Here is a 57,671-nt window from a genome sequence, read left to right as displayed (position 1 = left end):
GTCCCCTCTCCTCCGGCGTAGGTGCGCAGCTGGGAGGCGGTGGCGTGCAGCTGCGCGTCGGTTCGTTGCAGGGATAGGCTCTTGGCGGCGGCTACCTGGGCGAGCAGGTCGCGGAGCACGTCCACGCCTTCGCCGGTTCGCGCGGAGACGGCGATGGGTGCGGCGAGCAGGTGCGCTTCGGTGCCCTCAGCCTGCAGCAGGCGGGTGAGGGAGGCGAGCACGGCGGGCACCTCGGCGGGTGCGAGTTTATCCGCCTGGTTGAGCACGCAGAGCGCCTGCGCACCGGATGCGGCAAGCGGCACCATGAAGTCGCGGTGGATGACGGCGTCGGCGTATTTTTGGGGGTCGACGACCCAGACGAGTACGTCCACGTAGCGCATCATGCGGGCGGCGAGGTCGCGGTTGGTGGTGGTGACCGAGTCGAAGTCGGGCATGTCCAGCAGGATGAGGCCGCCGGTGCGGGTGCGCATTTCGCCGCGTCCACCGACGGCTCGGCGGATGCGGTTGAAGAGTCCGGGTGCCGGTTCGGTGACGGCGTTGGGTGCCGCTACTCCCCCGGCAGATTTATTGTTTCCGCCTGCTTCGTTACCCTCGGTTGCCTCTCCTTCGGCGGCGAGCGCCTGAGTTTGCGGGTAGACGCGCTTGTCGATGCCGAGCCAGTCAAGTAGCTCTTCGCTACCTTCTGCCTCCCAGATTGCCGCCTGCACGGTGGAGGTGGTCGGGCGCGTGGGTGCGGAGAGGGCAATGTTCTGCCCGGCGATGGCGTTGAAGAGCGTGGATTTGCCGCTGCCGGTCGCACCGAAGAAGCCGATGACGGTGTGTTCGGTGGAGAGTTCGCGGCGTTGGCTGAGGCGTTCGAGGGTTTCGGCGGCGTCGAGCAGCACAGTTTCGGGGACTCGTCCTTCGCCGTAGCTGATGGCGTCCTTGAGGGATGCGACGGAGCGCGCGAAGGGCGAGGTCGCCACGGCGGGGGTGGCGCCTCGCTCGGCGTTGCGCTCAGTGTTCTCGAGTTTCTTCTCGGGGGTAGTCATAGTGCGTTTTTCTTCGTCTGTGGTGCGGGGTGCCTGTCCGGAGTGGTTTAGCGGGCAACCGTACCGTTAGTGTGGGCTGCGGCTTGGCGCTGTGTGGTTTGACTCTGGGCGCTCATTTCTGCGGCGATGTTCTGCACCTGCTCGGCGGCGCGGTAAATGTCCTCGGCGTCAGCCTGCGGGTCGGTTTCTTCGAGTACGGCGGTGAAGGGCTGAGCGTGCTCGGTGAGCAGATCCACCATGCGTTCGAGCAGGTCGGTGCGGGCGCGGGTTGCCATGCGGCGCACCGCGTCTTCACCGAAGATGGACTCGAGCAGCTTGGTGCCGACCACGCCGCTACCGCCCGCGATACCCGCCTCAATACCGGTGATGCCGCCGGTGAGGCTGAACGCGGCGACCATGAGCATCACGGCGGCGGCGTTCACGCCCAGGGAGAGGAAGCGGGCGCGTTTGCGCTTGTCGGCGCCTTCTTCGCGGATCATTTCGAGGACGGAGCCCTGCCAGAGGCGGATCTGCTCGGCAACGGCTGCGGAGAAGATGTCTTCGGCGGACTGCACTTCGCCCTTTGCTTCGTTGCCCTTCGCCTCGCCGTTTGCGCCTGCGTTCTGTTCGGGCGCCGCGGCGGAGGCCGTCTGCGGCGCAACAGAAACAGCCTGCGGCGCATCAAGGCGCGCCAGCAGGGAGCGTCCGGCGCGGCTGGCACGCCAGCGGGTGCGGGTGTTTTCGGAGGCGCGTGCGGCCGCATCCAGCACGACGGCGTGGACGCCGCTTTCGAGGGCGTCTTCTACCTTCTGTGCGGCGGCGGGCTGACCGCGCAGTGCGGAGCCGACGCGGTCGCGCAGACGACCGATGGTGCTGTCGAGGGAGCGGAAGAAGTCGCCGGTTCCCACGAAGTCGTGCCAGCGCGAGAGCACTTCACCGCGTAGCAGCGAGCCGTCGGAGAGCGCCCCGTCGATGGTGGTCAGCGCGTCCTCGTATTCTTCTGCGGCGATGGTGGCAAGCGACTGGTGCGCCGCCTGCTGGCGTGCCTGTTCGGCGGCGAGCACCTGCAGGTTACCGGCGAGGGTTTCGACGGCACCTGCAAGGGTCTGCCGGGCGATGGCGGCGCGGGCGGGTGCGTCGGCGCCGAGTTCGCGGATCCACAGGGTCAGCGGGGCGAGGCTGACGGGTGCGAGCATGCCGCTTTCGTCGCGCGGCTGTTCGGTGACGGTGTGAATCAGTACGGCGTGGATTCCGGCCTCGTCGAGCATGCGTCGCAGGTCGTTTTCGATGGCTTCTTCGTCGCCTTCGGGCACACGGTTGAGCACCACGGCGATGGCGATGGAGCGTGCGGCCGCTTCGTGGAGCAGTTCCCAGGGCACGGCGTCGGCGTAGCGGTTGGCGGTGGTGACGAAGAGCCACAGGTCTGCGGCGGAGAGCAGTTCCTTGGCGAGGGTGCGGTTTTCCTCGGAGACGGAGTCGATATCGGGTGCGTCGATGAGCGCGATGCCCTGCGGTAGCGCCGAGGTAGTAATAGGAATGAGGGCGCGCGCAATCTTCGGGTCGAGGCCGGGTAGTGCCTGCGATCCGGCGTTCATGCCGGAGGTACGGGTGCGCGGCAGGGTGGGCAGGAAGCGTTCGGGCGACAGCGCCGCTTCGTCTTCTGCGCGGTGCAGGAGTACGGGGTGGCGGGTGGTGGGTCGAATCGCGCCGGACTGGGTGAGCGGTTCGCCGAGCAGGGTGTTGACGAGGGTGGATTTGCCGGCGCCGGTGGAGCCTCCGACCACGATGGTGAGGGGGTTGTCGACGCTGGCACTGCGCGGCAGGATGTAGTCGTCGAGTTGGCGTGCCATGGCGGCGAGTATGGTGCGCGCGGTGGCGGTGCCGTGCTCGGCGGTGCCGTCGTGGGCGACGGTGTAGGGGGTGCCGGGGGTTTCGCCGGCTTCTACGTCGAGCGGGAGGGGGATTCGAGTGAGCAGTTCGCGAGCTGCTTTGAGCTGCGCATAGTCGGTGGTAGTCACAGCGCTATTGTCCCATAGGGTGCACCTGCTTCATGCCATGTGTGGGCGTTGCGGTGGGCGCGTTACGGCTACGGGTTGTTTAGGGGCTCATGTTGAGGTGTTTTTGATAGGTGTTTGGACAACCTGAAGAGGTTGAGATACTACTTGCACGCCGGGTGCAACAACTCCAATTTATGATTCATTCGCAAGAAGAGCAGGTGAGAAAATCCTTGAGTTTCCGCAGGAAATCAGCACATTTCAATGCGGTTATCCCGAACACATTGGTATGTTTTATAACCCGCATAAAACGGGCAAATATTAAGATTTGATAACTTTTTACGCTCAAGCGCAGATATGGTTATTTTGAACCTGAAAGTACGTTTAGAATCATTGAGCACGACAACCAGGCAGGTCATAACCCATACCGATTCCTTCAGGTGGCTTCTGACCTGCCCTTTCTATCGCATCCGTACTCACTGCGGTATGCCACATCCATCGGGAACGCTCACCGACTCCTCACACAACTGCAATCAACTGCCGTTGAGGTTCACTGCATCCGAGCCACCCGTTACTGCCTGCCCGTCTTTACTCTTGCGAAAGGTTGCGTATGTTCAGTCCGCTGTCACGTCGCCATCTTCTTGCTCTTTCTTCCGGAGCAGCATTGAGTGCACTCGCAAGCGCTTGCAGCCCCAGCGCAGTTTCTCGCCCTCAACCACTCGCTAACCCTTCCCCTACCAAGGTTGCTCCTCAGAGCGCCCAGACTAAATCTGCGACCACCACGCGCAGTATTACGTATGCCGAGCCTCTGCCCGCATCGGCTCTGGATGGTCGCGGACCGGCTCTTTTGCCGGATCAGTTCTTTGAGCGTTCCGGAAATTTCTCAAACGGCACCCTGAGCCATCGAGCCGTCAATGTCCCCCGCCCCACCATGCCCCCGGAAGCTAAAGAGCGCACCGTCGAGGGCCTGCATGCCTTCCTGCAGTACTGGGGTGCGGCACAGAACTACATGCTCCTCACCGGTGACACCAATCCCTTCATGGATTTGCCCGGCCAGGAGCACTTTAGTCAGATGGCGCAGATGTACCGCGATATCTACCGCTACAACATCGGCTGGCTGGTCTCTAAGAACAACCACCCCATGTGCATTAACCTGAGTTCCCCGCAGCCGGTGCCCGCTACCGAGCAGGACGTCTACTGCTGGAAGGCGACCCTGAAGGTGGACGAGAACGCGTTCCTGTTCAACCATGAGACCCGTCAGCGTGAGCAGCTCACCGGTATCTACGGCAGCAATCAGAAGGCGGATGCTTACGTCTACTTTGGTGAAGAGGGCTGGCAGATGCTGGAGGATCCGAACTCTTCCCCGAGTGCTACCGCCACCCCCGCGGCCAACCCTGAACCGTCCGCGAATACTCCGAGCGCACAGCCGACCCCGAATGAGAGCACCTCTTCTAAGGCGACTCGTTATATTCGAGGCTCAGCCTAAAGCTTCTTTACATCCGTGCCTCAAAGAACCCGTCATATTGGGTGATATGAGGCACGGATAAGAGCTTTTATTTGTGTGCCACGCGTGAAATCTATAGGCTAGGGCTAGATGAGGTCCGCCCATTTTCGCCTCAATACGCGTCTACCCGCCCTGCGGGTGACTGCTTCGCGCCCTCCTGTAGGGGCGTGATGTTAGGCTGAGAATTGGAGCGTGAGCTCTTCACTTATCACCGATACTTCCGCATCACAGCACATTCAAGGGGATCACTATGATTCACAGCCGCCGCCACTTTATTGCGCTTACGGGCACCGCCGCCCTGGGTGCGATGCTTGCCGCTTGCGGTTCCAAAAAGACTGAGGAGGCGACTGCCTCCCCCACTGCTTCCGCTTCGATTGCGGGTGCCTACGACAATCTGTCGGGCGAGCTGAAGTGGACTAAGTACATTGCGGGCAACGGTGCGGCCCCGATGAGCAGCACCGACCCGGAAACCGGTCAGGTGTACACGATTGAGCCGACTGCCGGCCCGGCAAGCGTTGATTCTAAGGCTAGTGCCGTGCCCATCCCCATTGAGGATGAGAGCATGTACGAGAAGAACGCCCGTAGCTTGCGCGCCACCTTCGCTTACTTTGCGGCAGCGGTGAACTATGCCCGCATGACCGGTGACCCCGGTCCTGCTCTGCAGGTGGTTCAGGCACAGAACTCTACCGACCGTGCGGCGCTGGAGAAGTTGCGTGCGTTCTATGCTCCCGGTACGAACTGGCTGGTGGGCGGCGAGTGGACGTTCCGTCTGACCGATAAGCAGCCGACGACCCGCGGCACGAAGTATTCGTGGGCGTGCACCGTGACTCAGGCACACGGCATGCGGGTTGAGAAGGCAACCAATACGACCAAGCCTCTGGAGGACACTGAGGCCCCGGAGATTAAGGCTCTGTACGCTGAGTACGATGAGGAAGCGAAGCGCTGGGTCGTGATTTCGCCTCAGCAGTACGATCCTGCGTTGGCCCCGAAGCCGACTCAGACTCCGCGCGCGCATCCTTCCTCGACCTATACCCCGACGGTGACTGATGACAGCACTGTGGCGGCTAATGCTGGTGCGAACGCCGGCGCGAATACTTCGGGTAACGGCGCGCCTCAGGGCACTGCTCAGAATGGTGCCGCACAGAACGGTGGTGCGCAGGCTCCTGCCGCCCAGAATGGTGCAGGTCAGGGCGGTTCCCGTCAGTACACTGGTTCCCAGAATGGTGGCGCACAGACCGGCACCGGTCAGGGTGGCGCGGCTCAGGCTCCTCAGCCTGACGCTACCCAGGCGCCTGCGGCTACCGCTCCCGCGCAGCCCGTGGCGACTCAGCCTGCAGCTGCGACGGCTCAGCCGACTGTAGCGCCCGGTGCCCCCGATGCGGGCGGTGCTGCTGGCGGCGCTGAGGCACCTGCCGGTGTTCCCGGTGAGGGCGCCCAGTAGCCCCTAGAGACCGAGTAGCCCCTCCCCCTATAGACGATGAACGCGTCCCCTCTTTCACCCCATCCGGTGCGATGCTCCCGCTGGTTCCACTAAGTTCCTAGTCACGGTAAGTTCGCTGATGGGCGGCATATCACGCTCGTTTGAGCGCTGGTACGCACGGGTGTGAAGGCGGGGGCGCGTTATACTTAGGACTGTCTCTAGAGGGATGTCCGCGTGTGATATCCGCTCGTCGAGGCGTTCTCTCACTCGTCTCTCACCAGAGAGTCTCACTCGAAAGGTATTCCGTGGCGCTTTTCCCCATGACCTCCGGGCTTCCCAGTTCCACTACCGGCATCAGCCGCCGTTCTGCTCTGCGTTACGCGGGTGCGGGCGTTGCGGGCGTGTCTTTGAGCGCCCTACTGGTTGCGTGCGGTGGTTCTTCTTCTAGCGAGAACGCTGATGCGGATACCCCTCAGATTTCCCCTTCGGCTTCTGCGCGTACTGATTTTAGCGGCGAGGTCACCTTCGATAACTATGAGAAGAAGGGCACTTTCGTTCCAGCGACCGAGTCTGCTCCCGCGCAGAACGTGCCGTTCCCTAAGCGTCCGGCGAGCGCATCGGAGAACTCGGTGCAGGGTCTGTACGATTCGATTGCGTTCGTGTATGCGGCGATTAACTACCTGGTGCTGACCGGTGATGCGGCTCCGCTGCGTGAGTCAAAGGCTGATGAGAAGTTCGTTGCGTCGTTCTCGTCGTTTATGGATGAGTCGAATGAGAGCTCGCAGAATCGTGACTGGTATGTGTCGCCGAAGGTGACCATGTCTGCGTTCACTGCTGTTCCTGCTCTGGTGAAGAAGAGTGTGCAGTGGACTTTTGATTTGGTGATTGATTTGGGGCCGACCGTGGTGATTGACGGTGCTCCCGCGGAGATGTCTGAGAAGGTGCGCCGCACTGAGCGTGGCTTGGTGGTTACCGGTGTGCGCCACGATAATGATTGGACTTTGACTATTCAGGATGAGTATGAGGCACAGGCTTCGGCTCAGCCTAAGAATGGTGGCGCTAACGGTGGTGGCACTAACGATGGTAATGCTGACAATTCCGGTAACTCCGGTAATGACGGCAATTCTAATGGTGACAACCTTTAAGCCCTCAGATGGATGAGGCATCATGCCCTAACTCGCACTCGGGTTAGGGCATGATCTGTTTTACTCTGGTAGTAACGAGCTTTCCTGGATTCAAGGTTTTTCTCTTATGTCTTCTTTTTCTCAGTCTTTCTCTCGCCGCTCTCTGCTGCGTCTGGGCGTGAGGGCTTCTGCTGTTGCCGGTTCTGCGGCGCTGTTGAGCGCTTGCGGTTCGGGTGGATCTAGCCAGCAGTCGGGTTCTCAGGGTGGTAGCCTGAACGGTTCGAAGTCGAGCGCTAACCCGAATGGGTACAGCGATGATGGTCAGAACTATTCGGGTCTGGTGGAGTACACCCACTATGAGGGTGCGGTGAATTATGAGCAGGGCACGGTGGACCATCCGCCGCGTAATGCTCCGAAGCCGAAGGTGACTGATGCTCTGTCGGCGAATACGGTGACGGGTTTCCATGAGGCGATTGCTTATTTTGCGGCGGCTATGGATTATCTGGTGAAGACCGGTAGCACGGATGCGTTCTCGACCGGTATTCAGCTGTCGTCGAAGACTCGCTCTGAGGTGGATGCCCTGTCGGCTTCTATTCTTGCGGGTGTGGAGAAGGGTTCCTGGTATGTGAATCCGTCGGCTTCTTATGCTCTGGCGAGCGCTCAGCCGTCCATTATGAGTGATGGCAATCTGCTGTTTAAGGGTCGGTACACTCTGGACTTCGGTACGGAGGCGGTGGCAGAGGGCAAAATTCAGCCGGTGGTTGCCTCGGCGAGCGCTTCGGCGTCTGCTGAGCCTACTGAGCCCTCTGAGGATGCGCTGGTGTCTGACGCGGCGTCCCCGAGTGCTTCTGCTTCTGCTACTGCGGCGGGTCCTGTTTCTCAGGTGACGGTTCAGGAGTGCGATTTCCGCGGCCGCTACCACGCTGATTCTAAGATGTGGGAGCTGAGCGTGGCGTACGGTGCTACTGTTCAGGGAGGTACCGCCCAGGGAGGCGCGTCCACCGCGAGTGCTGCGGCGTCCGGCGCGGCATCCGGTTCGGCTTCTGTGCCCTCTTCTGCCGCCACTTCTGCTGAGGCGTCCGTTGAGGCGTCCGCCACCTCTGCGGCGTCATAGTTCGTCATAACGCTTTTATCTGCGAGGCGATTCTCACGCTTCGTCCGCTCAACTCTGTATCCTGTTGGGTTTGCGGCTAAACTGGTTGCAATCACCGACTGACTGAAAGGTATCACTATGTCCGAGAACCTGACCCGCCGCGCGGCGCTGGGTGTGCTGGGCGTCAGCTCTATGGCTTTGCTGGCGGCTTGTGGCTCTAAGGCTACTTCTGAGGCGTCTGCTTCCGCTTCTGGCTCTGAGAGCGCTTCTGCTGCAGCATCTGAGTCTGCTACCGCGTCGCCGAGCGCTTCTGCGTCGGCTTCGGCGTCTGCTTCCGCTTCTGCTTCGGCTTCGGCTACTGCGACGAACTCTCCGCTGCCCAACGACAATAAGGATTACAGCGGCGTAGCGAAGCTGGAGAAGATGGAGGATCACGGCGAGTACCAGCCGGGTAATGCTGAGCACCCGCCGCAGAACGTGCCGTCCCCGGTTGTTCCGGAGGCTATGCACCAGAATTCGGTGGCTGGCTTCGCGGCGGCTCTGGCGTACTTCGGTGCGGCGTTTGAGTACCTGCTGCGTACCGGCGATATGCACTACATGAACGAGGTCAGCACCGACCAGGAGACCCTGGCGGCGATGAAGAAGTACGCGGACTCCACCAAGGCCGGTATTGATGAGAAGAAGACCTGGTACGTGAACCCGACCGCTACCCTGACTATTGGTACTAAGCAGCCGGTTCTGGCTCAGGGCGCGTACAACTGGACCGTGACTCTGAACGTTGATCTAGGTGAGAAGCTGTTCAAGGACGGCAAGGAGCAGACCGTGGCGGCTGATAAGCGTCACGTGAAGATGTTCGGTGAGGCTGTTGGCCGCTACCTGAACAACAAGTGGGACCTTCACATGGACATCAACTAGTCCTCTGAGGCTGGTTCTCTCCCCCGCTTTTAGCGTTGTGCCATCTCAGGATGCGGTTTTTCACTGTTTTTTCCATTGATGGCAATAAAATTTGTGGCTCCAGCTTGCGGTGAACAGAGTTCATCACTACTCTTATATACAGAGGTTGTCTTTTGGGCTACATAATGTTTCTAGAGAGCGCCGCACATTCATCATCCTTTGTCGAGAAAGGGTTTGTGCGGCGCTTTTCTGTACCCTCTTTCTGAACCTCGTCACTTGAGGTTTTTCTCTGGCATTATTACGAACTGTGACCGCAGGTTTAAACCTACTGCCGGTGAGTAGTAGAGTTGCCACGTAACCGATTATTCATCGTGGAGACCCCGTCGCGGCTGGCCTCCCCCAAGCTCATGAAGGAGCACCCCATGGCAAAGATTCTCAACAGCATTGTTGAAGCAACCGGCCAGACCCCCCTGGTTAAGCTGAACCGACTGGACGAGGGTCTTCCCGGTAACGTAGCGGTCAAGCTTGAATTCTACAATCCCGCTGGTTCGGTTAAGGACCGTATCGGCCGCGCCATCATTGACGCTGCTGAGAAGTCGGGTGAGCTGAAGCCCGGCGGCACCATTGTTGAGGGCACCTCCGGTAACACCGGTATTGCGCTTGCTATGGTGGGTGCTGCTCGCGGTTACCGCGTGATCCTGACCATGCCGGAGACCATGTCTGCTGAGCGTCGCGTGCTGCTGCGCGCTTACGGTGCTCAGATTGTGCTGACCCCCGGTACCGAGGGTATGCGCGGCGCTGTGGAGAAGGCTAAGGAAATCGTTGCGACCACCGAGAACGCTATCCTGGCGTCCCAGTTCTCCAACGAGGCGAACCCCACCATTCACTACAACACCACCGGCCCCGAGATTTGGGAAGCAACCGACGGTAAGGTCGACATCTTCGTGGCGGGTATTGGCACCGGCGGCACCATCTCCGGTACCGGTAAGTACCTGAAGGAGCAGAACCCGGACGTGAAGGTTGTTGCGGTTGAGCCGAAGGACTCCCCGCTGCTCTCCGAGGGTCGCGTTGGCCCCCACAAGATTCAGGGCCTGGGCGCTAACTTCGTTCCCGACACCCTGGACCGCGGCATCTACGATTCCGTGACCCCGGTCAGCGCTGAGGATGCTATGCGCACCTCCCGCCTGCTGGCTACCCAGGAAGGTATTCTGGGCGGTATTTCTTCCGGTGCGGCTGTGTGGGCTGCTCTGGAGGAAGCTAAGAAGTCTGAGAACAAGGACAAGCTGATCGTGGCTATCGTTCCCGACTTCGGTGAGCGTTACATCTCTACCGCTCTGTACGAGGATATCCGCGGCTAATTGAGCTTCTGAGCCCCCGCTATCGGAGGCGTCAGGTTTATAGTGCTACGCCCCGTCTGCCGGTTGCATACACGGCGGGCGGGGCGTTTCTATGCCCTCTGCGAAATGGAGACTCTGCCAATCGGAGACTTTGCGAGCTGAGACACCGGGGCGGGCTCGTGTTGCCTTCCATCTTACGGCTCTTTTCCGCCTGCTCCCTATGTATCTGTGCCATGTATCCGCGCGGTTGAGCAGTGATACGGGCGGGTGCGTCCATCATATTGCTGATTGCGGTGGGAATAGCCGAAAGGGCCCCGTTGTTGGTACCTTTGGAAAGGTCGCATACACAGAGCACGACCGATGAGGGAAAGGGAACCCATGAGTTTTATTGCGCGTCTGCGTGAAGATATTGAGAACGTCCGCCAGCACGACCCTGCTGCGCGCGGTGCTATCGAGATTGCGCTGAACTATTCGGGTATGCACGCCATTTGGGTTCACCGTCTGACCCATAAGCTCTGGCAGAAGGATGAGACGAAGGCTCTGGCTCGTACTCTCTCGCAGTTTGCTCGTTTTCTGACCGGTGTGGAGATTCACCCCGGCGCGACCATTGGCCGCCGTTTCTTCATTGATCACGGCATGGGCATTGTCATTGGTGAGACCGCTGAGGTTGGTGACGACGTGATGCTGTACCACGGCGTGACCCTGGGCGGTCGCTCTCTGGAGAAGGTGAAGCGTCACCCCACCATTGGTGACCGCGTGACCATTGGTGCCGGTGCAAAGGTGCTGGGCCCGGTGGTTATTGGTGCCGATAGCGCTATTGGCGCGAACGCTGTGGTAGTCAACGATCACCCGGCTGATTCGATTATTACCGGTATTCCGGCGAAGCACCGCCCGCGTACCCCGGAGAAGAAGAAGCCGCTGGTGGACGCTGTGGAGTATATTGACCCCGCCATGTGGATTTAGCGCTTAGCAAGCGTTTTGAGGCGGTAGAGGCGCACCTGGCGGCTCCTCACTAGGCTCTAGGCTCTGTTGGCCTTCTCCCCTGCTATGCCCCCCTCAAGATACCCCTGAGATACCTCTGAGGCATCTCGGGGGTGCCCCTTCAAGACATAACGAACAAGACATAACGAAAGCCCGCCTTCGGCTGGATGAGAATCCAACCGAAGGCGGGCTTTTACATATTCAGCTACGTAAGCTTAGTGAACGTGAATGTCCGCTGCGTTCACCTCGGAACGGTCACCGCTCCACATGGTGTGGAAGGCGCCCTCTTCGTCAATACGACCGTAGGTGTGTGCACCGAAGAAGTCACGCTGACCCTGAATCAGGGATGCGGGCAGGCGGTCGCGGCGCAGGCCGTCGTAGTAGGACAGTGCGGAAGCGAACACCGGCACGGGGATGCCCAGTGCGGTCGCCTTAGCCACCACGCGACGCCAGGAAGGAACGAGCTCCTCCATGAGGTTCTTGAAGGCCGGTGCCAGCAGCATGTTTGCGGGTGCTTCGCCTGCGTAGGCAGCCATGATGTCGCCCAGCAGCTCGGCGCGGATGATGCAGCCTGCACGCCACAGCGATGCGATGGTGTCCAGCTTCAGGTCCCAACCGTATTCCTTGCCTGCGCGGGTGAGCAGGTCCATGCCCTGTGCGTACGCAACGAGCTTGGATGCGAAGAGTGCACGGCGCACATCCTCAACGAACTCGGGGTCGCCTGCACCGATGCCGGTGGTTGCAATCAGGCCTGCGGGCAGTTCGCGCTGTGCCTGCTCGCGCTGCTCACGCTCAGAGGAGGAGAGGGCGCGTGCGAACACGGACTCAGCGATAGCGGAGACGGGGGAACCGAGGTCCAGGCCAGCCTTAGCGGTCCACAGGCCGGTACCCTTCTGGCCAGCTGCGTCAACGATAACGTCGACCAGGGGCTTGCCGGTCTTTGCGTCTACCTGTGCGAGCACCTCAGCGGTGATTTCGATCAGGTAGGAGCTCAGGTCGCCTTCGTTCCAGGTCTTGAAGATTTCTGCCTGCTGTGCCGGCTCAATGCCTGCGATGGAGCGCAGAATGTCGTAAGCTTCGCCGATAACCTGCATATCGGCGTACTCGATACCGTTGTGGACCATCTTCACGAAGTGGCCCGCACCGTCGGTGGAAATCCATGCGCAACAGGGTGCACCGTCCTGGGGTGCCTTCGCTGCAATCTTCTCGAGCATGGGGCCGAGGTGCTTGTAGGACTCTGCGGAACCGCCGGGCATCATGGAGGGGCCCCAGAGAGCGCCCTCTTCGCCGCCGGAGACGCCAACGCCTACGAAGTGCAGGCCCTTTTCAGCCAGGGCGTGCTCGCGACGGATGGTGTCGGGGAAGTGGGAGTTACCGCCGTCAATAATGATGTCGCCCTCATCGAGCATGGGGGTGAGCTGCTCGATAACAGCGTCGACGGGTGCGCCCGCCTTGACCATAATCAGGATGCGGCGGGGAGACTCGAGGGAGTCGACGAGTTCCTGCAGGGACTCGGTGCGGATGAAGTCGCCGTCTGCGCCGTGCTCAGCCAGCAGTGCGTCGGTCTTCTCTACGGAACGGTTGTGCAGTGCCACGGTGTAGCCGTTACGTGCCAGGTTGCGGGCGAGGTTTGCGCCCATGACAGCAAGGCCGGTGACACCAATCTGTGCCTTCTTGTTTTCAGTCATGTATATAAGGATACGCGCTGAGGGCAGGCTATATATAGGTGGAGTGCACTTTTATGCTCTGAAGAGTCGCCCTTCTCACTCTTGGAGAAATATAGCGCGTGGAGAAAGTGCTTAGAACGGAAAAACCCCGGTACCTTGCGGTACCGGGGTAATTGGTGGGTCCTACCGGGATCGAACCGATGACATCCACGGTGTAAACGTGGCGCTCTACCAGCTGAGCTAAAGACCCGTAGTTCTCACTGTTTCGTTTGACGACCCAGTGGCGAACACAAGAAAAAACTATACGGGCTTTCGATATGACATGCAAATCCACGGAGCGTGTTCTATGTCTCAGTATTTTTTTCCTTTTCCCACTGCACCCCACACCAAGCCACACCAAGCCATAGTTGACACTCTCCCCTCAGATGGGTCGCACCCCCTCGTTCCGCGCCATTCCGCCAACCCCACCATTCCGCGCCATTTAGGTGCAAAAAGACCCTAACTAGTACTTTTGATGCGTATTTTTCCCACCCAGATAGTCACAATACGAAACCCACACCACAAAAACCCTCATTTGAGACCAAGAGCCCCAGCTTTAGGTCTAAGATAGTAGAGATAAGAAGCGATGTGGGTCTTACGGACCTATAGCGCTTAAACACAAAGATTGTTCGACAACGCAACATCGCGGGGCGGGCGATCTCACAACCGCACAGAAGAGAGGTTGGATTAGTTTGGCTAACGTACCGAACGAGCACTCCCTGAGCACCCTTCTCGATGGCTTCAAGGACATCGACGTAGAAGAGACCCAGGAGTGGGCCGAGTCCCTCGAGGACCTTATCAAGACTCACGGCACCGAGCGTGCAGAGTACATCCTTCGCGCACTGCTCAAGGAGGCTGGCGCAAAGGGCGTTAAGGTCCCGACTCTGGTCAAGACCGACTACATCAACACCATCCCCGTCGACCAGCAGCCCGAGTACCCCGGTGATGAGGAACTCGAGCGCCAGTACCGTGCATGGATTCGTTGGAACGCAGCAATCATGGTTCAGCGTGCCCAGAAGAAGGGCATCGGCGTTGGCGGTCACATCTCCACCTTCGCAGGTGTGGCTGACCTCTACGAAATGGGCCAGAACCACTTCTTCCGCGGCCGTAACCACCCCGGTGGCGGTGACCAGGTCTTCTTCCAGGGTCACTCCTCCCCCGGTGTCTACTCCCGCGCATTCGTTGAGGGCGTCCTGACCGAAGAGCAGATGGACGGCTTCCGCCAGGAGAAGACCAAGGGCGCAAACGGTATTCCTTCGTACCCGCACCCCCGTTGCATGCCCGAGTTCTGGCAGTTCCCGACCGTTTCCATGGGTCTGGGCCCCCTGAACGCTATCCACCAGGCATCCTTCAACAAGTACCTGCACAACCACAAGATCAAGGACACCTCCGAGCAGCACGTCTGGGCATTCCTGGGCGACGGCGAGATGGACGAGCCCGAGTCGCGTGGTGCACTGCAGCTGGCTGCAAACGAGCACCTGGACAACCTGACCTTCGTCGTCAACTGCAACCTGCAGCGTCTGGACGGCCCCGTTCGCGGTAACGGCAAGATCGTTCAGGAGCTCGAGGCATTCTTCCGCGGCGCAGGCTGGCACGTCATCAAGGTCCTGTGGGGCTCCGACTACGACGAGCTGCTCAAGAAGGACAAGAGCGGCAAGCTCATCCAGCTGATGAACGAGACCCTCGACGGTGACTACCAGACCTTCCGTGGCGAAGACGGTGGCTACATCCGCGAGCACTTCTTCGGCAAGTACCCCGAAACCAAGGAACTCGTTGCAGACCTGACCGACGAGCAGATCTTCAACCTGCGCCTGGGTGGCCACGACGACAAGAAGCTCTACGCAGCCTACAAGGAAGCTATGGAGACCAAGGGCAAGCCCACCGTCATCCTGGCACAGTCCATTAAGGGTGCGGAGCTCGGCCCCTACTTCGAGGCACGTAACTCCACCCACCAGATCAAGAAGTTCACCATGGAAGCACTGAAGGGCTTCCGTGACCACCTGAACATCCCCATCTCCGACGAGGAGCTGGAGAAGGATCTGTACAACCCGCCGTACTACCTGCCCGAGGCAAACCACCCGGCACTGCAGTACATGCAGGCACGCCGCAAGGAACTCGGCGGTTACATCCCCGGCCGTGCAAACACCCAGCCTGAGATTATCCTGCCCGAGTCCAAGGTCTACGCACAGACCAAGAAGGGCTCCGGCAAGCAGACCGCTGCTACCACCATGGCGTTCGTCCGCCTGATGAAGGACCTCATGCGCGTGAAGGGCTTCGGTCACCGTATCGCTCCCATCACCCCCGATGAGGCACGTACCTTCGGTATGGACTCCTTCTTCCCCTCGGCTAAGCTGTACAACCCCAACGGTCAGAACTACGTGCCCGTTGACCACCAGCTCATGCTCACCTACACCGAGTCCCCCGAGGGCCAGATCGTTCACGTGGGTATTAACGAGGCAGGCGCAACCGCTGCGTTCATCGCACTGGGCTCCTCCTACGACACCCACGGCGAGCCGATGATCCCGATTTACATCTTCTACTCGATGTTCGGCTTCCAGCGCACTGGCGACGGCTTCTGGGCTGCTGCCGACCAGCTGTGCCGCGGCTTCGTCATCGGTGCAACCGCAGGTCGTACCACCCTGTCCGGTGAGGGTCTGCAGCACAACGACGGCCACTCCCCGATTCTGGCCTCCACCAACCCGGCGTTCAAGATCTACGACCCGGCTTACGGCTACGAGATCGCTCACATCGTGGAGCGCGGTATCGAGCAGATGTACGGTACCAAGGACGAAGACCACAACGTCATGTACTACCTGACCGTGTACAACGAGCCGATTCACCAGCCTGCTGAGCCGGCAAACGTTGACGTTGAGGGCATCATCAAGGGTATCCACAAGATCAGCGAGTCCCCGCTGACCTCCGGTCCCAAGGCACAGCTGCTGGCATCCGGCGTTGCTGTTCCGTGGGCTGAGAAGGCTCAGAAGCTGCTGGCTGAGGACTGGGGCGTCTCCGCAGACCTCTGGTCTGTCACCTCGTGGACCGAGCTGCGCCGCGACGGCATTGCCGCTGAGGAAGAGGCTCTGCTGAACCCGAACCAGCCCGCTCGCGTTCCTTACGTGACCCAGAAGCTGGCAGGCGCTGCTGGCCCGATCGTCGCGACCACCGACTTCGCTTCGGATGTTCCCGACCAGATCCGCCAGTTCGTTCCGAACGACTTCGCAACCCTGGGTGCTGACGGCTTCGGCTTCGCAGACACCCGCCCGGGTGCACGTCGCTTCTTCCACATCGATGCAGAGTCGGTTGTTGTCCGCACCCTGCAGATGCTGGCAAAGCGCGGCGAGGTTGCAGCAGACGTTCCCGCGAAGGCATTCGCTAAGTACGACCTGCTCAACGTGAACGCTAACTCCGAGCTGGAGCAGCACTAAGCATTTAGCGGTAGAACCTCGGTTCTGCGTTAGACGCTAAACGATGCCCCCGGTTGATGATTCATCAACCGGGGGCATTATATTTATTGGTTTTTGAGAACCCACTCTTTATATCGGAGATTAACTTCTGATAGCTGCTTTCGCTGTTCTTCTAGTTTTGTTTCATTATCCCGGATGAGCGGTTTTTGATACGAAGCTACAAGATTAGCAAGACCTTGAGCCATTCCTGTATCTTTACTGCATTGTGCTTCAATGACGCTGAGTCGAATTTCTTCTTCTGATGCCGGGGCATTATTATCACCGCTAGCACGGGTTGCATTTGATAGTTCTTTTGTACCCCATTCTTCGTCGCCTTTTCGTGGCGTTAGACCTTTATCCGATAGGCATTTCCACCATGCTTCACGGTATTTTTTCCATTCAGGATGATTCATGGCAGCTGCATAGGATTCGCCGTGGATTCGACGATAGGCTTCTGTGAGGCCACTTTGCTCTTCGAGGCTGATGCCCGCGATCTCTTTCAACGTGGCTAAGATTTCAGGCATGCACTGTTCCATGATTTTTGTGTCATAGCCCCCGGATGATGGTGCATTCCCTCGCTTGTAGTTTCCATATTTGGCGGCGTATTCGGGGTTCCAGAGGCCAAACTCGCGACCGGACGAAAAGAATTTCCTATCTTCTACATCCGGGATATATATTTCATAGGATTGGCCGTGTTTTGCGAAACAGCGCTGCCTGAGAATTTCCAAGGCTCGAGTGTAATACTGGGAATTTTCATCTAAAAGGTCATTGTATTCTTCGAGTGGAGTAATGATTTGGTTGTTTTTATAGTCTAGAGTTGCTTGGGCTGTTTCATCACGTTCTAGTTGCGGGCCTGTAGAACAGGATGTGCAGGCTAACGTGAATGCAAACGTTATAGCCATTGCGGGTTGAAAGAATTTCTTGAGGTTCATAATTCTCCCTCCTTAATTGGATAAAGAATATGCGGTAGTAAAGAAAGCTGGGTTATGCTCTGGCGATAATCACCATGTAGTGCCCAGTAATACGGGTGCTTAGGGAATCAGTTGTCTATGCTAAGCCCTATGCTGAACCAAAGTTCAAGCAGGACTTCGGGCATGGGGGAATACCTACTAGTTTGGGAGCGCACCCATGACGAAAGGATCAAGCCGCTATGTGCAGACAATACACAGGGGGGTCTGCAGCGTCATGACTACTAGGAGAATGTTCTAGAGCTTCATCGTAAACTCCTAGTGTTTTGAGAAGGATATCCTTCTGCATGAGTGAGATACGTTTCAAGACCTGGTGTATGCCGAGTCGTTCTCTTAGATACAATCCCAATCTATGTAATCGGAATCATATTTAAGAGGTGGCTTCAATCTAGCACTCATTAAGGAGTCTTTTCAAGCAACAAATGAGTCATGTGTCACAAAATTTAAGAGTGTATGTGTATAATAAGGTCTGTAAAATTTGGCATTTTGCGCCATTTGTGTACCGATAATTTTTTACACAAATCTTTTATATGACTAAAATCACCTAAAAGATACTCTTTATGATAAGAACACGCATGCATGTTTTAACCGATGTAGCCCGGAGGTAACGACTATTACCTCCGGGCTACATCAGTTATAGAGGGTTAGCCGGCGAAGTGGGCGGTCACCTCCGCCAGACGCGTCGGATTCACCAGGTCAGGGTGCGTACCCTCCAGCAGCACCGAACGGAACGACGAGGCATGCGCCGACCAACCCGCCGCATCCAAATACGGCTGATCCTCATGCGGCACACCCACCAGCAACACATCACCATCAAAGAACGCCTGCTCAGCACCACGCATCAACGCCGCCGAAGCACGCATACTACCCAAGCACACGCCCAACTTCTCCTCCGGTAGGTAACCCATCGCCGAACCCGCCCGCTGCAAACGCTCCAACGTACCCGGCAGATCAAGCCGCTCATCAGCGGCAGGCTCCGGCAAACCGCCCATACGCAGCAGCGCACGGAAGCTCTCCTGCTCATCCGGCGCAGGCACGCCCTGCCACTGCTCCGAAGGATACGCATCCAACAGGATGACGCGCTCAACCTGCGCACCCGCAGCCTGCGCCAAAGCCGCCACCTGCACCGCGGCAGTACCGCCCACAGACCAGCCCATCAACGCAAAACGACGCGGCAACGAACGCTCCGACAGGGTCTTCTCAATCAGCTTCAGGTAGCCCTCAGCCAGCTCCTGCAGGCTCGACGCAAACCCGGCATGCGGGTCAGAGAACACCTCAGCCTGCAAAGCATACACACCCTGCTGAGCCGGAAGATGCGAAAGGTACCCTGCATAACACCAGCCCAAACCACCCGCAGGCGGCAGAATAAACAGCGGCGCGGGGGCATCGGTAGCGTCATGCGCGGTAGGTTGTTCTCGCAGCGGCAGAACCGGCGCGAACTCCGCACCCTCGCCGCGCTCGCCCGCAATGGACGCCGCCAAAGCCTGCACGGTCGGATGTGCAAAAAGCGCACCGATGCTCACGCTCAGACCCAGCTGTTCCTCAACCGCGGCAATCACCTCAAGAGCCGCCAGCGAATGACCGCCCGAGGCGAAGAAATCCTCGTCCACGCCGAAACGCTCACGACCCAGCACACCGGCAATAATCGAGCACAGCTGCTGCTCCAGCAGACCGTGCGGGCCCTCAGCATCAGAAGTCTGCGGGGTCAGGTCCAGGGACGCCAACAGCTTGCGATCCGCCTTACCGGAGGGGCTCACCGGCAGAGCAGGCAGGGTGTGCCACAGGGTCGGAACCATGTAGTCCGGCAGAACCTGCGCACAATGCTCGCGCGCCGCCTCCACCAGCTGCTCGGCACGCTCAGCGGGCACGTCGCCGACCTCCAGCACCGCCGCCAGGGCAGGCTCACGCAGGCCGCGGTACAGCAGAGCCACCGAAGCGCTCACGCCCTCAACTGCGGCAAGAGCCATCTCAATATCGCCCAACTCCAGGCGCTGACCGCGCACCTTAATCTGGTAGTCCGTGCGGCCACGGTAACCGATGACGGCGCGGCCGTCGGGAAGAATCTCCCAGCACGCCAGGTCGCCCGTACGGTACAGGCGCTGGCTCTCACCGTTCAGCAGCGCGAGCGCACCGGCAGGAGCCTGCTCCACGAAAGCCGCTGCGGTCGCCTGCGGGTTGTTCTTGTAGCCGCGCGCCAGCTGCACGCCCGACAGGTGCAGCTCACCCGTCACACCCACCGGCACGGGGTGGCCGGTCGGGTCAAGAATCAGGGTTCCGGTGTTCCAGACCGGCTCGCCAATGGGCACGCTCTCGCGCTGCGGGTCGGTGGAGGTCTCCCAGAAGGTCACGTCCACCGCCGCCTCGGTCGGGCCGTACAGGTTCAGCGGGTACACGCCCAGAACCTCGCCCGCAGCCTGCACCTGGTCCTTCTGCAGCGCCTCACCCGAGCAGACCACATAGCGCAGGGGTTGCTCTCGACCCTGACCGAAGCCGGCATCAGCCAGGATGCGGCGCGCCGCCGGTGAAGAGGTCAGCGCCGACAGCATGGTCGGCACAAAGTGCACCGCCGTGACGGACTGCTCGGCAATCACGCGCGACAGGTAGGCGGGGTCGCGGTGTCCCTCCGGGGCGGCAATGACCACGGCGGCGCCCTCGGCGAGAGGCCAGTACAGCTCCCACACATGCACGTCAAAGGAGATGGGGGTCTTGTGCAGAACGCGGTCGCCCTCCCCCACCGGAATCTGGTGCTGCTGCCAGCGCAGGCGGTTATCAATCGCGCGGTGGCTGATGGCAACGCCCTTAGGCCTGCCCGTGGAGCCGGAGGTGAAGAGCACGTAAGCGTCCTCGTCCAGGCCGGTTTTCATGCCCGGAAGCTCCTCTGCGGCGGGTGCCGAGGAGGGAGCCCGGGTGGGTTCCTCTGCGCTCAGTAGGGGCAGAGTATGCTGCGGCAGGTTCGCGTGACGCGCAGGCTCCTGCGGGTTCAGCTCCTGCGCGCTCAACGGATGCAGACCGGGGCCGTGCAGCAGCAAGGAACATTCGGCGTCCTCCATCATCACGCCCACACGCTCGGCGGGCAGATCTGGAAGCACCGGCACGTAGGTGGCGCCAGCGTACAGCAGGGCGTACAGCGCCACGTACTGCTCGGCGCCGCGGTGCACACGCAGACCCACCGCATCGGAAGGGCGAACGCCCCAATCCAGCAGCTGCGCGGCAAGCGCACGGGCGCGCTCGTCCAGTTCGGCATAGGTGAGGGCGCGGTCAAAAGCGTAGGCGCGCTCCGACTCGGGGGTGAGCACCTCACCGGGCGCGGGGGCAGAATCCAGCACCGCGAGCGCCTGCGGATGCGCCGCCACCGCGTCACGGAAGCGACCCAGCAGGGTCTTATACTCCATCGGATGCTCGGTAAGCGCCGGGGCGGTCAGCTCGCGCAGGGTCGCCAGTTCAGCCTCGGTCGCCAAGCCGAGATTGTTCAGGGAAGCGCCCTCGCGCTGCGCCTCCGCCGCGTAGGCGGGTAGCCACTCGCTCAGGCGCGCTACGTGATGTTCCAGCTCCTCAGCGGTGTAGAGCGCCGGGTTCATGTCAATCTCGCAGGAGATGCTGTTGCCGCGGCCGGGCATGCCGCGCAGGGTGAAGGTCGCGTCGGCAACGGGACCGGCAGAGATATTGTGGATGCGCGCGGTCGGTACCGGGGCTCCGGACCCGCCCTTGGAGGGAGCCGCCAGCGGCAGCACCGCGTCAAAGGGCACCACGTTAATCTGCGCACCAAACAGCCTGGACTGGGCGTTACGCGCGGTACGCTCGAGGTCTTCCTGACGAGCCAGCGGATGCTCCGCGTTGCGGGCGTACTGTTCCTTCACCGAGTGCAGGGACTCCGCGATGGGGCCGGTCGCCGCAACCTGCACCGGCAGCACGTTCACCGCGGTACAGCCGGTCTGCGCGCTCGCCGTGCCCAGGGCGCGGGTCGACTCCGGCAGGGTGCGGGCGAACATGCGGTTCATCTGCGGCACGCCGAATGAAGCCTGCGGGTAGCCGCCCACACGCGCCAGGTACGAGCCGACGGCGGCAGTCGCTAGCACGGGCCAGGAGACGGCGTGCTGCTTTGCCGCATCCAGTAGAGCCTGCTGGGTGGGCGTATCAATGCTGAACGCCACGCGCACAGACTGCGCCGACGGGGAGGCGGTACGACCCGCCAGGGAGGTGTCTTCCTGCTCCAGGGCGCCGCTCGACTCCCAGAAGGCGACGTCTTCGTCACGGGCGGTGGAGGCGGCATCGTCGGCGTCGAGCAGCTGCTGCAGGCTCATGCGGCGGGTTGCCGGAACCGACTGACCGGCGGACAGGGCGCGGTATATCGCCGCCACGCGGGAGAGGCCGTTGAACGCGGCGAATCCGTCGGCAACCACGTGGGAGAAGGAATGGTACACCCAGAGGAACCCGCCATAACGCGCCACTGCGCTGCGCACGGTCACGCCCTCATCGGTGGTAAGGGGCTGGGCGAGCAGGCGCTGCGCCCAGGCGCGTACCGGCGCGGGCAAATCAGAGTCAGGCAGGGCTGATTCGGGCAGGTCAGAGGCGTTCTCCTCCCCCGCCTCGGCGGTGTCGCTCAGCTCGTCCTCATCCACGAGCAGGTCAATGCCCGCGAGGAACGCCTCAAGCGGAAGAATCTGCTGGGAGGCGGCACCATCGGCAATGCGGGTGCGCACGCGGAAGCCCTCGTTCTCACGGTAGAGCTGCTCAAAAGCCTCACGCAGCAGAGTGAGGTCGGTGTCTGCGGGGCATCGCAGAACCTCCGCGGTGTTGTAGCAGGGGTTTGTCGGGTCAATCGCGGCGGCAAAATAGATGCCGCGCGCGTTAGTGGTCAGCGGCAGCCAGGGGCTGTCAGCGCTGTGCTGTGCGGAGGGGTTCGCGGCGGTGCGAAGGTCGGAAGCAGTCCCGAAGCTAGCGGGTGCGGTAGTATCAGCTACGCCCATGATGGCCTCTCAAAGGTCTGGATTAGGGGTCTGGATTAGGGATGATATGCGGTGTGTTAAAGGTAGGTGTGAAAGGTAGGCTACTGCCCCGCCGCTTCACGCTGACAGAAGTGCGCTGGCAGAAGTGCACTGACAAGGGTAAACGCAGCTACACAACACGGCGTAAAACCGGCGCACAGAAAAACGAGGCGAGTAGCAAACACCCCGGGCACCCGCCTGCATTCGCGGCAGGCGGGCACTCGGGGTGCGGTAACGCTTAGCCCAGGCGGGAGGCGATGAACTCCACGGTCGGGTTCTCCACCAGCTCGGTAAACTCAATCACGGCGCCCTCAGCGGCAAGGTCGTCGAGCAGGGCGAATGCGCCCATAGAGTCCATGCCTAGGGAGAACAGGTCGGTGGTCGGCTCGTCAAAAGCGGTCTGCAGGGAGTCGGGCTCGACGATGTACTTCTCCATGATGGGGCGCAGGGTCTCAAATGCGGACATTTTTCTCCTCAATAGGGGTAGGAATAAGGGCGTACGGTTTAGCCGAAAATTTCGGCAAGCTTGGCGCGCAGCTCGCGGCGGGAAATCTTACCCACGTTCGTGGTGGGCAGCTCCTGCAGAACCTGCACGCGCTCCGGGATCTTGAAGTCGGCGAGCTTCTTCGAGGTGAAGAACTCGTGCATCGTGCGGCGCGGGTTTTCGCCCAGGTCAGCGCCTTCCTTCGGCACAATGACCAGGCCCACGCGCTCGCCCACAGTCTCATCCGGGATACCCAGAACCACGGCGTCAAAAACGTCGGGGTGGGTCAGCGCCAGCTCTTCGATTTCGTCCACGGCAATCTTCTCGCCGTTGCGGTTAATCTGGTCCTTCGCGCGGCCGGTCACCTCAAGGTACTTGCCTGCAACCAGTCGCACAATGTCGCCGGTGCGGTAGAAGCCGTCCTCGGTGAAGCCGTAACGGTTCGCGTTCTCCTCCAGGTAGTAGCCGCGAATCGTGTACGGACCGCGGGTGAGCAGGTGACCGCTCTCGCCGCGCTTCACCGGCTGATCCTGATCATCAACAATCAGAATTTCGTCGTCGGGGCTGATCGGGTAGCCCTGGGTCCTCAGGCGCAGCTCAATCATGTCGGTCGAGCGGGTGTAGTTCACCAGGCCCTCAGCCATGCCGAACACCTGCTGAACGGTGCAGCCGAGCACCGACTCAATCTTGCCCGCAACCGCCGGAGCCAGCTTCGAACCGCCCACCTGCAGGGTCTGCAGAGACGGCAGGGACACGCCGCGCTTCTCCGCGGAGGCGACCCACGCCTGAGCCAGCGGCGGCACCAGCGCGGAGGTGGTCACACCCTCCATCTCAATGAGGTGGAACGCAGTCTGCGGGGACGGATCCGCCGCGAACACCAGCTTGCCGGAGGCGCACATGACGCCCAGAATACCGGGCGAGCTCATCGTGAAGTTGTGCGCGGCGGGCAGCACCACGAGCATGGTCGTGTTGTTGTTCAGCTTGCAGATGTCGACCGAGCCGCGCACCGAGTACAGGTAGGCGGCGTGGGTGCGAGGAATCAGCTTCGAAATGCCGGTCGTACCGCCGGAGAGCTGCAGGAACGCCACCTGCTCGCTCGCGCGCAGGTTCTCGGTGTTCTGAATGACACCGGGCACGAACTCTTCAGCGAGCTCCTCTTCGGTCAGCGGGGTCAGCGGCTCCGCAACGTCAATAGCGACCGGCGGCTCCAGGGAGTTCTTGCGCAGCTCGGCGGCAACGTCCTCGTGCAGGGCGGCGAAATCTGCGCCCGGGGTCAGCGAAGAGAACACGTGCGCCGCAGCGTCGGTCCGGGTCGCAAAGTGCACGAGCTCGGTGGTGCGGTGCTGCGGCAGGCAGAACACCGGCAGCGCAGCCGCCCAGAAAATACCCAGCAGGTACACCAGGTACTCGGCGGTGTTACCCAGCTGCAGCAGCACACGGTCACCGGGCTGCACGCCAGCCTGAACGAGGCGCGCCGCAGCGGCACGACCTGCCGCCTCCAGCTCACCGTAGGAGAGGCGAATCTGCTGAGGCTTGCCGTCCTCATCGAGCTGCGCGTGCGAGAGCGCCACCAGCGCCGGGAAGTGCGGCTTCGCGCGGCATGCATCTAGCAGGAACTCGGGGATGGTCTGGTCAATCCAGTAGCCGGCTTCGCGGTACTTCGCGGCAAAAGACTCGGGGATGAGCGGCGTGGGGGCCAGGGGGCTACGTTCTACGGTCATCTTCTCTCGATTTCTGTGTCGTTTGCGGTTTCTATAGCGCTCACGTGCTGCGTGCGTTCGCAGCGTGATGCCATCTCGTCAATGAGGGCGGGTGCGCAACCTACGTCGGGTACCCTTCGGCACCCCTCGCGGCGCGGTAGTGTTGCACTTCTCTTAGGCTGTACTTCTCTAGGATACGGGCGCGGCGGTGTTTACCCTAACAGGACCCCCGCACGCCCACCATGCGGGGTGTGCTCTACCCGTGCAGGATCCCTAGGCGACCTCTCGCTACTCCTCAGCTAAGCTCCGTTCGGCGCGCTCAGCCTCCCGGCGGGCAGCAATAATACGTTCCAACGCCGGCACAATCGCACCGCGCCAGCACGCATAATCGTGACCGCCGTTGAAGGTCGTGCAACGCGCATTCTTCAGGCCCAGCTTTTCCAGGCGCTCCTTCAGCTCGCGGTGAGGCGGTACCAGAACCCACTCCTGCTCCCCCACCTCAATCTCAAGGTAAAGGTGGCGCAGGCGGTCGATCTCACCCGCCGCTTCCAGCTCGTCCAGGCGGTCCATGACCTGCGGCTGCCACAGCGACGAAGACTGCGCGATCGCGCCGCCAAACGCCTCCGGGCGGCTCAGCACCGCCAGCAGGGAGGACAGCCCACCCAGCGACTGACCGTTAATCACAATGTTCTGCGGGTCGGTCTTAATACCGTGCACAGCCTCCAGGTGCGGGAACGCAATCTCCACCAGGTAGTCGGCAATCGGGTTGTCACCGTTCAGTTCCTTCCAGCGGTTCTCGCGACCGCCAGAGTGCAGGAAGAACACGTGCATCGCCGGAATACGGCCCGCCTCATGGGCGCGGTTGAGGGTCTGCTCCATGCCCTGGCTGAACCACATCTCACCGTCAAACTGGATGAACAGTGGCGCATCCGGGGCGGGATCCCCCACACGACCGAGCACGTACTGGTGACCGTCAGAGGTCTGCATCCACTCGGGGGCGGGCAGCGCGTCAATCTCTTCCTGAGTCAGGATGAACTCCTGCACCGGCGCGTGCTCAAGCTGCACCATACCCATGCAACGACCGATACGGTTGCACGCGGTCTCGGGGTTCAGCGGGTCGCCTTCTCCGGAGTCCAGGGCGGCGCGCAGGCGCACCTGGTCGTCATCGCCCAGCCAGGCGGGGCGCTCGCCGGGCAACGCCGGCAAGAAGTTGTAGGAGGCACGCCAGGTGGTTTCCATCTGCATGCTCAGCTGCCACCAACCAGTGCCCTCGATGCGGGCCATGAGGGAACGGTCGAGGTTCTTCTCATCGGTCAGGCGGTTGATGAACATGAGCACCTGCTCCGCCTGCTCGTTGTGGTACAGGAAGGTGACGATGCGTTCGTTCTCGCTGATGCTACCGTCTTCGCGGTGCACCGGCTCGATAATGGGGGTGCCTTCGGAGACGACCTCAACGATGCGGGCGTTCAGCTCTTCGGGGCTGACCGCCTCGGCGATAATGGCGCTGATGAGGGGGCTGTCCACGCGCGGTGCCGGTACGGGACGCGGGATCTTGGGAGGGGCCGGGCGCACGGTCGGCGCAACGGTACGCGGCTGCGCCGAAGTAGCCTGTTCAGAAGTGTTCTGGGCAGAAATACTCTGCGCGGGAACGGTCGCGGTGGGTTCGTGCTCGCCCAACGGTTCCTCCTTGGTCTGTGGAAACACTCAATCGGTGAGAATCGGTGAGGAGGCGCATTATCATTAGTTAGCCTCTACTACCTCACTCTATGGTATCCCTTACCCAAACTCCAGCCAAAGGGAAAAGCGAAAGAACCACAACATGACATTCATGACAGCGAGCGCGGGGTTCAAATGCAGGCCCCAACTGTAGGTCGCAAACAGTGCCCACCACAAACAGGGCAGTTAAATGAGATGAGGCACCGAGACCGTGCATCAAACCTCCAAACAGTGAAGGTCTCATACGGCAGTCTCGGTGCCTCATCTGCGGGTTCCCAAAATGGAACCTACCCAGTGCTCGGATCCGTTCATGCGTCAAAGACGGGCGAGCACCGGGTAGGCGCCCTACGCGCAGGGGATCCTGGGTCCCTCAGATCCTAGCGTTCGCTGCTTGGCGCAATGCCGAGCTTTTCCACCCGTACTGAGACGGTTGGTGCTAACTCCCACGCGGCTTAGGGGCGAAAACTATTCGCTTTCGCGGGCCGCCGAAATAGCGTCAGCGGCAATATGAATTGTTTGGTTCTCCTTCGGAATAACCAAAGGGGTACCAGTGCATGGATCAGGAATAATGACCGATTGCAGGTCAAAAACTTCCTGAATAAGTTCCGGTGTAATTATCGCACGCGGATCGCCCTGAGCGATAATCCGTCCCTGCTTCATTAACACAACATGAGTAGCATACCTGAAAGCAAGGTTCAGGTCATGCAAAACCACGGCTACAGTCCGACCTTCGGAATGCAACTTCTTCGTCAGGTTCAGCACTTCAATCTGGTGCGTGATGTCCAGGTAGGTGGTCGGCTCATCGAGCAGGATCAGCGGGGTCTGCTGCGCCAGGGTCATGGCAATCCACACGCGCTGACGCTGACCACCGGACAGCGCCTCAATGGGGCGTTCGGCAAGCTCCAGAACGTTCGCAGCCTGCATCGCATCCACACAGGCGCGCTCGTCCTCATCGGACCAGGAACGCAGCAGCGACTGGTGCGGGTAGCGGCCGCGCGCCACCACATCCGCCACGGTCACGCCGCTAGGCGCCTCCGGGGTCTGCGGCAGCATCGCCAGGATCTTGGCGATGGCGCGGGACTTCATCTGCGGCAGCGGGGTGCCGTCCAGGCGAACCTCACCCTGCTTGAGCGGGTTCACGCGGGCAAGAGCCTTCAGGGTGGTCGACTTACCGCAGGCGTTCGGGCCCAAGATAACGGTCAGCTCCCCCTCCGGCACCTGAAAATCTACCCCGTTGAGCACCGTATGCTCACCGTAGGCAACCACCATGTTCTCGCCTTCAAGGCGGGTCGTCACACTAGTGTTCACTAGCTCTTCTTCCTTTCGAGGTAAATCAGGTAAATCAGGTACAGGCCGCCAATCGCGCCGGTCACCACACCCACCTGAATGATGCGTCCGGGAACAGCGAATCGGCCAATCAGGTCAGAGCCGAGCACCATGAGCGCACCCATAAGTGCCGCGGAGGTGAAGCCCACCCCGCCACTACGAGACAGGGTCTTCGCGATGTGCGGTGCCGCCAGGGCGACAAAGGCAATCGGGCCGGTCGTCGCGGTCGCCAGCGAAACCAGAAGCACACCGATAAACAGAGCCGCCACACGGTACGCATTCACGCTCACACCCAAACCGGATGCCACCTGGTCACCAAAACGAATCGCGCCCAGCGGGCGGACCAGCATCAGCAGCAGCGGAGTCACCACGAGCAACAGACCCATCAGCGCGTAGGTGCGCTCCCACGTGATGTCATTGAGCGAACCGGCAAGCCAGGACGCCGCGGTCTGCGCCTGAGTCAGCGAAGCACGCACCACCAGCAACGCATTGAACGCCGCCAGGGTCGAACCCACACCAATACCGACCAGCACCAGACGGAAGCCATGCAGGCCCGTGCGGCGCGTCAACAGCCACACCAGCACCGAAGTCGCCAAGCCACCAACCACAGCGCCCAGAGCAACCTCAACGGGACCGGAATTGAAGACAATAATCTGCAACAGCGCACCGGTCGCGGCACCATTCGTGAAGCCGATAATATCCGGCGAACCCAGGGCATTACCCGAAATCACCTGGAAAATCGCACCCGACAGACCAAGCGCCGCACCCACCAGAAGCGCCGCCACAATACGCGCCGCACGCTGCTGAGCGAAAGTCACAGCAATCTGCTTACCCTCACCCATCAACGCCGGAATGACCTTCTCCGGGGCGAGCTTATAATCACCCTGCAACATGCCCCAAAACGCCAGCGCCGCAATCAGCACCACCAACGCCACATTCAGGATCAGCACACGCCACGGCACCTGAGCACTCAGCGGACCGCGCACAGTCAACACCGGGCGGCCACCCAAATCGCGGCCGCTACGACGCGCAGAACGATTAGCGGAGCTGGTGGCAGTCGCCGTCGAAACAGCGGAAGAATTCGACATCAGAGAGCCTCCACCTTACGACGAGTCATCAAGAACAAGAACACCGGGGCACCGGCAAGAGTCGCCACAATACCCACCTGAGTCTCCTGCGGAGCCACCAGCACACGCGCCAACACGTCAGCACACAGCAGCCACACCGGACCCAACAGCGCCGAACCATAATTCACCCAGCGCACATCATTACCGAGCAAAGCACGCACCACAAACGGCACCGCCAAACCCACAAAACCAATCGGACCCACCGCAGCAGTCGCCGCACCGGCAAGCACCGTCACCGCCAGCAACGTCAAATTCTGGGTCGTACGCACACTCACGCCGAGGCTAGTCGCCGCCTCCTCGCCCATACTCAGAGCATTAATCGCAGGAGCCACAAAGAACGCCACCAGCATACCCAGCACAATCACCGGACCCACCGTCGAAGCGATATCCATACCGCGGCCCTCCAGCGAACCGGCAACCCACACACGGAACTCGTTATACGCATCCTGATCAGCCAAAATCAGGCCCTGCGCAATCGCCGACAGCGCCGCAGAAATTGCCACACCCGCCAGAGCGAGCTTCACGATCGACCCGTCACGGCCACGACCCAGCGTGTACACCAGCACCGCAGCCAACGCGCCACCAATCGTTGCAGCAACCATGTACTGCCAAATACCCATCACGCCAAAAACCACCACGGAGCCAATCACAGCCACCGCAGCACCGGCGTTCACACCCATCAGGCCGGGCTCAGCCAACGGGTTACGAGTCAACGACTGCATCAGAGAACCGGCAATAGCCAACGCCGCACCCGCCGCAAGACCCACCAGGGTACGCGGAATGCGCTGCTCCATCACAATCGTCTGCGCCTGCTCAGAAGCAGTGCCATTGAAAACAGCCAGAACCTGATCCGGCGGAAGATTATTCGACCCGAACAGCAAAGAAGCAGCCACAGCCCCCACCAAAAGCACCGCAAACAAGAACAGAAAAGCCAGGCGCTTACCCAACTTCTGCCCCTGAATCACAGAACCCTGACGGGACGTACTCTCCTGCTGAACATCTCGGGACAATGAGCTCGTGCGGGCCACTATGCTCCTTATGTTCGATACAAGAAAACAGGGAGGCGCACCCGGCGCACCCACAAGAAGGGGCACCCAGCACACCGGTAGATAATGAGAGAAACGCCGGAGCGGGCGGGTATTCCCCCACCCGCATCCGACGTTAAGTCTTAGCGCTTACGGGTCAGCAGCAGCGCAGCGGCACCCACAATGCTTACGCCCAGAACCACCACGCCAATCCACGGGAACGCAGCACCGTAAGTCACGGTCTGAACGGTGGATGCGGTGTTAGCCGCGCCCGAAGCCGAAGCGCTCGGGTTCGACGCGGTACCGCGCGCAGCAGCCGAAGAAGATGCGCTCGCCGAAGCGGTCGCCTTCTTCTGGGCATTTGCAGAAGCCGAAGCAGCAGGCGCAGCGGAAGAGCCAGAGGTACCGGAAGAGTCAGCTTCCGCGTTCAGGCGGTCGTACTCCTCCTTGGTGATGGTGTTGCCGTCAGCGTCGGTGTACACGGTCTCAGCCTCAGCCGCGCCACCCGCAGAACCATTCGAGGAGCCGTTCGAGCCACCATTGGACGAGGACTCGTTGGAATCGTTAGAGCCCTGAGCCTCGTCTGCAGAGTCTGAGTTGTTAGAGTTCGAGCCGCCATTCGAGGAACCACCGTTGCTCTTCGAGCTGGAAGAGCCGCGGTTCGAGGAAGAACCCGAAGAGTTCGAGGAGGAATTATCCGAACCGCCCTCACCCACCACGGTGAACTCGGGGCTGCGGTTGCTGTACGCCTCGGTGCCCAGGTACTTGCCGTCCTTGTCACGCTTCTCACCAGTTGCAAGGAAACGCAGAGTGTGGGTGCCAGCGCCAACATCCGGCAGAACGAAGGAACCGGAGACCTTACCGTTGCCATCGGTCTTCTGCTGGTGCACCACGCAAGCGCCCTGTGCCGCATCGGAGGGGCACAGGTTACCGTCGTCCACCTTCACGGACACCACAGTGTTCGCGGGGAAGCCGCTCACGCTAAAGGAAATCACGCCGTGCTCGCTCACAGACGAAGAAACGGTCGAGGAAGTGCCGGGAGTCGATGCCTTCGCACCGCCCGGAGGCAGAGCGGATGCGGTGCCAACACCCAAGCCCAGCGCCAGGGTTGCGGCAGCGCAGGCGGTCAGCGCCTTAGAGGTCAGGGATGCCTTCGGGGCTCCCGAAAAAGGTGCACGCATGGTGGTCCTTTCAAAATTACCGGGGTCGAAGCTGAACGCTACCGGGTTCGTGGAGGTGCAGTTCAGCGGGTCGTGACCCGAATGGTTGGAGGCACCCGATCCACGCCCCTGTTCAAGGGTGCAGGGTCAAAAGTGTGGAGCGTGGACCGGTGCCGATGTGAATGTGTGGTCAGAGAGCTTACTTCTTGGAGGTGCGCAGCAGCAGAGCCGCAGCCAAAACCACCAGGCCAGCCGCCGAGAGCAGCAGGTTATTGGCGTTGTTGACCAGCCACTTGGTCAGACCGGTCAGCTCAGTACCCTCAATGGTCGGGCCCTGTGCCTTCGTGCCTGCGGCGGAGTTCTGCGAGCCCTGCGTGTTCTGCGAGTTCTGCGAACCGGCGGCAGCCTTCACTGCCTTCTTCGCGTTGGCTTCGGTCTTCTGCAGGTTGGTTGCCAGGTTCTTCTGCGCGCTCTGAACCTTCGCCTTAGCCTGCACGCGGTTCACGACCGGAGCGGTGCTCTGCGAGAGCGCGGCGAGGGATGCGTCCACGTCGGTGGCGCGGGTGCTGATGCGGCCGCCCGCGTTACGCATGGGCACAGGTGCCGTGGAGGTTGCGGTTGCGGGGTTTTCGTTCAGCTCTTCGACCAGCTGGTCGGTAGCGTCCTGCTCATCGCGGGAAACGTCCTGACGAGGGGTAACAGCACGTTCCACGGTCATGTCAGCAAAACCGAGCACCGCATTTTCAGCGCCCTGGTTGCCGTTGTGCACAACCACGCGGTAGGTTGCGGCGGGCATGCTCACGCTGGTTTCGTAGCTGAAGCTGCGGTTGCCATCCAGACGCTTCCAGCCGGAGCCGTAGAGAGTCTGCGGGGAGTTACCGAGGTAGGTTGCGGCGTACACCCAGGTGCCCGGTTCAGCGTTCGGCACGGTCACGGTCACGGTGGAGCCGTCACGGCTCACCTGCACGCCATTACCAGCGGTCAGTTCGGAGGCATTGACCGGCTCGGGCGCGTCACCGGGGGCGTACTCACCGATGGTGAAGGTGGTGTTGATGCCGCCCTGGCTGTTGGCGCCGCCGTAGGTTCCGGATCGGTCGCCCTCACGCAGGCTACCGGTCAGCAGGCGCAGGGTGTGCTCACCGGAGGCGTACTTTGCCGCGTCTTCGTCATTCTTGAAAGCTGCGTTATCGCGGGTGGGCAGGTCAATCCAGGCGTCGATGTGGCCGTTTTCGTCGGGGGTGACGATAGCCCAGATGGTGCGGTTGTCGTTGACCGCGGTGGCGTCGTTACGGGATACCTTGCCGTCGTCAATCTTCAGACCGATAACGGATGCCTTCTTGTCTTCGGGGTTGCACCAGCCGTCACCGGTCAGGTGCAGCTTGCCACCCTGAACCGCCTTGGGGTTCTCGATGGTCAGGCGCGGGGTGAAGGAGTCATCGGCGGGGGCGCAGGTTTTCGAGTCTTCGCTGGGTGCGGGGGTCGGCTCTGCGGTAGGTGCCGGGGTGGGTTCTGCGGTAGGTGCCGGGGTGGGTTCTGCAGTTGCGCTAGGGTCAGCGGTAGCAGAGGGGTCCGCGGTAGGCTCGGCAGTCACAGAAGGCTCTGCAGTTGCAGAAGGCTCTGCAGTTGCACTGGGCTCAGCGGTGGGCTCTGCGGTCGGTGCCGGGCTCGGAGCCGGGTCGCTCAGCGTAATATTCTGCGACACAGATGCACGACGGTCGTAGGTGTTACCGTCCGCATCCGTACCACCCAGGGAGCCGGAAAGCACCTGAATACGGTGGCTGGTACCCTCCACGGTCCAGCCCTTGTTCTTCAGCTGCTCAGCGGTCAGACCGGTGTTTTCGGGGGTCGGCAGGGACACCTCAACCTCGAAGGTGCCGTCCTCTTTGGCGGTTGCCATGAAGTTCGCGGGCGAGTTGCCGCCCTTCTTGGTGATCGGGTTAATCGCCTGGTGCGCTTCATCCGGCAGGGCGTCGAGGAACTTCACTGCGAACACTGCGCCGCGACCGGGTGCGGTGCTGGTAAAGCCGGTGCCGCGCAGCACGAGCTTACCTTCGCGCCACTTCTCGGTGGAGATGGTCACGGCAGCCTTAGCTTCCTGCTGGGTGGCGGCGGGAGTATCCGCGAATGCGAGAGTGGAGCCGGTCAGCGCTGCACCGGGGGTGATGAGCGCGCCGGCGAGAGCCACGACGGCACCATAGCGGGCTGCGGTGCGCACGGGTCGAGTTTCGGTCATGGTGGTCCTTGAGGATGGTGTGGTGGGTCGTGCATCCCCTTCCCGCCGCGGTTTTTAGGTCGCGGCGGGAAGGGTGGCGGAAGCTTCAGCGGGTGATTGCTTCACAGGGTATTTAGAGCGGGGCGTTTAGAGCGGAAGCGCCTTCTTGACGTCTTCGATAATGCCCTCGAGCAGTAGCGGGCCGCCGGTGGAGGTCCACTTGGAGCCGTCCACGAGAATCACGTGGTCGTCCTTGACTGCCTTCAGGTTGGTGAAGCCGGAGGTTTCCTTCGCCTTATTCAGTGCTTCTTCGGCGCCCTGCAGACCTGCGGTACCCTGTGCGTTCGGGTTCTTCTGGCTTGCGCCGCCGAGGGTACCGAGGAACATGTAGTCCGCGTCGATGGTTGCCAGGTTCTCCAGAGAGACCGGTTCGGAGTGGCCCTGGCCGTTGCGGTCCTGCGCCTCGGGGCGCTTGAGGCCCAGGTCGTTGAGTACCTGGCCGGCAGGCAGTTCCTTGAGGATCAGGGCGGGGCCGTTGCCTGCCCAGCGGACGATGGAGAAGGTCTTGTCGCCGTACTTGGGGGCGAGCTGATCCTTCAACGTTGCGGCGTTTGACTCGTATGCCTTGATGACTTCTTCGCCCTTGTCGACCATGTTCATAGCGTTGGCGACGTTGCGGAAGTTGATGCGCCAGTCGCCGCCCGCGTAGCCGCAGTAGACGACGGGAGCGATCTTCTTGAGGGTTTCGAAGGCCTCGGAGCGCTTGTCCACGCCGGTGGAGTCGACCAGAATCAGGTCGGGATCAAGGTTGCCAATCTGCTCGTAGTTGACCTGGGCGACGGTGCCGATAATCTGCACGCCCTTGGCGCGGTCGGCAAGGTAGTTGGGCACGCCGGACTGGCCGCGACCGGAGACAGAACCGACGGGGGTCACGCCGAGGGCGAGCAGGCCGTCGAGGGTGGGCTCAGAGAGGACGATAACCTTCTGCGGGTTGGCGGGAACTTCTACGTTCTCCTCATCAATGTCCTTGATGGTGCGGGTACCGCTGTTGCCGCCGGAGGTGGAACCGCCGGAAGTGGTGGTCGTGGTGGTCTCGCTGCTGCATGCCGCGAGGGCGAGAGCAGCCGAGGAGGCGAGCGCCAGGCCGAAGAATGCGCGGCGGTTAACGCCCGATGCGCCGTGGTTTTCGGCGTCGGTCAGCTCGGTTCGGTTGAAAGACATAGTTCCCCCTAGATTTGACTAAACTATACCTAACCTTACAGATATCTGAGTGTTACATCAAGATGTGTTCTGTTTGCCTTCTCTGACCGCCAGGATACCCGGTTTTGCCGCGGAATTGCGCGGGGTAACATATATCACCCTTTGTCATAGTCTTGCTGACACTATGTCGCTTAAACAGGTATCTCTCCCCTGCTGTCGTCTCACTATAAATCTGCGGCGGTTGAGAAAGCCGGGCACGCAAAACGCCCCGCCACGAAGAGCCGCGACGGGATGCAGTCTTCACAACGGGGCGTATGAGGTTTTATGGGCGCGGGGGTGTCATCGATGCGGGGCGCCGTTACCAGCGTGCACCGCTAGTGGCCGCAACCGCATCCGGTGCCGGAACGCTTGACCGATGCGGCCGCCGCACGCAGGGAGGCGATTGCCGCCTCCGGACCGCCGAGCGCCTCATCCACACCGTAGACCGAGCTACCGGCAACGAAGCAGGTTGCGCCCGCCTCCGCGGCACGCAGGATGGTCTCTTCGGTGATGCCGCCGTCCACCTGCACGGTCACCGGCAGGTTCGCGCCCTCAATCGCCTTGGCGGCGCGGGCGATCTTCGGCAGGGTCACCTCCAGGAACGCCTGACCGCCGAAGCCGGGTTCCACGGTCATGATCAGCAGCATGTCCAGTTCGCTGAGCATGTCCAGGTAGGGTTCCACGGCGGTTGCCGGACGCAGCGCCATACCCGCCTTCGCACCCTCAGCACGCAGGGTGCGCGCCAGCTTGATGGGGGCGATAGCCGCCTCCGCGTGGAAGGTCACCGATTCGCAGCCCATGCTGGCGTATTCGGGTGCCCAACGGTCGGCGTCCTCAATCATCAGGTGCACGTCGAACGGCACCGGGGAGATTTCGCGCAGACGCTTGACCACCGGCGGACCCCAGGTGAGGTTGGGGACGAAGTGGTTGTCCATCACGTCAATATGCGCGGCGTCTGCGGTGGAAATGCGCTCCAGCTCGCGCTGCAGGTTCGCGAAATCCGCCGAAAGAATCGACGGGTTAATGGCAATACCCATGGGGTTCCTTTCAAATCCGTGCCGTATGGCGGGTGATGCTAGGCGGTGAAGCGGCTAGTTCTTACGCAGCAAGGCGAGGAACATTGCGTCGGTTCCGTGCACGTGCGGCCACAGCTGCGCGGTGGTCGGGTTCTCCGAAGCCTTCACGACCGGCGCACCCTTTTTGACCTTGATCTCGGGGGTGTGGCCGGGGTCCTTCTCCCCCGCCAGCACGCTCACGGGCTCGCCGTTCGCGCCTTCGGTGTGCAGGGCGACTTCGCGCAGTACTGCGGCGGAATCGAGCAGGCTGACCGCGCCGCTTTCGAGCACCTCAGCCACAATGTTCTGGGTTTCTGCCGCGTGCGGGGAGCAGGTCACGTAGGCGATAACGCCGCCGGGGCGGGTCGCCTCAATGGCCGCATCCAGGAGCTGACGCTGCAGGGGCAGCAGCTCGGCAATATCGCGCGGGGACTTGCGCCAACGCGCCTCGGGGCGGCGGCGCAGGGCGCCCAGACCGGAGCAGGGCACATCCACCATCACACGGTCGAAAAGCTGACCGGGCTCAATGGATCCGGGCAGGTCGGAGGCGTTCTTGCGCAGGGTCTCGCGGATCTGGCGGCCGTCGCCGGTGAGTACCGTGTAGCTGTCCTCGGGCAGGGGGCGCATGGAGGATTCCACGAGCTGCGCGCGGTGCGGTGCCGCCTCGTTGGCGACCAGGGATGCGCCGCGCTGAATACCGAGCGCGCCGAGGAGCGCCGCCTTACCGCCGGGGCCTGCGCACAGGTCGAGCCATGCGGTGTCGGTGCCGTCCAGGGGTGCTGCGGCGAGCGCGCGTGCCACCAGCTGGGAGCCAGCATCCTGCGCGCGGACGGTGCCTTCACGTACGGATTCCAGGCGTGCCAAGTCGCCGGAGGCGTACAGTGCCGAACCCTCAACCAGCTCGCCGTCGACGGCGCCCTGTTCGCGTGCCTCGTCGAGGCTACCCAGGCCGGGCAGCGCAACCAGGTTCACCACGGGGGCGAGGTTGTCCGCTTCGAGCAGCTGCTCAATTTCGGAGGCGGGGCGGCCGTGCGCGACGAGTGCCTGGCGCATGGAACGCACAATCCAGCCGGGGTGCGAGGCGAGCAGCGCCATGCGCTCGGTGTCGTCCTTCGCGTTCTCGATGATGAGTTCGTACCACTCTTCGGGGGTGCGCTCGGAGACGCGGCGCAGCACCGCGTTGATGAAGCTTGCCGGGCCCGCACCGATCTTTTCGCGTGCCAGAGACACGCTCTGGTTCAGCGCCGCGTGGGCGGGAACGCGCATGTTCAGCAGCTGGTGCACGCCCATGCGCAGCACGATCAGGGTGGTGGTGCCGACCTTCTCGATGGGGCGGTCTACGCAGCGGCTGAGGATTGCGTCGTAGGTGCCCTGGTGGCGCAGCGTGCCGTAGGTCAGCTCGGTTGCGAAGCCTGCGTCGCGGTGGTCGAGGCGGTGGCTACGAATCGCCTTGGGCAGCACGAGGTTCGCGTAGGCGTCGGATTCCGCCACGGAGCGCAGTACGTCGAAGACGGTTGCGCGTGCGGTGTCTGCGGTGCGCGAGCGTGCGGAGGGTGCCGCCGCGGAGAATTCGCGGGCGGACATGGAGCGGCGGTTGCGTTCGTGGCCGCTCTTATTGCGCTGGGAGGTACCGCCGCCACCGCGTTTGGTGTCGTCGTGCTCGGTCTTGGCGCGGCGTGCGGCGCGTTCGACACTGGTCAGGCCGTCAAAGCGGCGGCCGGTGCGCGATTCGCTGCGGGAGTTGTCGTCCCACTTCTGCGGGCGGCCCTGCGAGCTTTGATTCTGCGAACGCTGGTTCTGAGTACGCTGGGAGCTCTGGGACTGCTGGCGGTTCTGCTCGCTCACACCAGAGCCGTTGCCAGCGCCGGAGCGGCGGCGACGCTTACGCTTCGCACCGCCCTCACCCTGGCCGCTGCCCTGATTGAACTTACCCTGACCGCTACCCTGGTTGAACTTGCCGTTGCCGGGCTTACCGGAGTGACCGGGCTTGCCGTGTCCTCCCTTGTAAGGGCGCTTTTCGTTGCTCATGCGAGTACCACCAGGCCTTCCGCCATGTCCTTGCCAGCGCCGCGAGCCCACGCGGGCGCATCCATCATTTTCTTACCGGCAGGCTGAACCTGCAGCAGCATCAGGGGTTCGGTACCGGTGCCGACCAGTACCTTCTTCGCGTGCAGACGCACCGCACCGGGTGCGAGGGGGCCACCGTTCGCCTCGGTCAGGGACTGCACCAGGCGCTCATCGGCAACCGCCAGACCACCGATCTTGAAGCGGTTTTCGCCCAGTTCGCACCATGCGCCGGGCTCGGGGGTGACGCCGCGGAAGCGTGCCAGAATCTGTTCGGCGGGTTCGGTCCAGGTGAGGCGGCCGTCGGCAATGCTCATCTTGGAGGCGTAGCTAACCGACTCGTCCTCGACCTGCACGGTGCCGTTCTCGCCCGCTTCGAGGCGTTCGAAGGTGCGTTCAAGCAGTGCGCCGCCGCTGGTTGCGAGGCGCATCAGCACGGTGCCTGCGGTGTCGTCGGCGGCTACGGGGGTGGATTCCTGTTCGAAGGTGGGGCCGGTGTCCAGGCCTTCCTCGAGCAGGAAGGTGGTGGAGAAAATTTCCTGCTCACCGGCCATGAGGGCGCGCTGCACGGGGGCGGCACCGCGCCAGGCGGGCAGCTTGGAGAAGTGCAGGTTGACCCAGCCGTAGCGCAAGGATTCCAGCGCGGGCAGCGGCAGCAGGGCACCGTAGGCGACCACGGCGGCTGCGTCAGCGTTCAGCTCAGCGATGGCTGCGGCGGCTTCGTCGTTCCAGCGGTTTGCCTTCACGATGGGCAGGCCGAGCTCTTCGGCGCGCTGCGCGACCGGGGAGGGGGTGAGCACGCGCTTGCGGCCCACGGGGGCGTCTTCGCGGGTGAGCACGCCGACCACGCGCACCTTATCGGAGTTCGCCAGGTAGTCGAGCGGGGGCACGGCAACGTCGGGGGTGCCTGCGTAAATAATGTTGAGCATGTGAGCCTACTTTCCGAAGCTACCGAAGGAGGAACCAGCAGAACCTGCACCGAACGCGCCACCGCCGCCGAAGGCGCCGCCCACGCGGGTTGCACGCTCGGTCACGGTCTTCGCGGCGACAGTGTTGTAGTCTGCGGCGCGCAGGGCACGCATCACACGCTGGCGGTCTTCACCCACGAGGCGGTCGATGAACAGCTTGCCGTGCAGGTGGTCGGTCTCGTGCTGCAGCATGCGCGCGAACAGGCCCTCACCCTCCAGCACGAGGGGTTCGCCGTGGCGGTCCACGCCGGTCACGCGCGCCCAGTTCTTGCGCGGGGTCGCGGACTTCTGACCGGGCACGGACAGGCAGCCTTCGCCGCCTTCCTGGTCTTCTTCGCCGACTTCGAGCACGGGGTTGATGATGTAGCCTTCGCGGTCGTCAATGCCGCCGAAGGTGAAGATCTGTTTGGAGATACCAACCTGCGGGCCGGCAAGGCCCACGCCGCCCACGTCGTACATGGTTTCTAGCATGTCGTCGATGAGTCGTGCCAGGTCGTCGTCGAAGACGGTGATGGGGTCGCAGACGCTGCGCAGCACCGGGTCGCCTACGGTGCGGATGCTCAGGATGGTCATGGTCCTCCTTTGCCGGCGGTGTGCCGGGAATGTGCTTACGGATTTCAATATGGCGGCAGAACTGCGCTGGTAGAACCTCGCGGGTGAAACTGCGCTGGCGGTTTTCTCAGTAGCGGGTTCTTCACAGCGGGCGCATTCTTCACAGCAGGTGCGCCGTTCTGCCTATTGTTCTATTGTCGCCGATTCAGTAGCGCGAATCTAGAACGAATCGAGGCGCTGGGGGTGGAGGCGGTAGGGTGAGGGCTGAGCTTCACCTCCCAGCGCTCATCTCCTCGGGGGTTTGATCCTCTCCCCTATGCCCGCTACTCCCCTATGCCGCGGGCGGGGGTACTACGGGCATGAGCGCAGGGTCTTCAAATTCTTGGACCTGGCGGTCGAATTCCCAGACGCGGCGCAGGGCGCAGAACTTGTACCAGTTACGTTCGAGCACGGCGGGGTTTGCCTGCTGCGGCAGCACCTGCGTTTCGCCGAGGGCTACGCCCATGAGGACGGGCGCGTCACCGTATTTCCAGGGTTCCCAGGTGCCTTCGTCGGGGTCGACGATGGATTCTTCGGCTTTGAGTCCGGCGACGAGCTGCATGACGACTTTTTCGTCGAGTGCTTTGACGCGGCCGCGTTTGTCGGTGCCTTTGGTTTTGTAGTCGATGATGCAGGTTCGGCCTGCGATTTCTGCGACGAGGTCGAGGGTTCCCGCGTAGCCGACGGTGTCGTTCCAGATGGTGACTTCGGCGGCGAGGGGGCGGGGCTTGAAGGCTTCCCACCATTCGTCGAAGCGGTCGGCGTAGGCTTGTTCGCCGTTGATGATGAGCTGTTCGCGGCTTTCGTCGAGGTTGTGTTCGCGGCCCATGGCGCGTAGGGCGACGGCTTCGGCGTAGTTGTGGACGCGGTCGCCTCGGGCGGCGGCTGCGTCGCGGTATCGTTCGGAGGCGCTGGCTGCGTCGCGGATGATGGCGAATTTGAGGCCGTGGGATCCGGTGGCGCGGTAGGCGCGCTGGTCTTCGAGGGCGGCTTTGGCGGCCATGTACCCGTGCCAGCCGCTGAGGTCGTTGGCGTGCTGCCCGATGACGGTGGTGATGGAGGGGACGAGGAGTTCTCCTCCGCGGACGCGCGCGTACATGCGTCCGTAGTCGGTGGCTGCGGCGAGTTCGGGTGTTGTCACGGGGTACCTCATTCTCGGGTGGTTGTGTCCGCGGCTGGGTTTGTACTGCTTGTGGGCACAAATACCGGTGGGCATAATAAAACCCCCGTTCCTTGAAACGGGGGTTATTGGTGCGTGATACTGGGTTCGAACCAGTGACCTCTTCGGTGTGAACGAAGCGCGCTACCACTGCGCCAATCACGCTTACGGATAAGACTATACCGAGGCTTGGCGTGAAGGTCAAATTTTGCGCTCCCTTTTTTCTTCCCGTCCCCTTCCCGGTGAGTTCACGGCGGCACCATGGAATCTAAAAGATCATCCCACCAGAGGTGACTGCAGGTTCAGTAATGACTTATGGACTCTGGTCATGAGTTACGGACTTTGGGGCTAGGTTAGCGTCTTCAGGGATAGCTTTTAACCATGGCTGAAGTCGCTAAGTCATTACCGAATCTCAGTCCGGTTTCACTGGATAAACAAAAAAGCCTGGCTTCCGAAGAAACCAGGCTTTTTCCTAGTGGTGACCCCAACCGGATTTGAACCGGTGTTGCCGCCGTGAGAGGGCGGAGTACTAGGCCGCTATACGATGGGGCCAAAACCTCCGTGAGGAGGTTAGCTGGGATACCAGGACTCGAACCTAGAACAAAGGAACCAGAAACCTTCGTGTTGCCAATTACACCATATCCCATTACTCTATTGAGTTACCGTTCCGTTTTTCGCCTTTCGGCTTTTCACCGGAACGAGTAATAACTATACGGGTCTTTCTGGAGGCGTGCAAGCCGAAATCTGGAGAGCCGCCTCACATTCACGGTTTTATGCCCGCTACTTCCGCGTGTTTCCGGGGTTTTTGGGGTTAAAAAGTTTTTTAAATTTCTTCAAAAAGAAGGTTTTGGGGCCGATTTTCACCCTTCACAGCAGCTCCGAGGTGGCTCGGAGAGCAGTTTTACCCCCTCCCCCGCACGCTTTGCATCCCAAATTTTTTTGAAGATTTTTTCCTGCACCGCCTCCCGGTAGTCAGGTGACCAGACAGTCAGGTTGTCAGATAGCCCGGCAGTTAGGTCGTCAGATAGCCAAAGCATCCCGGTAGCCAACCCACCCAAGCAACAACCTCGAGAAAGATCGCAGGACCCCCGCCCCGCACTTCTAAAAACTGAACCTCCCGGAGACAGCAAAATCCCAGAGGTAATAAAACCCAGAGACAACGAAAAAGCCCCGAGGCGAACCTCGGGGCTTGAGTGGAGCGGTTGACGAGACTTGAACTCGCGACATCCACCTTGGCAAGGTGGTGCTCTACCAACTGAGCTACAACCGCATGTTTTCGCTTTGAACTTTTCAGTTCGTCGCAACAACAGGTACTACTATACGAGCCTTTACCGGGGTGCGCAAACCAAATTCTTGCCACACTCCCCAAAATGGAGCCAGATTCACCCCAATAAAACATACTGACTAGTAGTTTTACAGGAAATACCCATCACAAAAAATATTCTCAAATTTATGAAAAATCCCCTTATCCACCGGGTTTCCTTCAGACCTTTCGGTCGTCAGATTCCCGCTGGATAAGGGGATTCTCTAGAGCTTAGTCGCTGCTACCACCAGAGTCGCCTCCACCGGAGTCGCCGCCGCCAGAGTAGTCGGAGCTGCTGTAGCTGCTGTAGTCCGAGCTGCTGGAGCTTCCGGCGTCGAAGTCGCCCGCGTCCGGGTCGGGGCCCGGGTCCACGAAGTCGTCTTCGTCGTCCTCTTCACGCGAAGAGTCCGAGGTGTCTACGCCGTCAGACGAACTGCTGACGTCGCCGCCGCGGGCGTGCCGTGCCTGAGCTTCTTGAGCGTTCAGGGCGGCGCGCGCCTCGAAGTAGGCAGTCACGTATCCGAAGGCTGCCGCAACGACAACAGCGACCACCATCAAGACGGACTTGTCCATGTTGGCGATGTACAGAATCAGCCAGATAATGCAGGCGTTGGTGAGCGCCATGAGGGTGCCCTTGAGCAGCGCCTTGCCGATGATGGATTGGTTATTCGGCTGGCTCATGGTTAGCTCAGTTCAGCGGCAAGCTTACGCAGGCGTGCGAGGGAGGATTCCTTGCCGAGGATTTCCATGGATTCGAACAGCGGCGGGGAGATACGCTCACCGGACACTGCGATACGCACGGGGCCGAATGCGAGGCGCGGCTTGATTTCCAGGCCGTCGACGATTGCGGCGCGCAGGGCTGCCTCAATGTTCGCTGCGGTGAAGTCCTCGAGGGGCTCCAGAGCTTCGATTGCGGCGGCGAGGACCTGCGGTGCAGATTCCTTGAGTTGCTTGCGTGCGTCGTCTGCGGTGCTGATTTCTTCGTCTGCCTTGAAGAGGAATGCGAGCAGGCCGGGTGCTTCACCGAGCAGCTGCATGCGCTCCTGGACGAGGGGTGCAGCTTCGGTAAGGACCTGCTCTTCGCGCTCGGTGAGGGTTTCACCGAGTACGCCTGCAGCCTGCAGGTACGGCACGAGGCGGTCGCGGAAGTCCTTGGGGTCGAGCGCACGGATGTGGTCGCCGTTGATGGACTCTGCCTTCTTCACGTCGAAGCGTGCGGGGTTGGCGACAACGTCGTGTACGTCAAAGTGCTCGACGAGCTCGTCGATGCTGAAGACGTCCTGGTCTGCGGAGAGGGACCAACCCAGCAGGGACAGGTAGTTCAGCAGGCCTTCCTTGATGAAGCCGGAGTCGCGCAGCAGGAAGAGGTTCGACTCGGGGTCGCGCTTGGAGAGCTTCTTGTTGCCCTGGCCCATGACGTAGGGCAGGTGGCCGAATTCGGGGATGAAGCTGGTCACGCCGGTGTCTACGAGTGCACGGTAGAGCGCGATCTGGCGCGGGGTGGAGGAGAGCAGATCCTCACCGCGTAGCACGTGGGTGACGCCCATGAGCGCGTCGTCAACGGGGTTCACAAAGGGGTACAGCGGGTCGCCGTTGGAGCGGACCACCACGTAGTCGGGCACGGTACCGGCCTTGAAGGTGATTTCACCGCGAACGAGGTCGTTGAAGGTGATGTCCTCGTCGGGCATGCGCAGACGCCACACGGGCTTACGGCCCTCGGCGCGGTAGGCTTCCTTCTGCTCTTCGGTGAGGTTGCGGTCGTAGTTGTCGTAGCCGAGCTGCGGGTCCTGACCGGCTGCCTTGCGGCGCTCCTTCACCTCGTCGGGGGTGGAGAAGTCTTCATACACGTAGCCGCCTTCAACGAGCTTTTCGAAGATCTCGTTGTAGATGCCTGCGGTCTTACGCTCGGACTGGCGGTAGGGTTCGTGCGGGCCGCCGACGCCCACGCCTTCGTCCCAGTTGATGCCGAGCCAGTGCAGGGATTCGAGCACCTGGTTGAACGACTCTTCGGAGTCGCGTGCTGCGTCGGTGTCTTCGATGCGGAAGATCAGCTTGCCGCCGGTGTGGCGTGCGTACGCCCAGTTGAAGAGGGCGGTGCGGACCATGCCCACGTGCGGGGTGCCGGTGGGCGAGGGGCAGAAGCGGACGCGGGTGTCTGCGGGGCTGTTGAGTACGGGACCGTGGTATTCGGTCATGATGTCTCCTTGACGGTGTGTTTCAGGATGTACGTTACGTTTGTGGGCGCGGGCTGTTTAGTCGCGCACGCGGGTGACGAGGGAGCCGATGCCTTCGACTTCGACCTCTACTTCGTTGCCGTCGCGCAGTACGCTGATGCCGGCGGGGGTGCCGGTGAGCAGTACGTCGCCGGGCAGCAGGGTGAAGATTTCGGAGGCTGCGGCAACCTGCTCGGCTACGGAGTAGTGCATTTCGGAGGTGTTACCTTCCTGCACGACGTCGCCGTCAACCCAGGTGGTGATGTTCAGCGAGTCGGTGTCCAGGTCGGTTTCGATCCAGGGACCGAGCGGGGTGGAGCCGTCGAAGCCCTTCGCACGGGTCCACTGGCGGTCCTCGAGCAGGTCGCGGGCGGTGAGGTCGTTGGCTACGGTGTAGCCGAAGATGACTTCGTGCACGCGCTCAAGAGGCACGGACTTGGCGATACGACCGATAATGACGGCGAGTTCACCTTCTGCGCTGACGGCTTCGGAGTACTCGGGCAGGGTCACGGGGTCGCCGGGGCCAATCACGGTGGTGTTGGGCTTGAGGAAGAACTGCGGGGAGGCAGGCGCCTCGGTTCCTGCCCAGTTTGCGATCGCTCCAATCACCTTGGAGCGGGGGATGATCGGGGCGAGCAGGCGCACCTGGTCGATGGGGTAGGTGGTGCCGGTCGGTTCGACGCCCGAGTAGAAGGGGTCGCCGGCGAGTACGCGCAGGGTTTCTTCGCCTGCGTCGCCTTCTACCAGCCCGAAGTGGAGCTCATTATTTACGGTAAATCGTGCAATACGCATACTTTCTAGAGTACCAGCCTTCGAGGGTGCGGGCGGCGGGTCGGGTTTTAGCGGGGTCGGGTTCGGCGGGGCGGGTTTTATCGAGGGACGGCGGCGGGGGGCGCCTCTCCTCCCCTGTCCTCGCATTATCAACGCCGCGCGCAATATTCGCCGAGCACAGCATCACCGGGCACGTCATTTTCCTGGCACAGTGAATCCCCGCGGGTTGCTCACCGCGCGACGTACGGGGTCGGGCGGGGCATCCTGCGGGGATTTCGCGTGAGAGATTAGATGAGGCGGGTCATCCAGCCGTGGCGGTCCTCGACGGTGCCGAGCTGAATGCCGACGAGCTCTTCGCGCAGGCTCTTGGAAATTTCGCCGAAGTGCTCGGTGGGTGCAGGGATTTCGAAGTCTTCTGCCTTGAGCTTGCCGATGGGGGCGACCACTGCTGCGGTGCCGCAGGCGAAGATTTCGGTGATGTCGCCGTTTGCCACGCCTTCACGCCACTCGTTGAGGGTGATTGCGCGCTCTTCGACGGTCATGCCGCGGTCCTTAGCCAGCTGAATCAGCGAGGAGCGGGTCACGCCCTCCAGGATGGTGCCGGTCAGTTCGGGGGTAACAATCTTGTTTTCCTTGCCGAAGATGAAGAACACGTTCATGCCGCCGAGCTCTTCGATGGCGTCGCCGCGGTGCGGATCCTTGAAGATGACCTGCTTGCAGCCGTGCTTTTCACCTTCGGTCTGGGCAATCATGGATGCCGCGTAGTTACCGCCGCACTTTGCCGCACCGGTACCGCCTTCGCCTGCGCGGGCGTAGGTGGTGGAGAGCCAGATGTCCACGGGTTCGGGGGTGCCGAAGTAGTTACCTGCGGGCGAGCCGATCACGTGGTACTGCACATGGCGTGCGGGGCGAACGCCAAGGAACGCCTCGGTAGCAATCATGAAGGGGCGGAAGTAGAAGGCTTCACCGTCGCCGGTGGGTACCCACTGCTCGTCCATCTTCACGAGTTCGCGCAGGGATTCGATGAAGGTCTCAGCGGGCAGTTCGGGCAGGGAGAGGCGGCGTGCGGAGTTCGCGAAGCGTGCAGCGTTCTTTTCGGGGCGGAAGGTCCATACGGAGCCGTCGGCGTGGCGGTAGCCCTTGATGCCTTCGAAGATTTCCTGGCCGTAGTGGAACACGGATGCTGCGGGGTCGAGGACGAGCGGGCCGTAGGGGTGCACTCGTGCGTCGTACCAGGTGCCACCGGTCTTGTAGTCGCCTTCCCAGTCGATGGTGACCATGTGGTCACTGAAGTAGTCACCGAAGCCGGGGTTTGCGAGGATTTCGGCGCGGCGTTCGGCGGTGGCGGGTGACTGGTTTGCTTCGTGGCTGAATTCGGTTGCCATCGTTCTGCGTTCCTCTTCGTCTAGTTGCCTCTGTGGGCGTTCTTTGAGTGGCGGTTCTCGCGGCGGGGCGAGGGACCGGTGTGTGCCGCCGGGCGCGTTGTCGTGCGGGGCAGATGGTGCATCTAGCGGTCTGTGCTAGTTGGATGCATCAAAGCTAGTGGTGGATGGTGTCCACCGCCGAGGTGCCGGGCGGGTGTGCCTGACCTGTTTTAGAGTACCGGAAAGATGAGTTTGCCGCATGCGCACCTTTTCTGCCATTCAAGATGTGAACAGGTGAAGCCCGGAAGGTGTATTCCTTCCGGGCTTCACAGCGTAGTTCACGTTTTAGCTGAGCTAGTTTTAGCTGAGCCAGTTTTAGCCGGGCAAGTATTAACCGAGGCGTGCGAGCACGTCCGCGCCGACCTGATCGGTTCCGCGCACGCTTGCGCCGTTCTCGCGCATATCTGCCTCAACAGCGTCCTCAATGCGAGCTGCGGCGGCGGCGTGGCCGAGGTGGCGCAGCAGCATTGCGCCGGCGAGGATTGCGGCGGTGGGGTTTGCCTTGTTCTGGCGGGCGATGTCCGGTGCGGAGCCGTGTACAGGCTCGAACATGGAGGGGAACTCGCCGACGGCGTTGATGTTGCCGCTTGCCGCGTAGCCGATACCGCCGGTCACTGCACCGGCGAGGTCGGTGATGATGTCGCCGAAGAGGTTGTCGGTGACGATCACGTCGAAGCGGGCGGGGTCGGTGACCATGAAGATAGTGGTCGCGTCAATGTGCAGGTAGTCGGTCTCGACCTCGGGGAATTCAGCCGCGATTTCGGTGAAGTAGCGGTTGTAGAGGCGACCTGCGTGGGTGAGCACGTTGGTCTTGTGCACGAGGGTGACCTTCTTGCGGCGGGTGGATGCCAGCTCAAATGCGTAGCGCACCAGGCGCTCCACACCGTGTGCGGTGTTGAGGGAGACTTCGGTGGCGATTTCGTGGGGGGTGCCGCCGCGGATGACACCGCCGTTACCGATGTAGGGGCCTTCGGTGCCTTCACGCACGACGACGAAGTCGATGTTGCCAGGGTTGGCAAGCGGGGAGACTGCGCCGGGGTACAGGCGGGAGGGGCGCAGGTTGATGTAGTGGTCGAAAGCGAAGCGCAGCTTCAGGAGCATTTCGCGTTCGATGAGACCGGAGGGAATCTTGCCGCTGCGCGGGTCTGCACCGATGGCGCCGAAGAGGATCGCGTCGTGCTGCTTGAGGGCGTCCATGGTGGAGTCGGGCAGGGTTTCACCGGTTTCCAGCCAGTGCTCGGCGCCGAGCTTGTAGTGGGTGGGGGTTACGGTGATGTTTTCGAGCTCGCAGGCGCGGGTGAGGATGCGCTGGGCTTCGGTAATGATTTCGGGGCCGATGCCGTCGCCGGGGATGACGGCGAGGTCGATGCTACGTGCTTCAGTCATGCCTCTACCGTAATACGCGCCGCGGGTGGGCGGTAGAGTGTGCGGGCGGGTTCTCAGACTCTGGGCTAGACGGGCTCTGGGCTAGGTGCAGATCCTACCCGGCTACTCCCCTACCCTTCTGGTCCGACCCAGCGCCCCTGGATTCTGGGGCGTTCAGCCTCTGCCGGTTAAAACGATATTCCCCGGCTGATAATTCAGCCGGGGAATATCGTTATGAGTTCTCACTCAGTGTGAGAGCCCTAAAGGTCTATGCAATTACGCGGTGCGCTTGCAGAGGGTGACCTTGACGTAGCCGTTGCCACGTTCGCCACGAGCGGTCGGAGCGTTGCCTGCGGAGGTAATGGTACCGCCGGAAACACCGGGAGCAACGTAGGAGCCACCTGCGCCGCCGCCGCCGCCGAGCTGGCCGAAGGAGACGTTCTGGCGGATACCCTTGGGGTTGTTGTTCCACTTCTGGGTCAGAACGATTGCGGAGGAGGAGCTGGAAGCACCGGAGCCACCGCCACCGTAGCCTGCGCCACCACCTGCGGAGATGACGGACTCGTAGCCGTTGAAGTTGAAGCCGATGGACTTGTACTCGAGAGCGTAACCGGTACCGTTGTGGGTACCCTCTTCCTTCTTGGTGCGATCGTTGTTGTCGATCAGGTAGGAGTAGGATGCTACACCGTCGCCACCGTTACCCTTGAAGCCGTCGCCACCCTGGTTACCGGACTTGGAGGACTGGTAAATCTCCTGGTTGTTGGCGGAGTAGAAGCCCAGCACGCCATTCGGGGACTTGCCGGTGTGCAGAGCGGTCTTGGAACCACCGTTACCACCGATACCGTTTGCGCCACCTTCACCGGCCTCAACGGTTTCCTTGATGGAGCTGTCAGCATCGTAGATACCGAAGCCGCCCAGACCTGCAGAACCCGCTGCACCCTCAGCGGAACCACCGGTGGAACCGAAGATGATGTTGCCGTTGCGCTTTGCGCCGGAGGGCCACTGCCAAGAAGCGGTCACTGCGCCAGCTTCCATGTAATTGGGGTTGTTGTTAGCGCCACCGTTGTTGATGAAGCCAGCGCCACCGCCGCCACCTGCAACTGCAACGGGGGTACCGTTGATGACCAGAGCGGAGGAGCCACCACCGGAAGCGGAGTAGGTAATACGCTTCAGGGGGGAGCTAGCGGGCCAAATAGTATTGACCTGCTGCATGATGCCGGAGGGGACGGGGTTGGGCAGGCTGGAGGAACCACCGTTACCGTAGCCCTCACCACCCTCTGCGGGGGTCAGGGGGTTGTTACCGATACCACCGGCTGCGCCGATGAGCTGAACGGTCTGGCCTTCCTTGACCTCGATGATACCGGTGACCTTAGCACCGGAGCCTGCTGCCATATCGTCGTAGTTGGTACCACCAGCGCCACCGACGACCTCGAACTTAATCTTGTCGACCAGTGCGGGAACAACGAAAGAAGTGGTGCCCTTAGCACCCGAAGCGTTACCGTTAGCGCTGTAAGCTGCGGTGGACTCCCAGTCACAAACGGTGGAGGAAGCAAAAGCGGGAACTGCAGCAGATGCTGCAACAACCGGAGCAGCCCATGCTGCGCCAGCGACAACCTTGCGGCGAGAAATATTAGTAGACATATATGTCCTTCGAGAGTGATGTCATTTTGAGGAATAAAAGTTATCACCCGCCGTCGTGCGCGGCGAAGAACGTCACCTGATGAGATTCGAGTGAGTGAAGTAGGCTTGCGCCTAACCTCTGGTGATAACGACATAATGCTGTAACCGGTCCCCTATCATAGGGACTTTCGCGTTTCAGAGCGCTTGGTGTTCGCTCTGCGAGGTCTTGCCTCATGGACGCAGAATTTCGGTACGGCTAAAACTATACCCACCAAGGACCCGTACCGCAATGGTTCCAAAAATGGTTTGATGAGGGGGTTTCCCTTAAACTCTCCGCTTTAGTTGAAGGTTTCTCAACCAAAATAGGTTACTTAAGGGAGTTTCAAGTCTCTTGAACCTAAATTCGAACCCCATACAATCCCAAACTCTCAAGTTTTAGTTGAAAGAATATTTTTCAAAAAAGTAACTAAGGTCACTAAAAATAGCTATTTTCGGCGTGTCATACTCACTCAAGCACACAACCCCACACGCAAACCCACAAAATATTCCTGCACATGAGAGCAAAAAGAGGCTCCCAATCCCGCCCCACCACCCCGATACACTGGAAACATGCCCCTTAAGCACACCGAACCCCAGCAGAACCCACAGCACAGCACAGAGACAGCCGAATCAGGCTACACCGTAACGCATACCCACGGCAGCTCAGAAAACAGCGACCTACCCGCCGACGCAATCAGCGCCTCCAGCCGCGTGCAAAACTACCTCAGAGACAAACGCGGCTGGATGAACTTCATCGTCGTCGCGCACATGCAGTTCTTCTGCTGCGTACTCTCCGTAGCCTTCATCAACGGCTACGGCTGGATCCCGCTCATCTCCGCGCTCTGCAGCACCACCGCGCTCTACTTCCGCTACCGCTTCCCCTACGGCAGCATCTACGTGGTCATCGCGGCGCTCTGTCTCACCCTAGTGACCCCCTTCCCCGACTCACTCGTCATCACCTGCTACCCGCCGGTCAGCCTCGCCGCCTACCACACCGGCAGGCACTGGACCCGCCGCGCCCGCTTCCGCGCCCTCATTCTCGGCTGGGTCGGCGCACTCGCCGTCACCGTGCAGGCCTCGCTCTCGTTCCTCTACCACTGGGACGACATACCCGCCCGCATCTTCATTTGCCTGATGCTCGGCGTGCTCTGCGGATCCATCTTCACCGTCTTCTGGTTCCTCGGCGACTCCCGCCGCATGCGCGAACTGCGCAGCGAAGAGTTCAAAGAACGCGCCCGCCGCCTCGAATACGAGCAGGAACAGGAACGTCGCCTCGCCGCGCAGGACGAACGCACCCGCATCGCCCGCGAAATGCACGATATTGTGGCGCACTCGCTCTCCAGCATTATTTCCCAGGCAGACGGGGCACGCTACGCCGCCGCGAGCGCCCGCACCGCACGCGCCCAGCAAACACAACAGGCGCAGCAGGCAGAGCAGCAAACTGAACAGGCAGAGCAGTCGGGTCAGGCTCAGCAGCAGAGCGAACCGGATATTGCCGAGCAGACCCTAAAACTCATCGCAGACACGGCGCGCGACTCCCTCACTCAGATGCGCTCCCTCCTCGGGCTACTCCGCACGGACGAGGCAACCGCCTACGCACCCGTGCCCACCCTCAGCGATGTGCCCGCCCTCGTGGAACAGAGCCGCCGCGCCGGGCTACCCGTCACCTTCACCGGAATTACCGGCACCATGGCGCGCACCCTACCGCAGGGTGCCGAGCTGGCGGCGTACCGCACCGTGCAGGAGGCGCTCACCAACGCGCTCAAGCACTCCCCCGGCGCGACAACCACCGTCACTATTCACTGGGGCGAGAACGGTCTGCACTTGTGGGTACATAACGGCCCGGTTTCCTCTGCCGCGGCTCAGCACATTGCCCGCCCTGTACCCGGTAGCGGCAACGGTCTGCGCGGCATGAGCGAGCGCATCGCCCTCTACCACGGCACCCTCACCTACGGCCTGCAGCCCGACGGCGGCTGGCTCGTTGAGGCGGCGCTGCCCTACCGCGACCTCTAATACCCGTGCCCTCTACTACCTCGTAATCTAGGATTGAAACTATGAATTCTTCTGCACCACAGACTTCTGCACCACAGACCACCCAGCCGATCCGCGTGATGCTCGTTGACGACCAGCGCCTAGTGCGCGGCGGCTTGAGCATGCTCGTCAACTCCCAGCCGGACCTGCAGGTCGTCATGGAAGCTGATGACGGCCTGGCGGCAATTGACGTTTTTGACCGCATGGTCTCTGAGGGGCAGGCGCCGCAAGTCATCCTCATGGATGTGCGCATGCCGCACTGCGACGGCCTGGAGGCGGCGCGCCGTATTCTGGAGCGTGACGGCGAGCGTAAAGTTTCCGAGGATGAGCGGGTGCGCATTATTATGCTCACGACCTTCGATATTGATGAGTACGTGTATTCGGCGGTGCGTGCGGGTGCGAGCGGTTTCTTGTTGAAGGACACCCCGCCGGAGCAGCTGCTGGAGGCGATTCGTACGGTGCACCGCGGCGATGCGGTGATTGCGCCGTCTGCGACTCGCCGCCTGTTGGAGCAGATGATTCCGGTGCTGGACTCCCCCTCTCCTGTTGCTCCTACCGCTCCTGCCGCCGAGTCTGTTCCTGCTATTCCCCCGGCTGCTGGTTCTGAACTTCCTAAGGCAACGTTTATTCCGGCTGAGCATGCAAGCTTTGAGCCTGTGCAGGATTATCCGCATCGTGAGTTGATTGAGCAGTTGTCGCCGCGTGAGTTTGAGGTGCTGGGTTTGATTGCGCGCGGCTTGTCGAATGCGGAGATTACGCGGGAACTGGTGCTTTCGGAGGCGACGGTGAAGACGCATGTGTCGCATGTGTTGGCGAAGTTGGGTGCGCGTGATCGTGTGCAGGCGGTCATTATGGCGTATGAGGCGGGTATCGCCCACTAGCGCTCCCTTATATAAGGGCACAGTGAAGCCCCGGCGGGCGCCTCCTGATCGAGGCACCCTCCGGGGCTTTACTATCTCACACCCTATATTTGGTTGTTAGCCGCGCATACCCTCAACCGGGGACATGCGAGCCGAACGAGCCGCCGGCAGAGCCGAAGCCAGCATCGCGGCGAGCACACCCACCACGAGGATGACCACGTACCAGACGTACGGCAGGTCAAGCACCAGCGGGGCGGAAGCACTCATGGAAGACATAATAATCTGCGCCGAGAGGCTACCAATCACACCACCGGAAACCATACCGAGTACCACAGCGGCGAGCGTAATCAGAATCGCCTCAATGGAGATCATGCGGCGCAGCTGCTTGCGGGACAGACCCAGCGAGCGGAGCATCGCGTTCTCGCGGCGGCGTTCGTTGACCGACAGGGTCATCGTGTTCGCCACACCAATGATGGAGATGACCACTGCGAGCATGAGCATCACCAGAGTGAAGGTCAGCATGACGGTCAGCAGCTGGTCGTAGGTCTGACGTTCCTGCAGACCACCGGTGAAGGAGCTGTCCGGGCTGGCTCGGTTCAGGTCAGCCTGCAGGGTCGCGTTCTCGCTACTGGTTAGCGGGGATGCGGCGCGCACCAGAACGACGGTGTCGTTACCGGTTGCCTGGCTGGTGACAGTCAGGTGAGCTGCCTTCGTCTGAGCTTCCTTGTCACCGCTGGCGATTGCTTCTTCCAGGCGCTTCTGAGCTTCCTCAGCGGCGGGGTTAGCAACCTTCTGCGGGTTCTTGGCGTCCTGCAGCTTGGCGGCGGTGGCAGGGTTGACAATCAGCAGGTTCTGCTTGGTTGCGGACTTGACAGGCTTGAGTTCCACTTCGCCGAGCGGGCCGTGTGCCTTCAGACGGCTGGACTCGTTCAATCCAGCGGACTTCCAGAGGCCCTGCGGCACGAGCACGGTGTCATCGGCAAGGTTCGAGTTTTCGCCCGGCAAGATTGCCTTCAAATCGGAGGAGCTCAACGCCACCAGGTCGGAATTCTGGTTGGCGGTCTGTCCCTCGTACTCGACGGTGTAGTCAACCACACCGGCTGCGTAACCGACGGCGGATGTCTGAACGTTCTTAATACCCTTGACCTTGGAGGCAATTTCCTCCGCCTTGGTCACGGTGGAGGCTGCCTCGGACTGGTCGTACGAGCTGTACTTTGCCTGCGCAGAAATCGGGTACTGCTGATCCAGGGCCTTGGTCAGCGAGGCGCTCAGCACCGAGTAACCGGTCAGCACAGTCGACACGACCAGGGTACCCACCAGCACGGCACGACCGGTGGAGACGGTGCGCTTGGGCGAACGCAGCGCGTTGGCGAGCGCGAGCTTGCCGGTCTGGGTGCGGGTGACCGTGCCAAGGGCGCGTACCAGCGGCGGCAGTACCAGCGGGGTGATGAGGAAGACCGCAATACCGAGCAGCAGTGCGGCCCCCATCATGAGGAGGATGGCCTTATTGCCGGCGCCCTCACCGGAACCCTGGTTCTGAGCCAGCATAACCAGGCCGATACCTGCGGCACCGAAGACCAGACCCAGGATTGGGCCGACCTTGCCGGGCTTGCGCACCTCAAGGTTGGTGTGCTCGCTCATCGCGCTGATGGGCGAGATGCGCAGGGCGCTTCGTGCCGGGGAGAGCGACGCCAGAACCGTCACGATGGTGCAGATCAGGGTACTGATAATCACCGGGGTGATTGAGTACGAAATCATGATGGTGGTGAGGTTTGCACCAACCAGCGCGCCAACCGGGTAGGTCAGTAGCGCACCGATGAGGGAGAACACCACGCCCACGGTAATGGATTCGATGAGTAGCATCCGTACGAGGGAGCCGCCACGGGCACCGAGGGTACGCAGCAGAGCCAGTTCACGGATGCGCTGGCCGACCAGCACCGCGAAGGTGTTGGAGATGACGAAGGAGGAAACCAGCAGAGCCAGTGCCGCGAAGGCGCCCAGAACCACACTAATAGAGGTGAAGACCGTGGAGATGGTCTTCTGGTAGTCCTCCAGCAGCTTCTGACCGGTCATGACGCGCGGGTCGTTCTTTGTGTCGCCGCTGCTGAGGGACTCCTGCAGGCTCTTGAGCTTGGCGTCGGTTACGCCGTCCTTGAACTTGAGGTAGATGAGGTTCGCGCCAGCCATGTTCCGGTAGCCTGCCGCGGAGCTCTTGTTTTCTGTCTCGGCTGCTTTCAGGGCGGCTTCGCCGAGGCTGGTGCCGCCAATGAAGACAGCCTGATTGGTGGTGGAGCCTTCAAAACCGGGGTCGAACAGACCGACGACGGTGTATTCGGCGGTCTTGTCAGTACCGGGGGCGCTGACGGATTCTACAACGTCGGTGCTGGTGACCTTGCCGTTCAGCGAGAGGTTGTGCTTCTTCGCGAAGTAGGTAGAGACCATGATTTCGTGGTCACCACTGGGGATTTTGCCCTGCACCTTGTACGGGAAGAGGCTAGAGTCGGCGGGCAGCTGGTCGTACTGCACCTGGGTTGCCTGGTCGCCGGTGCCGAGCTTACCCGTGACTGCGTACTGTACCCAGTAGCCGGAGAGCAGGTCGCTCTTTTCTACTTTCTGAATCTGGTCACGAGTCAGGTAGATAGAGGTGCTGTCTCTACCGTCGGAGGTTGTAGCGGCGGAGGCGACGACCGCCTCGGCGCGGGAGAGCACGTCACCAACGGAGGAGTTGACAGTCGCCTGCAACGAGTTGGTGAGCATCATAATGGCGGCGATGAAGAAGGATGAGATCGCGATGCCTATGCCCGTGAGAATGTATTTTCCTTTGGAGGCGCGCAGATTGGAGCGCGCCACCGTGTTCAGTGTGGTTGCCACGGCTTATCGACCTTCCAGCTGTGCCATTGCGCCGAGGACGGCGTCGTAGGTGGGTTCGATCATTTCGCCGGCGACCATGCCGTCCTTGATGAAGACCACGCGGTCTGCGTAGGAGGCGGCGTTTGCGTCGTGGGTGACCATGAGGATGGTCTGTGCATGGTCGGTTGCGGCGGCACGCAGCAGGCGCAGTACCTCGGCGCCGGAGTTGGAGTCGAGGTTACCGGTCGGTTCGTCGGCGAAGACCACTTCGGGGCGTGCGAGCAGGGCGCGCACGATGGCGACGCGCTGCTGCTGACCGCCGGAGAGCTGTTCGGGGCGGTGGTCGAGGCGGGTTTCCAGGCCGAGGGTCTTGACCAGGTAGTCGCGCCACTGCGGGTCCGGCTTCTTACCGGCAAGACCCAGGGGCAGGTCAATGTTCTGGCCCGCGGTGAGGGTGGGCACCAGGTTGAACGCCTGGAAGATGAAGCCGATGTGTTCGCGGCGGAATTCGGTGAGGGCGTTGTCCTTCAGGCCGAAGAGCTCGGTACCGCCAATACGAATCGAGGTTGCCGGGTTCGGGTCGGGGGTATCCAGGGTTGCGATGGTCTGCATCAGCGTGGACTTACCCGAGCCGGAGGGACCCATAATGGCGGTGAACTTGCCCTGTTCAAAGTCGACGGAGACGTTGTTGAGGGCGTGGACGGTGGCTTCACCCATGCCGTAGGTTTTGGAAAGGTTTCGTGCGGAGACGGCGGGCTGTGCCGTCTGTGCGTGAGGAGTTGTCGTAGTCATAGTTCAATTATTTCACGCAGCATGGCGCTGACTACAGGGTTTTTCTCATCCTCCAGGTTGATTTTGGCGGGTGTTCACCGGGTCTTGACCTGCGGATGCAGGGGCTATCGCTAATCCCACGGGCTGAGAAGCGTCTGAGGCGGGCTGGGTGGGGCGCGGACCTCATCCTTAAGGATGAGTGGCGGCTCAACCGGCGCGCGCTCGCGCTCGCCTTCTTTCCCCATCCCCCATCTCTCCCCGCCCCCGTACCTCTATGTGTGCATGCGAAAAGCCCCCGGCTCCTCCCCCATTCGGGGTCAGGAATCCGGGGGCTTTCTCACGCTATGTCAGAAGCAGCCGTTATGCTTTGGGTGCTTCGTAGCGGGGGAACACCGGTGCGGGTGCGGGCAGTTCGGTGCCAGGCACGAGTGCGGTGCCGAGGGCTGCGAACTGGCGTGCGTCGCCCTCGGGCACGCCGAGCAGGGTCAGCAGCTTGGCGGTCGAGTCGGGCATGACGGGCTGCAACAGCAGAGCAACCTGGCGTACGACCTCAAGGGTTACGTACAGCACGGTGTTCATGCGGTCGAGTTCGCCGTTCTTGCGCAGGGTCCAGGGTTCCTGCTCTGCGAAGTAGGCGTTGGTGTCTGCGAGGACGGTCCAGATGCGTTCCAAAGCGCGGTGGAATGCCTGCTCGTCGAAGTCTGCACGGACGGGCTCGTAGAGGGCTGCCGCCTGGTCGAGGATCTGGCGGTCGGCTTCGGTGAATTCGCCGTGGGTGGGGACGGCGCCACCGCAGTTCTTGGCGACCATGGACAGGGAACGCTGGGCAAGGTTGCCGAGGTTGTTTGCCAGGTCGGAGTTGATGCGGTTGATGATGGACTCTTCGGAGTAGGAGCCATCCTGGCCGAAGGACACTTCACGCATGAGGAAGAAGCGGACGGCATCCAAGCCGAATGCGTCGACGAGGTTTGCGGGGTCGACAACGTTACCGACGGACTTGGACATCTTCTCGCCGTTGACGAGCAGGAAGCCGTGGCCGAACACGCGCTTGGGCAGCTCGACTCCGGCGGACCACAGGAATGCGGGCCAGTAGATGGAGTGGAATCGGGTGATGTCCTTACCGATGAGGTGCAGGTCGGCGGGCCAGTACTTGGTGAACAGTTCGTTATCGGTGTCGGGGTAGCCGAGGCCGGTCAGGTAGTTGGTGAGGGCGTCGACCCACACGTACATAACGTGCTTGTCGTTGCCGGGTACGGGTACGCCCCAGTCGAAGGTGGTGCGGGAGATGGACAGGTCGTTGAGGCCGCCCTTGACGAAGGAGATCAGTTCGTTGCGGCGGGATTCGGGGTAGACGTAGCCTTCGTTGGCGTAGAGTTCGAGGAGCTTGTCGCCGTACTTGGAGAGGCGGAAGAAGTAGGATTCTTCTTCGGTCCATTCGACTTCGGTGCCGGTGGTGATGGCGTAGCGCTGGCCGTCGCGGACTTCGGTTTCGTCTTCTGCGTAGTAGGCTTCGTCGCGTACGGAGTACCAGCCGGCGTACTTGTCGAGGTAGATGTCGCCGTTTTCTTCCATGCGCTTCCAGATGGCCTGGGATGCGACATAGTGGTCGGGGTCGGTGGTGCGGATGAAGCGATCGTAGCTGATGTTCAGCGCGTCGTTCATTGCTTTGAAGCGTGCGGAGTTCTCGTCGGCGAGTTCCTTAGCGGTCTTACCGAGTTTTTCGGCGGTGGTCTGCATCTTCTGGCCGTGCTCGTCGGTGCCGGTCATGAAGCGCACGTCGAAGCCGTCGAGGCGCTTGAAGCGGGCTAGCACGTCGGCTGCGATGGTTTCGTAGGCGTGGCCGATGTGCGGGTTGCCATTGGGGTAGGAGATGGCGGTGGTGATGTAGAACGGAGTTGCAGTCATAACTTTCAGTTTACCGCAGTCTTAGGCTAGGCTCTCACCGGGGTTACACTCTGGAACGCGGTATAACGCTCAGCCGCCATGCAACACACCAAAACGCGACAGCCCTTCCCCGCCCCAGTTCGCTAGGCACGGGGCGCACATACTGAACCACCGCACATCTACCGCAACCCCGGCGGGATTTGCTCGAGGTTCGGCACCCTCCTCGCTCCTACAGGGGCACCCGCCCTCGCTTCG

38 protein-coding genes and 5 tRNA genes (1 of these 43 only partly in view) are annotated in these 57,671 nt (G+C 61.4%); 10 read left to right on the top strand and 33 right to left on the bottom strand.

The genetic code is table 11. The annotated features are described in order from the left end of the window. Nucleotides 1–1,031, bottom strand: the 5' portion of a protein-coding gene (locus HMPREF2836_RS03115; RefSeq protein ID WP_070629426.1) for a GTPase. It extends 850 nt beyond the left edge of the window; the window shows 1,031 of its 1,881 coding nt (coding positions 1–1,031); its start codon is at nt 1,029–1,031; the stop codon falls past the left edge of the window. Between the two features lie 47 nt (nt 1,032–1,078). After that, nucleotides 1,079–3,028 (bottom strand): dynamin family protein, encoded by a 1,950-nt coding sequence (locus HMPREF2836_RS03110; protein ID WP_070629425.1) that lies wholly within the window; start codon nt 3,026–3,028, stop codon nt 1,079–1,081. Nucleotides 3,029–3,668: 640 nt separating this feature from the next. On the opposite strand from HMPREF2836_RS03110, the gene HMPREF2836_RS03105 reads away from it, so the two are divergent. The 7 genes from HMPREF2836_RS03105 (at nt 3,669) to epsC (ending at nt 11,339) form a co-directional block, all read left to right on the top strand. Continuing rightward, complete coding sequence (locus HMPREF2836_RS03105) at nt 3,669–4,490, top strand: DUF6318 family protein (protein WP_246822807.1); 822 nt, start codon at nt 3,669–3,671, stop codon at nt 4,488–4,490. A gap of 268 nt (nt 4,491–4,758) precedes the next feature. Beyond that, the gene (locus tag HMPREF2836_RS03100) at nt 4,759–5,949 is read left to right on the top strand and encodes a DUF6318 family protein (RefSeq protein ID WP_070629423.1); all 1,191 of its coding nucleotides are present in this window, start codon (nt 4,759–4,761) and stop codon (nt 5,947–5,949) included. Nucleotides 5,950–6,233: 284 nt separating this feature from the next. Beyond that, complete coding sequence (locus tag HMPREF2836_RS03095) at nt 6,234–7,073, top strand: DUF6318 family protein (protein ID WP_070629422.1); 840 nt, start codon at nt 6,234–6,236, stop codon at nt 7,071–7,073. Nucleotides 7,074–7,179: 106 nt separating this feature from the next. Further along, nucleotides 7,180–8,166, top strand: coding sequence for a DUF6318 family protein (locus tag HMPREF2836_RS03090; RefSeq protein WP_070629421.1), 987 nt, complete (start codon nt 7,180–7,182; stop codon nt 8,164–8,166). Between the two features lie 117 nt (nt 8,167–8,283). Next, nucleotides 8,284–9,060, top strand: a complete 777-nt coding sequence (locus HMPREF2836_RS03085) for a DUF6318 family protein (RefSeq protein WP_070629420.1) — start codon at nt 8,284–8,286, stop codon at nt 9,058–9,060. Nucleotides 9,061–9,461: 401 nt separating this feature from the next. Beyond that, nucleotides 9,462–10,397 carry a cysteine synthase A gene (cysK, locus tag HMPREF2836_RS03080; protein ID WP_049327751.1) on the top strand — a complete coding sequence of 312 codons (936 nt, stop codon included), beginning with the start codon at nt 9,462–9,464 and terminating at the stop codon, nt 10,395–10,397. A 357-nt stretch (nt 10,398–10,754) separates the two neighbouring features. After that, nucleotides 10,755–11,339: a serine O-acetyltransferase EpsC gene (gene epsC / locus HMPREF2836_RS03075; RefSeq protein ID WP_070629419.1), complete on the top strand. Its 585-nt coding sequence runs from the start codon at nt 10,755–10,757 to the stop codon at nt 11,337–11,339. A gap of 233 nt (nt 11,340–11,572) precedes the next feature. On the opposite strand, the gene gndA is transcribed toward epsC, so the two are convergent. Together gndA and HMPREF2836_RS03065 are read right to left on the bottom strand one after the other, a co-directional pair. Then, nucleotides 11,573–13,045, bottom strand: a complete 1,473-nt coding sequence (gndA, locus tag HMPREF2836_RS03070) for an NADP-dependent phosphogluconate dehydrogenase (RefSeq protein WP_049352776.1) — start codon at nt 13,043–13,045, stop codon at nt 11,573–11,575. A 153-nt stretch (nt 13,046–13,198) separates the two neighbouring features. After that, nucleotides 13,199–13,274 (bottom strand) — tRNA-Val (locus tag HMPREF2836_RS03065). A 481-nt stretch (nt 13,275–13,755) separates the two neighbouring features. Between HMPREF2836_RS03065 and aceE the strand changes: the two genes are divergently transcribed. Next, nucleotides 13,756–16,488: a pyruvate dehydrogenase (acetyl-transferring), homodimeric type gene (gene aceE / locus HMPREF2836_RS03060; RefSeq protein ID WP_070615992.1), complete on the top strand. Its 2,733-nt coding sequence runs from the start codon at nt 13,756–13,758 to the stop codon at nt 16,486–16,488. An 83-nt stretch (nt 16,489–16,571) separates the two neighbouring features. On the opposite strand, the gene HMPREF2836_RS09095 is transcribed toward aceE, so the two are convergent. From HMPREF2836_RS09095 to HMPREF2836_RS02935, 26 genes are all read right to left on the bottom strand, one after another. Then, complete coding sequence (locus tag HMPREF2836_RS09095; protein ID WP_070615994.1) at nt 16,572–17,438, bottom strand: hypothetical protein; 867 nt, start codon at nt 17,436–17,438, stop codon at nt 16,572–16,574. Between the two features lie 680 nt (nt 17,439–18,118). After that, nucleotides 18,119–22,441 carry a non-ribosomal peptide synthetase gene (locus HMPREF2836_RS03055; RefSeq protein ID WP_210394328.1) on the bottom strand — a complete coding sequence of 1,441 codons (4,323 nt, stop codon included), beginning with the start codon at nt 22,439–22,441 and terminating at the stop codon, nt 18,119–18,121. Between the two features lie 256 nt (nt 22,442–22,697). Continuing rightward, the gene (locus HMPREF2836_RS03050) at nt 22,698–22,925 is read right to left on the bottom strand and encodes a phosphopantetheine-binding protein (RefSeq protein WP_005507422.1); all 228 of its coding nucleotides are present in this window, start codon (nt 22,923–22,925) and stop codon (nt 22,698–22,700) included. A gap of 38 nt (nt 22,926–22,963) precedes the next feature. Then, the gene (locus HMPREF2836_RS03045) at nt 22,964–24,664 is read right to left on the bottom strand and encodes a (2,3-dihydroxybenzoyl)adenylate synthase (RefSeq protein ID WP_070614914.1); all 1,701 of its coding nucleotides are present in this window, start codon (nt 24,662–24,664) and stop codon (nt 22,964–22,966) included. A 267-nt stretch (nt 24,665–24,931) separates the two neighbouring features. Then, nucleotides 24,932–26,320 carry an enterochelin esterase domain-containing protein gene (locus HMPREF2836_RS03040; RefSeq protein ID WP_070614916.1) on the bottom strand — a complete coding sequence of 463 codons (1,389 nt, stop codon included), beginning with the start codon at nt 26,318–26,320 and terminating at the stop codon, nt 24,932–24,934. Nucleotides 26,321–26,824: 504 nt separating this feature from the next. Further along, a complete protein-coding gene (locus tag HMPREF2836_RS03035) occupies nt 26,825–27,667 on the bottom strand; it encodes an ABC transporter ATP-binding protein (protein ID WP_070614918.1) in 843 nt (280 codons plus the stop codon). Continuing rightward, entirely contained in the window at nt 27,667–28,773 is a 1,107-nt protein-coding gene (locus HMPREF2836_RS03030) for a FecCD family ABC transporter permease (protein ID WP_070614920.1), read from the bottom strand. Before HMPREF2836_RS03030 ends, HMPREF2836_RS03035 begins: the two co-directional genes overlap by 1 nt. Next, nucleotides 28,773–29,840: a FecCD family ABC transporter permease gene (locus HMPREF2836_RS03025; RefSeq protein ID WP_080974469.1), complete on the bottom strand. Its 1,068-nt coding sequence runs from the start codon at nt 29,838–29,840 to the stop codon at nt 28,773–28,775. The genes HMPREF2836_RS03030 and HMPREF2836_RS03025 overlap by 1 nt, the downstream gene beginning before the upstream one ends. A gap of 140 nt (nt 29,841–29,980) precedes the next feature. Continuing rightward, nucleotides 29,981–31,018, bottom strand: coding sequence for a plasmid partitioning protein (locus tag HMPREF2836_RS03020; protein ID WP_070614922.1), 1,038 nt, complete (start codon nt 31,016–31,018; stop codon nt 29,981–29,983). Between the two features lie 178 nt (nt 31,019–31,196). Next, a complete protein-coding gene (locus HMPREF2836_RS03015) occupies nt 31,197–33,230 on the bottom strand; it encodes a peptidase (RefSeq protein ID WP_070614924.1) in 2,034 nt (677 codons plus the stop codon). 126 nt (nt 33,231–33,356) lie between these two features. Then, on the bottom strand, nt 33,357–34,430 hold the full coding sequence (locus HMPREF2836_RS03010; RefSeq protein ID WP_012903302.1) for an ABC transporter substrate-binding protein: 1,074 nt from the start codon (nt 34,428–34,430) through the stop codon (nt 33,357–33,359). 353 nt (nt 34,431–34,783) lie between these two features. Then, a complete protein-coding gene (gene rpe, locus HMPREF2836_RS03005) occupies nt 34,784–35,485 on the bottom strand; it encodes a ribulose-phosphate 3-epimerase (protein WP_070629418.1) in 702 nt (233 codons plus the stop codon). Between the two features lie 54 nt (nt 35,486–35,539). Next, on the bottom strand, nt 35,540–37,531 hold the full coding sequence (locus HMPREF2836_RS03000; RefSeq protein ID WP_070629417.1) for an RsmB/NOP family class I SAM-dependent RNA methyltransferase: 1,992 nt from the start codon (nt 37,529–37,531) through the stop codon (nt 35,540–35,542). Continuing rightward, nucleotides 37,528–38,496 (bottom strand): methionyl-tRNA formyltransferase, encoded by a 969-nt coding sequence (fmt, locus tag HMPREF2836_RS02995; RefSeq protein ID WP_070629416.1) that lies wholly within the window; start codon nt 38,494–38,496, stop codon nt 37,528–37,530. Before fmt ends, HMPREF2836_RS03000 begins: the two co-directional genes overlap by 4 nt. Before the next feature lie 6 nt (nt 38,497–38,502). Beyond that, entirely contained in the window at nt 38,503–39,108 is a 606-nt protein-coding gene (gene def / locus HMPREF2836_RS02990; RefSeq protein WP_070506019.1) for a peptide deformylase, read from the bottom strand. Between the two features lie 310 nt (nt 39,109–39,418). After that, nucleotides 39,419–40,267, bottom strand: a complete 849-nt coding sequence (locus tag HMPREF2836_RS02985) for a PD-(D/E)XK nuclease family protein (RefSeq protein WP_070615061.1) — start codon at nt 40,265–40,267, stop codon at nt 39,419–39,421. 108 nt (nt 40,268–40,375) lie between these two features. After that, nucleotides 40,376–40,450 (bottom strand) — tRNA-Val (locus tag HMPREF2836_RS02980). 311 nt (nt 40,451–40,761) lie between these two features. After that, nucleotides 40,762–40,837 (bottom strand) — tRNA-Glu (locus HMPREF2836_RS02975). A 22-nt stretch (nt 40,838–40,859) separates the two neighbouring features. Continuing rightward, nucleotides 40,860–40,931, bottom strand: a tRNA-Gln gene (locus HMPREF2836_RS02970). 548 nt (nt 40,932–41,479) lie between these two features. Then, a tRNA-Gly gene (locus HMPREF2836_RS02965) sits at nt 41,480–41,555 on the bottom strand. Between the two features lie 264 nt (nt 41,556–41,819). Next, nucleotides 41,820–42,269: a hypothetical protein gene (locus HMPREF2836_RS02960; protein ID WP_005505551.1), complete on the bottom strand. Its 450-nt coding sequence runs from the start codon at nt 42,267–42,269 to the stop codon at nt 41,820–41,822. Between the two features lie 2 nt (nt 42,270–42,271). Then, a complete protein-coding gene (gene gltX / locus HMPREF2836_RS02955) occupies nt 42,272–43,783 on the bottom strand; it encodes a glutamate--tRNA ligase (RefSeq protein WP_070614931.1) in 1,512 nt (503 codons plus the stop codon). 57 nt (nt 43,784–43,840) lie between these two features. Further along, nucleotides 43,841–44,593, bottom strand: coding sequence for a fumarylacetoacetate hydrolase family protein (locus HMPREF2836_RS02950; RefSeq protein WP_070629415.1), 753 nt, complete (start codon nt 44,591–44,593; stop codon nt 43,841–43,843). A 266-nt stretch (nt 44,594–44,859) separates the two neighbouring features. After that, on the bottom strand, nt 44,860–45,957 hold the full coding sequence (locus HMPREF2836_RS02945) for a branched-chain amino acid aminotransferase (protein ID WP_070629414.1): 1,098 nt from the start codon (nt 45,955–45,957) through the stop codon (nt 44,860–44,862). Between the two features lie 369 nt (nt 45,958–46,326). Next, nucleotides 46,327–47,382 (bottom strand): 3-isopropylmalate dehydrogenase, encoded by a 1,056-nt coding sequence (locus HMPREF2836_RS02940; protein ID WP_070629413.1) that lies wholly within the window; start codon nt 47,380–47,382, stop codon nt 46,327–46,329. Between the two features lie 255 nt (nt 47,383–47,637). Continuing rightward, nucleotides 47,638–49,002: a hypothetical protein gene (locus HMPREF2836_RS02935; protein ID WP_070629412.1), complete on the bottom strand. Its 1,365-nt coding sequence runs from the start codon at nt 49,000–49,002 to the stop codon at nt 47,638–47,640. Between the two features lie 588 nt (nt 49,003–49,590). Here HMPREF2836_RS02935 and HMPREF2836_RS02930 point away from each other — a divergent pair. Together HMPREF2836_RS02930 and HMPREF2836_RS02925 are read left to right on the top strand one after the other, a co-directional pair. Next, a complete protein-coding gene (locus HMPREF2836_RS02930; protein WP_210394327.1) occupies nt 49,591–51,033 on the top strand; it encodes a histidine kinase in 1,443 nt (480 codons plus the stop codon). Nucleotides 51,034–51,074: 41 nt separating this feature from the next. Then, the gene (locus HMPREF2836_RS02925; protein WP_070629410.1) at nt 51,075–51,932 is read left to right on the top strand and encodes a response regulator; all 858 of its coding nucleotides are present in this window, start codon (nt 51,075–51,077) and stop codon (nt 51,930–51,932) included. 96 nt (nt 51,933–52,028) lie between these two features. Here the strand turns inward: HMPREF2836_RS02925 and HMPREF2836_RS02920 are convergent, their stop codons facing one another. The 3 genes from HMPREF2836_RS02920 to metG form a co-directional block, all read right to left on the bottom strand. Next, the gene (locus HMPREF2836_RS02920) at nt 52,029–54,782 is read right to left on the bottom strand and encodes an ABC transporter permease (protein WP_070629409.1); all 2,754 of its coding nucleotides are present in this window, start codon (nt 54,780–54,782) and stop codon (nt 52,029–52,031) included. Nucleotides 54,783–54,785: 3 nt separating this feature from the next. Next, the gene (locus HMPREF2836_RS02915; RefSeq protein WP_012903286.1) at nt 54,786–55,553 is read right to left on the bottom strand and encodes an ABC transporter ATP-binding protein; all 768 of its coding nucleotides are present in this window, start codon (nt 55,551–55,553) and stop codon (nt 54,786–54,788) included. Between the two features lie 339 nt (nt 55,554–55,892). Next, nucleotides 55,893–57,437, bottom strand: coding sequence for a methionine--tRNA ligase (gene metG / locus HMPREF2836_RS02910; RefSeq protein ID WP_005505531.1), 1,545 nt, complete (start codon nt 57,435–57,437; stop codon nt 55,893–55,895). Nucleotides 57,438–57,671: the final 234 nt, after the last annotated feature.

It is taken from the genome of Rothia sp. HMSC065C12 (assembly GCF_001812085.1).
Classification (GTDB): domain Bacteria; phylum Actinomycetota; class Actinomycetes; order Actinomycetales; family Micrococcaceae; genus Rothia; species Rothia mucilaginosa.
This window is presented reverse-complemented; position numbering and strand designations above follow the sequence as displayed.

What these genes read in the sequence shown, in the direction of transcription:
- gndA (WP_049352776.1), bottom strand. Translation starts at nt 13,045, where the DNA reads ATGACTGAAAACAAGAAGGCACAGATTGGTGTCACCGGCCTTGCTGTC.
- HMPREF2836_RS02925 (WP_070629410.1), top strand. Translation starts at nt 51,075, where the DNA reads ATGAATTCTTCTGCACCACAGACTTCTGCACCACAGACCACCCAGCCG.
- rpe (WP_070629418.1), bottom strand. Translation starts at nt 35,485, where the DNA reads ATGGGTATTGCCATTAACCCGTCGATTCTTTCGGCGGATTTCGCGAAC.
- gltX (WP_070614931.1), bottom strand. Translation starts at nt 43,783, where the DNA reads ATGACCGAATACCACGGTCCCGTACTCAACAGCCCCGCAGACACCCGC.
- HMPREF2836_RS02945 (WP_070629414.1), bottom strand. Translation starts at nt 45,957, where the DNA reads ATGGCAACCGAATTCAGCCACGAAGCAAACCAGTCACCCGCCACCGCC.
- HMPREF2836_RS03090 (WP_070629421.1), top strand. Translation starts at nt 7,180, where the DNA reads ATGTCTTCTTTTTCTCAGTCTTTCTCTCGCCGCTCTCTGCTGCGTCTG.
- HMPREF2836_RS09095 (WP_070615994.1), bottom strand. Translation starts at nt 17,438, where the DNA reads ATGAACCTCAAGAAATTCTTTCAACCCGCAATGGCTATAACGTTTGCA.
- HMPREF2836_RS03000 (WP_070629417.1), bottom strand. Translation starts at nt 37,531, where the DNA reads ATGAGCAACGAAAAGCGCCCTTACAAGGGAGGACACGGCAAGCCCGGT.
- HMPREF2836_RS03020 (WP_070614922.1), bottom strand. Translation starts at nt 31,018, where the DNA reads ATGCGTGCACCTTTTTCGGGAGCCCCGAAGGCATCCCTGACCTCTAAG.
- HMPREF2836_RS02935 (WP_070629412.1), bottom strand. Translation starts at nt 49,002, where the DNA reads ATGTCTACTAATATTTCTCGCCGCAAGGTTGTCGCTGGCGCAGCATGG.
- metG (WP_005505531.1), bottom strand. Translation starts at nt 57,437, where the DNA reads ATGACTGCAACTCCGTTCTACATCACCACCGCCATCTCCTACCCCAAT.
- HMPREF2836_RS03045 (WP_070614914.1), bottom strand. Translation starts at nt 24,664, where the DNA reads ATGACCGTAGAACGTAGCCCCCTGGCCCCCACGCCGCTCATCCCCGAG.
- HMPREF2836_RS03015 (WP_070614924.1), bottom strand. Translation starts at nt 33,230, where the DNA reads ATGACCGAAACTCGACCCGTGCGCACCGCAGCCCGCTATGGTGCCGTC.
- HMPREF2836_RS03050 (WP_005507422.1), bottom strand. Translation starts at nt 22,925, where the DNA reads ATGTCCGCATTTGAGACCCTGCGCCCCATCATGGAGAAGTACATCGTC.
- def (WP_070506019.1), bottom strand. Translation starts at nt 39,108, where the DNA reads ATGACCATCCTGAGCATCCGCACCGTAGGCGACCCGGTGCTGCGCAGC.
- HMPREF2836_RS03030 (WP_070614920.1), bottom strand. Translation starts at nt 28,773, where the DNA reads ATGTCGAATTCTTCCGCTGTTTCGACGGCGACTGCCACCAGCTCCGCT.
- HMPREF2836_RS02960 (WP_005505551.1), bottom strand. Translation starts at nt 42,269, where the DNA reads ATGAGCCAGCCGAATAACCAATCCATCATCGGCAAGGCGCTGCTCAAG.
- HMPREF2836_RS02930 (WP_210394327.1), top strand. Translation starts at nt 49,591, where the DNA reads ATGCCCCTTAAGCACACCGAACCCCAGCAGAACCCACAGCACAGCACA.
- fmt (WP_070629416.1), bottom strand. Translation starts at nt 38,496, where the DNA reads ATGCTCAACATTATTTACGCAGGCACCCCCGACGTTGCCGTGCCCCCG.
- HMPREF2836_RS03055 (WP_210394328.1), bottom strand. Translation starts at nt 22,441, where the DNA reads ATGGGCGTAGCTGATACTACCGCACCCGCTAGCTTCGGGACTGCTTCC.
- HMPREF2836_RS02915 (WP_012903286.1), bottom strand. Translation starts at nt 55,553, where the DNA reads ATGACTACGACAACTCCTCACGCACAGACGGCACAGCCCGCCGTCTCC.
- epsC (WP_070629419.1), top strand. Translation starts at nt 10,755, where the DNA reads ATGAGTTTTATTGCGCGTCTGCGTGAAGATATTGAGAACGTCCGCCAG.
- HMPREF2836_RS03100 (WP_070629423.1), top strand. Translation starts at nt 4,759, where the DNA reads ATGATTCACAGCCGCCGCCACTTTATTGCGCTTACGGGCACCGCCGCC.
- HMPREF2836_RS03010 (WP_012903302.1), bottom strand. Translation starts at nt 34,430, where the DNA reads ATGTCTTTCAACCGAACCGAGCTGACCGACGCCGAAAACCACGGCGCA.
- HMPREF2836_RS02950 (WP_070629415.1), bottom strand. Translation starts at nt 44,593, where the DNA reads ATGCGTATTGCACGATTTACCGTAAATAATGAGCTCCACTTCGGGCTG.
- cysK (WP_049327751.1), top strand. Translation starts at nt 9,462, where the DNA reads ATGGCAAAGATTCTCAACAGCATTGTTGAAGCAACCGGCCAGACCCCC.
- HMPREF2836_RS03085 (WP_070629420.1), top strand. Translation starts at nt 8,284, where the DNA reads ATGTCCGAGAACCTGACCCGCCGCGCGGCGCTGGGTGTGCTGGGCGTC.
- HMPREF2836_RS02940 (WP_070629413.1), bottom strand. Translation starts at nt 47,382, where the DNA reads ATGACTGAAGCACGTAGCATCGACCTCGCCGTCATCCCCGGCGACGGC.